Origin of the sequence: Pseudomonas sp. PB105 (assembly GCF_009764655.1) — a bacterium.
In the GTDB taxonomy this organism is placed as follows: Bacteria; Pseudomonadota; Gammaproteobacteria; order Pseudomonadales; family Pseudomonadaceae; genus Aquipseudomonas; species Aquipseudomonas cyclaminis.
In genome coordinates this window covers 1-57,671 of record NZ_RWIO01000058.1, presented here as the reverse complement: position 1 = coordinate 57,671, position 57,671 = coordinate 1, and the positions used below count along the sequence as shown (strand labels likewise).

The 57,671-nt window shown below is 60.6% G+C and carries 46 protein-coding genes and 5 tRNA genes (1 of these 51 running past the window's edge); 28 read left to right on the top strand and 23 right to left on the bottom strand.

Going from position 1 to position 57,671, the window contains the following annotated elements:
* The 11 genes from EJD88_RS15355 to EJD88_RS15305 all read left to right on the top strand — a co-directional run.
* A protein-coding gene (locus EJD88_RS15355) for an SIMPL domain-containing protein (RefSeq protein ID WP_099587080.1) crosses the window boundary here: on the top strand, positions 1-404 show its 3' portion. Its footprint begins 307 nt before the window's first position; 404 of the gene's 711 nt are visible here — the last part of the coding sequence; the start codon falls outside the window, past its left edge; it ends in the stop codon at positions 402-404.
* Positions 405-592: 188 nt separating this feature from the next.
* A complete protein-coding gene (locus EJD88_RS15350; RefSeq protein WP_158878397.1) occupies positions 593-3,892 on the top strand; it encodes a dermonecrotic toxin domain-containing protein in 3,300 nt (1,099 codons plus the stop codon).
* Between the two features lie 119 nt (positions 3,893-4,011).
* Positions 4,012-5,613, top strand: a complete 1,602-nt coding sequence (locus tag EJD88_RS15345; RefSeq protein ID WP_112193447.1) for an ABC transporter substrate-binding protein — start codon at positions 4,012-4,014, stop codon at positions 5,611-5,613.
* A gap of 258 nt (positions 5,614-5,871) precedes the next feature.
* Positions 5,872-7,500, top strand: a complete 1,629-nt coding sequence (locus EJD88_RS15340) for an ABC transporter substrate-binding protein (protein ID WP_099587077.1) — start codon at positions 5,872-5,874, stop codon at positions 7,498-7,500.
* 355 nt (positions 7,501-7,855) lie between these two features.
* Positions 7,856-9,409 carry an ABC transporter substrate-binding protein gene (locus EJD88_RS15335; RefSeq protein WP_371926558.1) on the top strand — a complete coding sequence of 518 codons (1,554 nt, stop codon included), beginning with the start codon at positions 7,856-7,858 and terminating at the stop codon, positions 9,407-9,409.
* A gap of 170 nt (positions 9,410-9,579) precedes the next feature.
* Positions 9,580-10,995, top strand: coding sequence for an OprD family outer membrane porin (locus EJD88_RS15330; RefSeq protein WP_099587075.1), 1,416 nt, complete (start codon positions 9,580-9,582; stop codon positions 10,993-10,995).
* A gap of 79 nt (positions 10,996-11,074) precedes the next feature.
* On the top strand, positions 11,075-12,670 hold the full coding sequence (locus EJD88_RS15325) for an ABC transporter substrate-binding protein (RefSeq protein ID WP_158878396.1): 1,596 nt from the start codon (positions 11,075-11,077) through the stop codon (positions 12,668-12,670).
* A gap of 76 nt (positions 12,671-12,746) precedes the next feature.
* On the top strand, positions 12,747-13,757 hold the full coding sequence (locus tag EJD88_RS15320) for an ABC transporter permease subunit (RefSeq protein ID WP_003171721.1): 1,011 nt from the start codon (positions 12,747-12,749) through the stop codon (positions 13,755-13,757).
* Positions 13,758-13,767: 10 nt separating this feature from the next.
* The gene (locus EJD88_RS15315) at positions 13,768-14,679 is read left to right on the top strand and encodes an ABC transporter permease subunit (protein WP_003188486.1); all 912 of its coding nucleotides are present in this window, start codon (positions 13,768-13,770) and stop codon (positions 14,677-14,679) included.
* A 10-nt stretch (positions 14,680-14,689) separates the two neighbouring features.
* On the top strand, positions 14,690-15,658 hold the full coding sequence (locus tag EJD88_RS15310; protein WP_099587073.1) for an ABC transporter ATP-binding protein: 969 nt from the start codon (positions 14,690-14,692) through the stop codon (positions 15,656-15,658).
* A complete protein-coding gene (locus EJD88_RS15305; protein ID WP_158878395.1) occupies positions 15,658-16,629 on the top strand; it encodes a peptide ABC transporter ATP-binding protein in 972 nt (323 codons plus the stop codon). The genes EJD88_RS15310 and EJD88_RS15305 overlap by 1 nt, the downstream gene beginning before the upstream one ends.
* A gap of 161 nt (positions 16,630-16,790) precedes the next feature.
* Here the strand turns inward: EJD88_RS15305 and EJD88_RS15300 are convergent, their stop codons facing one another.
* Positions 16,791-17,036 (bottom strand): hypothetical protein, encoded by a 246-nt coding sequence (locus EJD88_RS15300; protein WP_099587072.1) that lies wholly within the window; start codon positions 17,034-17,036, stop codon positions 16,791-16,793.
* 133 nt (positions 17,037-17,169) lie between these two features.
* The gene (locus tag EJD88_RS15295) at positions 17,170-18,753 is read right to left on the bottom strand and encodes a peptide chain release factor 3 (RefSeq protein WP_053131660.1); all 1,584 of its coding nucleotides are present in this window, start codon (positions 18,751-18,753) and stop codon (positions 17,170-17,172) included.
* Positions 18,754-19,084: 331 nt separating this feature from the next.
* Between EJD88_RS15295 and EJD88_RS15290 the strand changes: the two genes are divergently transcribed.
* The 5 genes from EJD88_RS15290 to EJD88_RS15270 all read left to right on the top strand — a co-directional run bounded on the left by EJD88_RS15290 (position 19,085) and on the right by EJD88_RS15270 (position 24,160).
* Complete coding sequence (locus tag EJD88_RS15290) at positions 19,085-19,801, top strand: ABC transporter permease (RefSeq protein WP_027604862.1); 717 nt, start codon at positions 19,085-19,087, stop codon at positions 19,799-19,801.
* 20 nt (positions 19,802-19,821) lie between these two features.
* Positions 19,822-20,715, top strand: a complete 894-nt coding sequence (locus EJD88_RS15285; RefSeq protein ID WP_158878394.1) for a glycine betaine ABC transporter substrate-binding protein — start codon at positions 19,822-19,824, stop codon at positions 20,713-20,715.
* 13 nt (positions 20,716-20,728) lie between these two features.
* On the top strand, positions 20,729-21,382 hold the full coding sequence (locus EJD88_RS15280; protein WP_027604864.1) for an ABC transporter permease: 654 nt from the start codon (positions 20,729-20,731) through the stop codon (positions 21,380-21,382).
* Complete coding sequence (locus EJD88_RS15275; RefSeq protein WP_099587069.1) at positions 21,379-22,536, top strand: betaine/proline/choline family ABC transporter ATP-binding protein; 1,158 nt, start codon at positions 21,379-21,381, stop codon at positions 22,534-22,536. Before EJD88_RS15280 ends, EJD88_RS15275 begins: the two co-directional genes overlap by 4 nt.
* Positions 22,537-22,996: 460 nt before the next feature.
* Complete coding sequence (locus EJD88_RS15270) at positions 22,997-24,160, top strand: type III PLP-dependent enzyme (protein ID WP_032886216.1); 1,164 nt, start codon at positions 22,997-22,999, stop codon at positions 24,158-24,160.
* A 62-nt stretch (positions 24,161-24,222) separates the two neighbouring features.
* Here the strand turns inward: EJD88_RS15270 and EJD88_RS15265 are convergent, their stop codons facing one another.
* The gene (locus EJD88_RS15265) at positions 24,223-24,978 is read right to left on the bottom strand and encodes a tetratricopeptide repeat protein (protein WP_099587067.1); all 756 of its coding nucleotides are present in this window, start codon (positions 24,976-24,978) and stop codon (positions 24,223-24,225) included.
* Between the two features lies 1 nt (position 24,979).
* Positions 24,980-25,660, bottom strand: coding sequence for a Fe2+-dependent dioxygenase (locus EJD88_RS15260; protein ID WP_112193435.1), 681 nt, complete (start codon positions 25,658-25,660; stop codon positions 24,980-24,982).
* A 205-nt stretch (positions 25,661-25,865) separates the two neighbouring features.
* Between EJD88_RS15260 and EJD88_RS15255 the strand changes: the two genes are divergently transcribed.
* Positions 25,866-28,172 (top strand): TonB-dependent siderophore receptor, encoded by a 2,307-nt coding sequence (locus EJD88_RS15255; RefSeq protein ID WP_112193433.1) that lies wholly within the window; start codon positions 25,866-25,868, stop codon positions 28,170-28,172.
* A 135-nt stretch (positions 28,173-28,307) separates the two neighbouring features.
* Positions 28,308-30,833, top strand: a complete 2,526-nt coding sequence (locus tag EJD88_RS15250) for a sulfite reductase flavoprotein subunit alpha (protein WP_158878393.1) — start codon at positions 28,308-28,310, stop codon at positions 30,831-30,833.
* A 350-nt stretch (positions 30,834-31,183) separates the two neighbouring features.
* On the opposite strand, the gene EJD88_RS15245 is transcribed toward EJD88_RS15250, so the two are convergent.
* Genes EJD88_RS15245 through ptsP form a run of 4 tightly spaced genes read right to left on the bottom strand, consistent with a single transcriptional unit; the run spans position 31,184 to position 38,276 of the window.
* Positions 31,184-32,725, bottom strand: coding sequence for an alkaline phosphatase (locus EJD88_RS15245; RefSeq protein ID WP_158878392.1), 1,542 nt, complete (start codon positions 32,723-32,725; stop codon positions 31,184-31,186).
* A 44-nt stretch (positions 32,726-32,769) separates the two neighbouring features.
* Positions 32,770-34,485, bottom strand: a complete 1,716-nt coding sequence (locus tag EJD88_RS15240; protein ID WP_158878391.1) for a PTS fructose-like transporter subunit IIB — start codon at positions 34,483-34,485, stop codon at positions 32,770-32,772.
* Positions 34,486-34,496: 11 nt separating this feature from the next.
* Complete coding sequence (gene pfkB, locus EJD88_RS15235; protein WP_158878390.1) at positions 34,497-35,417, bottom strand: 1-phosphofructokinase; 921 nt, start codon at positions 35,415-35,417, stop codon at positions 34,497-34,499.
* The gene (gene ptsP / locus EJD88_RS15230) at positions 35,418-38,276 is read right to left on the bottom strand and encodes a phosphoenolpyruvate--protein phosphotransferase (protein WP_158878389.1); all 2,859 of its coding nucleotides are present in this window, start codon (positions 38,274-38,276) and stop codon (positions 35,418-35,420) included. It abuts the gene before it with no gap.
* Between the two features lie 294 nt (positions 38,277-38,570).
* On the opposite strand from ptsP, the gene cra reads away from it, so the two are divergent.
* Both cra and EJD88_RS15220 read left to right on the top strand, forming a co-directional pair.
* Complete coding sequence (gene cra, locus EJD88_RS15225) at positions 38,571-39,566, top strand: catabolite repressor/activator (protein WP_158878388.1); 996 nt, start codon at positions 38,571-38,573, stop codon at positions 39,564-39,566.
* Between the two features lie 2 nt (positions 39,567-39,568).
* A complete protein-coding gene (locus EJD88_RS15220) occupies positions 39,569-40,345 on the top strand; it encodes a TatD family hydrolase (RefSeq protein ID WP_158878387.1) in 777 nt (258 codons plus the stop codon).
* Here the strand turns inward: EJD88_RS15220 and EJD88_RS15215 are convergent.
* The 5 genes from EJD88_RS15215 to EJD88_RS15195 form a co-directional block, all read right to left on the bottom strand.
* The gene (locus EJD88_RS15215; protein WP_158878386.1) at positions 40,292-40,723 is read right to left on the bottom strand and encodes a hypothetical protein; all 432 of its coding nucleotides are present in this window, start codon (positions 40,721-40,723) and stop codon (positions 40,292-40,294) included. The genes EJD88_RS15220 and EJD88_RS15215 overlap by 54 nt on opposite strands.
* A gap of 126 nt (positions 40,724-40,849) precedes the next feature.
* Entirely contained in the window at positions 40,850-42,880 is a 2,031-nt protein-coding gene (locus EJD88_RS15210; RefSeq protein WP_158878385.1) for a methyl-accepting chemotaxis protein, read from the bottom strand.
* Positions 42,881-43,032: 152 nt separating this feature from the next.
* Complete coding sequence (gene ampE, locus EJD88_RS15205) at positions 43,033-43,869, bottom strand: regulatory signaling modulator protein AmpE (protein WP_158878384.1); 837 nt, start codon at positions 43,867-43,869, stop codon at positions 43,033-43,035.
* Positions 43,866-44,429: a 1,6-anhydro-N-acetylmuramyl-L-alanine amidase AmpD gene (ampD, locus tag EJD88_RS15200; RefSeq protein WP_158878383.1), complete on the bottom strand. Its 564-nt coding sequence runs from the start codon at positions 44,427-44,429 to the stop codon at positions 43,866-43,868. The genes ampE and ampD overlap by 4 nt, the downstream gene beginning before the upstream one ends.
* A 61-nt stretch (positions 44,430-44,490) precedes the next feature.
* Entirely contained in the window at positions 44,491-46,641 is a 2,151-nt protein-coding gene (locus EJD88_RS15195) for a DUF1631 domain-containing protein (protein WP_158878382.1), read from the bottom strand.
* A gap of 242 nt (positions 46,642-46,883) precedes the next feature.
* On the opposite strand from EJD88_RS15195, the gene nadC reads away from it, so the two are divergent.
* Complete coding sequence (gene nadC / locus EJD88_RS15190; protein ID WP_158878381.1) at positions 46,884-47,732, top strand: carboxylating nicotinate-nucleotide diphosphorylase; 849 nt, start codon at positions 46,884-46,886, stop codon at positions 47,730-47,732.
* Positions 47,733-47,805: 73 nt separating this feature from the next.
* Here nadC and EJD88_RS15185 read toward each other — a convergent pair whose 3' ends face one another.
* The 4 genes from EJD88_RS15185 to EJD88_RS15170 form a co-directional block, all read right to left on the bottom strand.
* Positions 47,806-48,111, bottom strand: coding sequence for a DUF6388 family protein (locus EJD88_RS15185; RefSeq protein WP_158878380.1), 306 nt, complete (start codon positions 48,109-48,111; stop codon positions 47,806-47,808).
* A gap of 168 nt (positions 48,112-48,279) precedes the next feature.
* Positions 48,280-48,352, bottom strand: a tRNA-Thr gene (locus EJD88_RS15180).
* 48 nt (positions 48,353-48,400) lie between these two features.
* Entirely contained in the window at positions 48,401-49,801 is a 1,401-nt protein-coding gene (locus tag EJD88_RS15175; protein ID WP_158878379.1) for an O-antigen ligase, read from the bottom strand.
* 34 nt (positions 49,802-49,835) lie between these two features.
* Entirely contained in the window at positions 49,836-50,249 is a 414-nt protein-coding gene (locus tag EJD88_RS15170) for a pilin (protein ID WP_112193410.1), read from the bottom strand.
* Positions 50,250-50,451: 202 nt separating this feature from the next.
* Here EJD88_RS15170 and EJD88_RS15165 point away from each other — a divergent pair, with 202 nt between their 5' ends.
* From EJD88_RS15165 to yacG, 4 genes are read left to right on the top strand one after another with little or no spacing between them, the layout of a single operon-like run.
* Positions 50,452-51,660: a type II secretion system F family protein gene (locus tag EJD88_RS15165; protein ID WP_158878378.1), complete on the top strand. Its 1,209-nt coding sequence runs from the start codon at positions 50,452-50,454 to the stop codon at positions 51,658-51,660.
* Entirely contained in the window at positions 51,657-52,523 is an 867-nt protein-coding gene (locus tag EJD88_RS15160; protein ID WP_099587048.1) for an A24 family peptidase, read from the top strand. Before EJD88_RS15165 ends, EJD88_RS15160 begins: the two co-directional genes overlap by 4 nt.
* Complete coding sequence (gene coaE / locus EJD88_RS15155; protein WP_158878377.1) at positions 52,520-53,143, top strand: dephospho-CoA kinase; 624 nt, start codon at positions 52,520-52,522, stop codon at positions 53,141-53,143. Before EJD88_RS15160 ends, coaE begins: the two co-directional genes overlap by 4 nt.
* A complete protein-coding gene (gene yacG, locus EJD88_RS15150) occupies positions 53,140-53,340 on the top strand; it encodes a DNA gyrase inhibitor YacG (RefSeq protein ID WP_099587046.1) in 201 nt (66 codons plus the stop codon). The genes coaE and yacG overlap by 4 nt, the downstream gene beginning before the upstream one ends.
* On the opposite strand, the gene EJD88_RS15145 is transcribed toward yacG, so the two are convergent.
* Positions 53,337-53,552, bottom strand: a complete 216-nt coding sequence (locus tag EJD88_RS15145) for a hypothetical protein (protein WP_099587045.1) — start codon at positions 53,550-53,552, stop codon at positions 53,337-53,339. The two genes, yacG and EJD88_RS15145, sit on opposite strands and share 4 nt — an antisense overlap.
* Positions 53,553-53,628: 76 nt before the next feature.
* A complete protein-coding gene (locus EJD88_RS15140) occupies positions 53,629-54,318 on the bottom strand; it encodes an energy-coupling factor ABC transporter permease (RefSeq protein WP_158878376.1) in 690 nt (229 codons plus the stop codon).
* 129 nt (positions 54,319-54,447) lie between these two features.
* On the opposite strand from EJD88_RS15140, the gene EJD88_RS15135 reads away from it, so the two are divergent.
* Genes EJD88_RS15135 through EJD88_RS15125 form a run of 3 tightly spaced genes read left to right on the top strand, consistent with a single transcriptional unit; the run spans position 54,448 to position 56,667 of the window.
* The gene (locus EJD88_RS15135; RefSeq protein WP_099587043.1) at positions 54,448-55,077 is read left to right on the top strand and encodes a DUF1780 domain-containing protein; all 630 of its coding nucleotides are present in this window, start codon (positions 54,448-54,450) and stop codon (positions 55,075-55,077) included.
* 57 nt (positions 55,078-55,134) lie between these two features.
* Positions 55,135-55,308, top strand: a complete 174-nt coding sequence (locus tag EJD88_RS15130) for a DUF3094 family protein (protein WP_016976295.1) — start codon at positions 55,135-55,137, stop codon at positions 55,306-55,308.
* A gap of 60 nt (positions 55,309-55,368) precedes the next feature.
* Entirely contained in the window at positions 55,369-56,667 is a 1,299-nt protein-coding gene (locus tag EJD88_RS15125; protein ID WP_112193401.1) for an NAD(P)/FAD-dependent oxidoreductase, read from the top strand.
* Between the two features lie 175 nt (positions 56,668-56,842).
* Here the strand turns inward: EJD88_RS15125 and EJD88_RS15120 are convergent.
* The 4 genes from EJD88_RS15120 to EJD88_RS15105 all read right to left on the bottom strand — a co-directional run bounded on the left by EJD88_RS15120 (position 56,843) and on the right by EJD88_RS15105 (position 57,256).
* Positions 56,843-56,919, bottom strand: a tRNA-Pro gene (locus EJD88_RS15120).
* Positions 56,920-57,013: 94 nt separating this feature from the next.
* Positions 57,014-57,089: transfer RNA gene (locus EJD88_RS15115), tRNA-Lys, on the bottom strand.
* A gap of 5 nt (positions 57,090-57,094) precedes the next feature.
* Positions 57,095-57,171, bottom strand: a tRNA-Pro gene (locus tag EJD88_RS15110).
* Between the two features lie 9 nt (positions 57,172-57,180).
* Positions 57,181-57,256, bottom strand: a tRNA-Asn gene (locus EJD88_RS15105).
* Between the last annotated feature and the right edge of the window lie 415 nt (positions 57,257-57,671).

The window sequence follows — 57,671 nt, the reverse complement described above, 5'->3', positions numbered from 1 at the left end:
ACCAGAAAATCACCGGCTGGCGTGAACGCGCCGAACTACGCCTGGAAAGCGCGGACTTCCCGGCCCTGTCCAAACTCACCGGCGAGTTGCTGAACACGCTGAAGATGGAAAATATGGACTTCGCCATCGCCGACACCACGCGCAAGACCAGCGAAGATGCCCTGCTCAAGGACGCGGTTGCCGCCTTTAAAGCCCGTGCACAACTGGCCACCGATGCGCTGGGCGGCAAGGGCTACAAGATCGTCAATCTGAATTTCAACACCAATGGTTATCCACAGCCCTACGCCCGTGGCGGGATGATGATGAAGGCCGCCATGATGGATTCCGCGCCGACGCCTGAAGTGGAAGCCGGCACCAGCCAAGTCAGCATGAGCGCCGACGGGGTGATCGAAGTCTTGCAATAACCTCCTTACCCCAAAAAAAGCGCAGTCCTTGCAGGGTTGCGCTTTTTTTCGGCAATTCGCCACCCAATCACGTTATATCCAGCAGCATATCCGTTGGAATCAACCACTCGGTTTTCGATACACAAATAGTGCCGCAGCCAACAGGGAGTGCTGACTAGGCATCTATTTAGATAACGAGAACTGAAACCATGCCCCTAACAGCCAGTAACGCCAACGTTGTCGCACAGCTCCATCTCCCCCGTTTATCGACCGAGCCGCCATCACGGGCCGCAACCCCTATTGTCCAGGCGCCAATAGCCGAACCCAGCCTGACGGCCTCACCTCACGAAGCAGCCCTCCTTGAGGCTTACATCGGCGCAGTGCAAAGCAAAATTTTGGGCAAAACACCAGAGCTTATAAAAGTCCCACCCTTGAGCGTTATGGGCCAGTGGCTGGGGGTGTATCGCGCGCAAGTGGAGCACCCAGTCGTTCAAGGCTGGATGCAGGAACAGAAGATCGACCAGAGCGCCTTGCTCACCGTCAACCCCCGTAAAGGCACCCTGACCGCCACCGTAGAAGGCCAACTGAAAACGTTCTCCCTCACCGATAACTCAGGCTGGGGTAACGTCAGCGGCCCGTTGCTGGAGGCCGCCCAAGTGATTGCGCCGGGCACTGTTGAACGGTTGCAGATGCGATTTGGCGACGATTACATACGAGTCACCGCGGGGGTGGTCGCCAACTTCCAGGGCACGCCCCTGCCGTCATCATTGCGCCAGGCCAGGGCGCAAATCAGACAGTTGGAAGAGCAAAAAGGCTTTAACCCCATCGCGCCGGATGATCGCGTGCGCCCGGCGCAGAGCCGCTCGGCACACGCCCTCGAAACGCTCAAACTCAACGCCCAGACGTATTACACCCAAGCGCCTCAAGCATTGGCCTACAAACACCTGGCGACGGAGGTTGCCGGCGCCCTGCCAAACGTGCGCGCCCATGCAAAAATCTGGGCGGAGTCCGTCATCTTCAAATTAACCGGCGAACATGTGGATGCCGATACCCTGTACTTGAACCGTTTCAATGGCGCGCAAAGCGCTTCGACCGTCACAGGCTGGGAGCACCTGAACGAGGAGCCGACCTCCTCACTCCGCCTGCCGGACGCATTGTTGAAGAACTTTTCTGAGAGCGATTGGACCCCAGGCAACCTCGACTCTGAGGCAGGCATCTACACCGACGGCCCCGGGAAGAGCCAAGCAGGGGGTTATGGCGCGCACAACCAATACCGTGTGGCGCCCTCTGACCTCATGCATGCCAGTTGGCAAACTGACTTCCAAACATTGATGACACAAAAAATCGACGAATTCTGGAACACCCGCAGTTCGGACTACCAGACATCAATCAAAGGCGAGTTCGCCTATCAGGCCCGAAAACAACTGAAGACGGCTCAAGCCCGGCCACCTGCCGAGCAGGCACTGCAAGCTCCCGAGCATCGCTTCAGCCGTGAAGACTACCGCTTGGTCATGGGCGCGATGTCCAACGTTCCACTCGACGAAAATGCACCACTCACTGTCGAACAGCTCAGGGCCGAAGCCCCGGTAAAGGGTGTCGTGCAGGCGCACGCGTTCAATATCAAGGGTTTCTTGTCTAACGACATCGTGCGATTCAGTGCTGACGATGGCGGCAGGCAAGTCCTCTACATCCCAGGCGCCGAGCCGGCGTTTCTGCGATTTGACTCCCTTGAGAAGCTGGATCAATGGGTGATCGATCAAGCCAAGGCCCCCAAAAAGCGCGCGGCCCTGCTCGCTCATTTCCCATTGATCAGCCGCCAGGACCATGAGGCAGGCACCATTGAGCGCTTGGCAAAAGTGTTCATGCCCATCTTGGGGCTGGCCAATGTCGGCACCAAAACAGAAGGTCTGGACACAACGCTCGAAAAACTCGCCGCTGGAAAGCTGAAAGACCCGACGTTCGATGGTGATGGATCGCATATCGAAGGCGATGTCTTCGCCAGCATGACCTCCGCGAGTAAAGCGCGAATGACCAGCGATGCCGACGTCATGATCAAGTCCAACAGCGAGGTAACGCGGGACATATGGCTTAACGACATTACCGTCGCAGCTGGCTTGCTGGCCAAGCTGGCCCCCATCGCTGCGCCCGTTGCGGCCGCCGCAGTCGTGGCGGGAGTGACCGAACTGGCGCTGGGTGCAGAAAAACAAGCCTCCGGCGATACACTGGCTGAACGCAACGACGGTGCGTCCAAGGCGTTTGATGGGTTGTTGAACACCTTGTTCTCGGTCGGTGCCAGTGGCCCAGTCGAGGATCCGTTTGTTCCGCCAGAAGAAAAACCGTACACGCCCATCCCAGGCTCGCGCCCTCGGGTTGAAGCGCCGCAAACCGTATCTATTCCCAACCGCTTGCAGCCAAGCCAGGCGGGCAGCATCCGCCAATACGCGGTGCCGGACGGCGAACGGCTGATTGAAAATGCTGTGCGTAACGCCAAGGGAATCTACCAGGCGAAAGATGCAGCAACCGGTGCTGATCGTTGGTTTGTCCCCTACACAGACACCTCCGGGATTCGCCAGATATATGAGATAAAAAGCGACTTCAAACTGAGCAATGATTATGTGCAGATCATTGATCCAGATACCGGCAAGCCGGTAATGACGGTGCACGCCACTGGAGATGGCGAGTGGGCCCGAGCCTCAGCCGATGGCGGGGCGCGCTGGCCCTGGAATCGCCCTCCATCTCCGACACCCAGCAACCACTCAGCGGGCTCATCCAGCTTTTCAGAGCGTTTTGTCGAAAGCGATGGATCGAAAATCGAGGGTGCAGAAAAGTTCGACGACTACCTGAACCTCAAGGAAAACACCGACTATCAATTCACTGACAGCGTTTATGAGGATGGCTCAAACATCAAGCGCAAGCTCATTGCTTCGTGGCAAGTCGATGATGGTGCGTTTAGCGTCACTGAGGGCGAACGCGCCCAGCCCACAACATTCTCAAACAGCCAGTACTCTTCCAGCTTTGCACCCGATCTGAATCGTGAACGCTACAGCGTGATCACAAAACAACCGAATGGCGAACTGCGTACTGACCTCGATTACCGAGGGGACACGTTTGAGGACACCGTAGGACAACGGATCGCAACACTGGAAAAAACGATTCCGAACCCGGAACTTCGAGCCCGCGTCTCCGAGGTAGCCCACCAGGGAAGTTCGTTTCCCGCTCTTGTCGAATTGATGCCTCCAGCCCTTAAAGAGGGATTCTCCGTGGCCGCAAGGGAGAAAGACTTCATCATCACTTATGACCCGGACGGCGGCGCTCATAGCGTCAAGGCTATTACCCGATGGCAACTCAGACAGGTCACCGATGATGGGCTAATCAACGCTAATGACCTGAATATTGTCAGCACCAGAACCTTCACGATACGTGAGAACAATGATCTGACCGGTGACGTGTTCACGATCGACCCCAAGGCACCCACCAAGATAGAGGTCTCGACACCTTCACTGATGTGAGCCCCTGAACCCGTAGATAAAGCGATTTAACCTATCTAGCGCGCCATAAACGGCGGTAACCTCGGGTTATCGCCGTTTGCATTCAGGCAGTCTTCTGCCTCGCCACTTCAGGGGTCTCCATGGAAAGAATCGCCTTCAAACCGCTCCTCCTTGCCGCCGGCCTGCTGGCCTTTATGCCGATGGCCCACGCGGCCAGCACCCTGGTTTACTGCTCCGAAGCCAGCCCCGCCGGCTTCGATCCCAGCCAGTACACCAGCGGCACTGATTTTGATGCGTCCGCCGAAACCGTGTTCAACCGACTGACCCAGTTCAAGCGCGGCGGCACCGAAGTCGAGCCCGGCCTGGCGACGAGTTGGGACGTTTCCAAAGAGGGCCTGACGTATACCTTCCACCTGCGCGAAGGCGTCAAGTTCCACACCACCGACTTCTTCACGCCAACCCGCGACTTCAATGCCGACGACGTGCTGTTTACCTTCAACCGCCTGCTGGATGCCGAGAGCCCGTTTCGCAAGGCCTACCCTTCCGAGTCGCCGTACTTCACAGACATGGGCCTGAACACCACGATCAAAAGCGTCGATAAACTCGACGAACACACCGTGCGTTTCAACCTGAACAACGTCGATGCGTCCTTCGTGCAAAACCTGGCCATGAGCTTCGCCTCGGTGCAGTCCGCCGAGTATGCCGCGCAGTTACTCAAGCAAGGCAGCGCCTCGGACATCAACCAGAAACCGGTGGGCACCGGGCCGTTTGTGTTCAAGCGCTACCAGAAAGACTCGCAGATTCGCTACGTGGCCAATAAACAGTATTGGAAACCCGAGGACGTGAAGCTCGACAACCTGGTGTTCGCCATCACCCCGGATGCCGCGTCGCGCCTGCAAAAGCTCAAGGCCGGCGAATGCCAGGTCAGCGGCTACCCGCGCCCCGCTGACATCGACGTGATGAAGCAAGACCCGAACCTGCGCGTGTTGCAACAAGCCGGTTTCAACCTGGGCTTTCTGGCCTACAACGTGACCCACCCGCCACTGGACCAGCTCAAGGTGCGCCAGGCCCTGGACATGGCCATCGACAAGCCGGCGATCATCAAAGCCGTGTATCAAAGCGCCGGACAATTGGCGCAGAACGCACTGCCACCGGCGCAGTGGTCTTATGACCCGACGATCAAGGATGCACCCTACGATCCCACCAAGGCGCGGGCGCTACTAAAAGAAGCAGGGGTTGCACCCGGTACCACCATCAACCTGTGGGCCATGACCGTACAACGTGCGTCCAACCCGAATGCGCGCATGTCGGCACAGATGATCCAGCAGGATTGGGAAAAAGTCGGCATCAAGGCCAATATCGTCAGTTATGAGTGGGGCGAGTACATCAAGCGCGCCAAAAACGGCGAGCACGACGCCATGATTTACGGCTGGACCGGCGACAACGGCGACCCGGATAACTGGCTCGGCGTGCTCTACAGTTGTGCTGCGGTCAAGGGCAGCAACTATGCGAAATGGTGTAACCCGGCCTACGACAAGCTGGTGCAACAGGCCAAGGTCAGCAGCGACCGCGAGCAGCGCATCAAGTGGTATCAACAGGCGCAAAAAATACTTAAGGAACAAGTACCTATAACGCCTATTGCGAACTCGACGGTTTTCCAACCCCTGCGCAAGGAAGTCAAAGACTTCAAGATCAGCCCGTTCGGCTTGACGCCCTTCTACGGCGTGAGTCTAGATAAGTAACAGCTGCGCCCCAACCGAGTGCGCCAGACGCCTCGGCTGGGCTTTTTTGGTGCGCCATCCGCACCGAAAAAACCCTCTAAATAGATACAAATATGTCGAAAGTTTCATAATTGCGACATTCCTGTACGTTCGTACCACTCTTTCCGGCCTGCAGTGGTTCAGCATCTTGCAATGGGTATGGCGCCTGCATAAGTATCCGCAGGCCGACTCACGAGGTCGCCCTCACCACCAAAAATGACAACAAATCATGAGGCCAACATGCTTAAACACGCAGTCCTTCCGTTATTAGTGAGCGCTGGCCTTATGGCCGCGGCCCCTTTCGCCCAAGCGGCGACTAACCTGGTGTTCTGCTCCGAAGGGAGCCCGGCCGGTTTCGATCCAGGCCAGTACACCACCGGAACAGACTTCGATGCTTCGGCCGAAACCATGTTCAACCGTCTGAGCCAGTTCGAACGTGGCGGCACCGCCGTGGTTCCTGGCCTGGCCACCAGCTGGGACGTATCCCCGGATGGCCTGACCTACACCTTCCACCTGCGCGAAGGCGTCAAGTTCCACACCACCCCGTACTTCAAGCCGACTCGTGAATTCTCGGCTGACGACGTGCTGTTCACCTTCAATCGGATGATCAATAAAGACGATCCTTTCCGTAAGGCCTACCCCACTGAGTTCCCGTACTTCACGGACATGGGGATGGACACCAACATCAAGAACATCGAGAAAGTCGATGCCCACACCGTCAAGTTCACCCTTGGCACCGTGGACGCCGCTTTCATCCAGAACCTGGCGATGAGCTTCGCGTCGATCCAGTCGGCCGAATATGCCGCCCAGTTGCTGAAAAACGGTACGCCCCAGGACATCAACCAGAAGCCGGTCGGCACTGGCCCGTTCGTGTTCAAGAGCTACCAGAAAGATTCGAACATTCGCTACACCGGCAACAAGGACTACTGGAAACCTGAAGACGTGAAGATCGACAACCTGATCTTCGCCATCACCACCGACCCGTCGGTGCGTATCCAGAAGCTCAAGAAAAACGAATGCCAGATCACCCTGTTCCCTCGCCCGGCCGACCTCAAGGCGCTGGGCGAAGACAAGGACCTGAAACTGCCGAACCAGGCCGGTTTCAACCTGGGTTATGTGGCCTACAACGTCATGGACAAGGTCAAGGGCAGCGACCAGCCCAACCCGCTGGCTGACCTGCGCGTGCGCCAGGCGCTGGACATGTCGGTGAACAAGCAGCAGATCATCGACTCCGTGTACCAAGGCGCCGGCCAACTGGCCGTCAACGCCATGCCGCCGACCCAATGGTCCTACGACACCACCATCAAGGACGCCGCCTACAACCCCGAGAAAGCCAAGGCGCTGCTCAAGGAAGCGGGCGTCAAGGAAGGCACCGAGATCGTGCTGTGGGCCATGCCGGTTCAGCGTCCGTACAACCCGAACGCCAAACTGATGGCTGAGATGCTGCAGAACGACTGGTCCAAGATCGGCCTGAAGGTCAAGATCACCAGCTACGAGTGGGGCGAGTACATCAAGCGTTCCAAAGGCGGCGAGAACCAGGCCATGATCATTGGCTGGAGCGGCGACAATGGTGACCCGGACAACTGGCTGAACGTGCTGTTCGGCTGCGATTCCCTGTCCGGCAACAACTTCTCCAAGTGGTGCGACAAGAAATTCGACGGCGTCGTGAAAGAAGCCAAGGCCACATCGGATGTCGCCAAACGCACCGAGCTGTACAAGCAGGCGCAACATATCCTCAAAGATGCAGTCCCGATGACACCTATCGCGCACTCGACGGTGTATCAACCCATGCGCAACACCGTGCAGGACTTCAAGATCAGCCCGTTTGGCTTGAACTCCTTCTACGGCGTGAGCGTCAGCGGCAAGTAAGGATCATTGACGGCGACGTTTCATAACGTCGCCGTTATTGCATCCGCCTGGCCCTTAGGAAAATGAGCACGTTCGCAGTCGATGCTTCCTACAGCAAAAAACCGCGACACCTGACTCCGTTGCCTACAGGGTCAATCCGATTTGGCGCATTTACTCTGAAGTCCGCGACTCATAACGTCGTAGGACAGCAGAGGCTCCAACTCGGGAAAGGCACTTGCTGTGTGTGGGATCAGCGTTGTCCCCCAGGCCTTGCGCCTGGGTGATTGTTCGCTGATGACAACTACAAACAAGGATCGGGATCGTCATGCGCCATACCACCGTTCTATCCGCCATTTTTGGCACCAGCCTGTTGGCCATGGCCACCATGGGTCACGCCGCCGACAAGAAGAGCCTGGTGTTCTGCTCCGAAGGCAGCCCGGCAGGTTTTGACACAGCGCAATACACCACCGCCACCGACAACGACGCAGCCGAGCCGCTGTACAACCGACTTGTCGAGTTTGAAAAAGGCGCAACCAACGTAGTGCCTGGCTTGGCCACCAAGTGGGATATTTCCGAAGACGGCCTGACCTACACCTTCCACCTGCGTGAAGGGGTGAAATTCCACAGCAACAAGGAGTTCAAGCCAACACGCGACTTCAACGCCGACGACGTGCTGTTCACCTTCAACCGCATGCTGGACCCTGATCACCCGTTCCGTAAGGCCTACCCCACCGAGTTTCCGTACTTCAACGGGATGAGCCTGAACAAGAACATCGCCAAGGTCGAGAAAACCGACGAACACACCGTGGTGATGACCCTGAATACGGTCGACGCCGCGTTCGTGCAAAACATCGCCATGAGCTTCGCCGCGATCCTGTCGGCCGAATACGCCGAGCAGTTGCTCAAGAGCGGCAAGCCCAGCGACATCAACCAGAAACCGATCGGCACCGGCCCGTTCGTGTTCCAGCGCTACCAGAAAGACTCGCAGATCCGTTACGTGGGCAACAAACAGTACTGGGACCCAAGCCGCGTTCAGCTCGATCAACTGATCTTCGCCATCAACACCGACGCCTCGGTGCGGGTGCAGAAGCTCAAGGCCGGCGAATGCCAGGTGACCCTGCATCCGCGTCCGGCTGACGTCGATGCGCTCAAGGCCGACCCGAATCTGCAACTGCTGACCAAGCCTGGCTTCAACCTCGGCTACATCGCCTACAACGTGCGCCACAAGCCCTTCGATCAGCTCGAAGTGCGCCAGGCGCTGGACATGGCGGTGAACAAGCAGAGCATCCTGAACGCCGTGTACCAGGGCGCGGGGCAACTGGCGGTCAACGCCATGCCGCCGACCCAATGGTCCTACGACGACACCATCAAGGACGCCGCCTACAACCCGGAAAAAGCCAAGGAACTGCTCAAGGCTGCCGGCGTCAAGGAAGGCACCGAGATCACCCTGTGGGCGATGCCGGTGCAACGGCCGTACAACCCCAACGCCAAGCTGATGGCTGAAATGCTGCAGAGCGATTGGGCCAAGATCGGCCTGAAAGTGAAGATCGTCAGCTACGAATGGGGCGAGTACATCAAGCGCACCAAGAACGGTGAGCACGATATCAGCCTGATCGGCTGGACCGGCGACAACGGTGACCCGGACAACTGGCTGGGCACTCTCTACAGCTGCGACGCCATCGGCGGGAACAACTACTCCATGTGGTGTGACCCGGCGTATGACAAGCTGATCAAGCAAGCCAAGGTCGTCACCGACCGCGAACAACGGACTGTTCTCTACAAACAGGCGCAGCAGTTGCTCAAGCAGCAAGTGCCGATCACGCCTGTCGCCCACTCGACGGTCAACCAGCCGTTAAGCACCAAAGTCGAAGGCTTCAAAGTGAGCCCCTTCGGCCGCAACGTGTTCTCGGGCGTCAGTATTACCCCATAAGAAAATAACCGGATTGCAGGAGAGCGAAGTCAGCTCTCCGGCAAACGTGCAGCCATTTATTGGGAAATTTCCTACGGCAAACGTTTGCAAGTGCCTGAACGAGTTACACACCAATAGTCGGTTCACCTAAAAAGACCGGCATAAAAAAGAGAACCAAAGGAGCTTCACCCATGAAACTGAGCAGCAAAGCGCTTCTGGCCCTGGCCATCAGCAGCATCACGGCTACCGCCTATGCTGAGCCCGTCAGCCAGGACTTCGTTCCGACCACACTGGCCGGCGCCAGCGCCCAAAGCGAGGCCAAAGGTTTTATCGACGGTCAAAGCCTGGGCGGTACCACGCGTAACTGGTACTCCAACGAAATGAAGTTTCGTGGTCAGAAGTTTGGCTATTACAAAAATGCCGCCGATAAAGCCGCAGATGTAAAAACCAACGTTTCTCGCCGCTATAACTGGGCCCAAGGCACCATCCTCAACTACACCTCGGGTTTCACCCAAGGCACTGTTGGCGTGAGCACCGAAGTGGCGGCCTACAACTACATCGCGCTGATCGATGATCAAAAAGACATCGCTGGCGGTTCCAACCGCACACTGGCCCACACTTACGGTGACGCCGTAGGCCAATGGAGCAAATTGGGCCTGGCTAACGTCAAATTCCGTGTTTCGAACACGACCCTGACCGCCGGTCGCCAGAACTTCAGCAGCGGCATCATGGACACCATCGGCAACCGTGCACTGCCTTCGAGCTTTGAAGGTGTGAGCTTCAACAGCGAAGAGTTCAGCAACCTGTCGTTCCAGGGTGGCGTGTTTGACCGCGTTTCGCCGCGTACTGAACAAAGCCTGTCGAAATTCCGCAGCGAGTACAGCAGCAGCGGCGTTGAGACCGACAAGGTCTACACCCTGGGCTTCAACTATCAGCCACTGAAAAGCCTGAAAACCAGCGTCTTCGCCGCCAACGTCAAAGACTTCTGGAACCAGTACTACTTCGGCGCTACCCATGAACTGGGCGATAGCCAAGTACTGAGCCTGACTACCGGCTTGAACTACTACAAGACCGTCGACGAAGGCAAAAAGTTGATGGGCGACATCGACAACGATACTTACTCGCTGTCGCTCGGCCTGACTCACCAGGCTCACAGCCTGACCTTCTCGTACCAGGAAGTGAACGGTAACGAGTACTTCGACTACCTGCACGAAACGAACGGCATCTACCTGGCGAACTCCCTGACTTCTGACTTCAACGGTCCGAACGAGAAATCCTTCCAGGTTGCCTACGGCATCAACATGGCCGAATACGGCGTTCCAGGTCTGAAGTTCAACATCTACTCGGCTCGCGGCTGGGGCATCGACGGTACTCACTACCGTGGTGACAACGGTGTGAAAGACTTCGCCTACAACGGCATTCAGTCCCAGAACGGCGAACACCACCAGGAATACGGCATCGGTTCTTCCTATGCGATCCAGAGCGGTCCTCTGAAAGCCACTACCGTTCGCGCCACCTACGTGACGCACCGCGCCAGCGAGAACCAGTCTGACGGCAACCTGCGCGAATTCCGCCTGGTCACCACCATTCCATTCAACATTCTTTAACTAGCGCCAGGTAGACGGCGGGCTCAGGACGAGCCCGCCGTCTACGCTTGTCTGGTCCATCGATTGCAGAGGGCTCTGAATGAAAATGCTACCGCTACAAGCCGCCATGGCTGCCGCGCTGTTGAGCGTGGCTGTCGGCATTTCAGCCAAACCGCTGGTGGTCTGCACCGAAGCCAGCCCGGAGGGTTTTGACCCGGTCCTGTACACCACCGCCGTCACCGCCGATGCCGCCGCTGAAACCATGTTCAACCGTTTGGTGGACTTCAAGCCCGGCACCACCGAGATCGTGCCAGCGCTCGCCACTTCCTGGGAAATCAGTGACGACGGCCTGACCTATACATTCCACCTGCGCGACGACGTCAAGTTCCACACCACCGACTACTTCAAACCCACGCGCAACATGAATGCCGACGACGTGCTGTGGAGCTTCCAGCGCCAGCTGGACCCGAAACACCCGTGGCACAACAAGTCCGTCGTGGGCTACCCCTACTTTGAAAGCATGGGTTTCAAGGAACTGCTCAAGAGCGTAGAGAAGACCGATGACCATACCGTGGTCTTCACCCTGACCCGCCCTGAGGCACCGTTCCTGGCCGATGTCGCGATGCCGTTTACCGCCATCCACTCCGCCGAGTACGCCGACAAGCTACTCGCCGCCGGCAAGACCGAAGAGCTCAACAGCAAGCCGATCGGCACCGGCCCGTTCATTTTTACGCGCTACCAGAAGGACGCTCAGGTGCGCTTCAAGGCCAACCCGGAGTACTTCCGCGGCAAGCCTCCGGCCGATCCGTTGGTTCTGGCCATTGCAGTCGACAACAACGTGCGCCTGCAGAAGCTCAAGGCCAACGAATGCCAGATCGCGCTGTATCCCAAGCCCGATGACCTGCCCAGCATCAAGAAAGACCCGAACCTGAAGGTCGCCGAACTGGCGGCGATGACCACCGCCTACACCGCCCTGAACACCACCCACAAGTACATGAGCGACGCGCGGGTGCGCCATGCGATCAATATCGCGTTCGACAAGAAAGGCTACAACGAATCCCTGTATGGCAAAGGCAACGCCGTCGATGCCACCGGCCCGTATCCACCGACGCTGCTTGGCTTCAACGACAAGCTGAAAAACCCTGAGCGCAACTTGGACAAAGCCCGCGCCCTGCTCAAGGAAGCCGGTGTACCGGAAGGCACCGAATTCACCCTGTTCACCCGTAACGGCGGCGGCCCGACCAACCCTAACCCAATGCTCGGCGCCCAGCGCATGCAGGCGGACCTGGCGCAAATCGGCCTGAAAGTGAACATCAAGGTCATGGAATGGGGCGAGATGCTCAAGCGCGCCAAAGCCGGCGAGCACGACATGGTATCTGCCGGCTGGGCCGGTGATAACGGCGACCCGGATAACTTCCTCACGCCGAACCTGAGTTGCGATGCAGCGAAAAACGGCGAAAACTACGCGCGCTGGTGTAACAAAGAGTTTCAGGACTTGATCGATAAGGCCCGCGCCGACGCTGAACCCCAGCAACGGGCCGCACTCTATCAACAAGCACTGGACGTTTTCGATCAGGACCAACCGTGGATTCCCATGGCTTACCCGAAAATGTTCACCGCCATGCGCAAGAACGTCGAGGGTTATACCCAAAGCCCTCTGACGAACAATAACTTCGCCACCACCCAGGTGAAGTAAATAAGAGAAACGCTCGGCACCGCCCACTGGGACGGTGCCGAACCTGCCTAACCGGCTGATTGAGGTACACAACAAGATGTTTAGTTTTATTGCCCGCCGACTGGGGTTATTGATCCCCACGTTTTTCGGCATCACGTTGCTCACGTTTGCGTTGATTCGCATGATCCCTGGCGACCCCGTCGAAGTCATGATGGGCGAGCGGCGCGTCGACCCCGAGATGCACGCACAGGCAATGGAGCGCCTTGGCCTTAACAAGCCGTTGTATGCGCAATACCTGGACTATGTCGGCAAGCTCGCCCAGGGCGACCTTGGCGAATCGCTGCGTACCCGTACCAGCGTGTGGACCGAATTCACCGCCCTTTTCCCGGCGACCCTGGAACTGTCCATGGCCGCCCTTTTGTTCGCCGGTATCCTGGGCCTGTTGGCCGGGGTGATCGCGGCACTCAAGCGAGGATCCCTGTTCGACCACGGGGTGATGGGCATCTCCCTCGCGGGCTATTCGATGCCGATCTTCTGGTGGGGCCTGATCCTGATCATGTTCTTCTCGGTGAGCCTGGGCTGGACCCCGGTTTCCGGGCGCATCGACCTGCTCTACGACATCGAGCCGCGCACCGGCTTCATGCTGATCGATACCCTGCTGGCTGACGAGCCGGATGCGTTCTGGGATGCGCTGCACCACTTGATCCTGCCGGCCATCGTGCTCGGCACCATCCCGCTGGCAGTGATCGCACGGATGACCCGTTCATCCATGCTCGAAGTGCTGCGTGAAGACTACATCCGTACTGCCAAGGCCAAAGGCCTGTCGCCGGCGCGCGTGGTATTCGTACACGGCCTGCGTAACGCGCTGATCCCGGTGCTCACGGTGGTCGGCCTGCAAGTCGGCACCCTGCTGGCCGGTGCGGTACTGACCGAAACCATCTTCTCGTGGCCCGGCATCGGCAAATGGCTGATCGAAGCCATTGGCGCGCGGGACTACCCGGTAGTGCAAAACGGCATCCTGTTGATCGCCTGCCTGGTGATCCTGGTGAACTTCGTGGTGGATATCCTCTACGGCTTCGCCAACCCACGTATCCGTCACCAGCGCTGAGATCATGACCATGACCACACCGACTCAAGTGTCAGCAGTCGATCAAAGCCTGCTGTACCCGTCCCCGTACAAAGAATTCTGGCAAGCCTTCTCCAAGAACAAAGGCGCGGTTGCCGGCCTGCTGTTCATGTTGCTGATCGTGTTCTGCGCGATCTTCGCGCCGTGGGTGGCCCCGCATAACCCGAGCGAGCAATACCGCGACTTCCTGCTCACCCCGCCGGCCTGGCTGGAAGGCGGGCAGATGCAGTTCCTGCTCGGCACCGACGAACTCGGCCGTGACTTGCTCTCGCGCCTGATCCAGGGCTCGCGCCTGTCGCTGCTGATCGGTTTGTCGTCGGTGGTGATGTCGCTGATCCCGGGCATCCTGCTGGGTCTGTTCGCCGGGTTCTTCCCGCGCCTGCTTGGCCCAACCATCATGCGCCTGATGGACATCATGCTGGCCCTGCCCTCGTTGCTGCTGGCCGTTGCCATTGTCGCAATCCTCGGCCCTGGCCTGATCAACACCGTGATCGCCATCGCTATCGTGTCGTTGCCGTCCTATGTGCGTCTGACCCGCGCGGCGGTAATGGGCGAACTCAACCGTGACTACGTGACTGCCGCCCGCCTCGCCGGTGCCGGCCTGCCACGCCTGATGTTCATCACCGTGCTGCCCAACTGCATGGCGCCGCTGATCGTGCAGGCCACCTTGAGTTTCTCTTCGGCGATTCTCGATGCCGCCGCGTTGGGCTTCCTCGGTCTGGGCGTTCAACCGCCAACCCCTGAGTGGGGCACCATGCTGGCTTCGGCCCGTGACTACATCGAACGCGCCTGGTGGGTAGTGAGCTTGCCTGGTTTGACCATTTTGCTCAGCGTGCTGGCAATCAACTTGATGGGTGACGGCCTGCGCGATGCGCTGGACCCGAAACTCAAGAACGCCGCCTGAGGAGATTCCCATGTCACTGTTAGAAATCAAGAATCTCAACGTACGCTTCGGCGACAAGACCGCCGTGCCGGTGGTCGATGGCCTCGACATTTCGGTCGACAAGGGCGAAGTCCTGGCGATCGTTGGCGAGTCCGGCTCGGGTAAATCCGTGACCATGATGGCGCTGATGGGGCTGATCGAGCACCCCGGCATCGTCACCGCCGACGCCCTGAACTTCGACGGCAAGGACATGCTCAAGCTGAGCAACCGCCAGCGCCGCAAGATTGTCGGCAAAGACCTGGCGATGGTGTTCCAGGACCCGATGACCGCACTGAACCCCAGCTACACCGTGGGTTTCCAGATCGAAGAAGTGCTGCGCCTGCACCTGAAAATGTCCGGCAAGCAAGCGCGTAAACGCGCCATCGAACTGCTCGAAAAAGTAGAAATCCCAGGTGCGGCCAGCCGCATGGACGCCTACCCGCACCAACTGTCCGGTGGCATGAGCCAGCGCGTGGCAATCGCCATGGCCATTGCCGGCGAGCCGAAACTGCTGATCGCGGATGAGCCGACCACTGCACTGGACGTGACCATCCAGGCGCAAATCATGGAGCTGCTGCTGGCCCTGCAAAAAGAACAGAACATGGGCCTGGTGCTGATCACCCACGACCTTGCCGTCGTGGCGGAAACCGCCCAGCGCGTGTGCGTGATGTACGCAGGCCAAGCGGTGGAAGTCGGCCAGGTGCCGCAACTGTTCGATATTCCGGCGCACCCTTACAGCGAAGCATTGCTCAAGGCGATCCCGGAACACAGCCTCGGCGCCACGCGCCTGGCCACGCTGCCGGGTATCGTGCCCGGCCGCTATGACCGCCCACAGGGCTGCCTGCTATCGCCGCGTTGCCCGTATGTGCAGGAATCCTGCCGCGCCCAGCGTCCCGGCCTTGATCCGAAAAGCAACAGCCTTGCGCGCTGCTTCTACCCCTTGAACCAGGAGGTGGCGTAATGGCCGTCGTTCTTACCGCCCGCGACCTCACCCGTCACTACGAAGTGTCCCGTGGCCTGTTCAAGGGCCACGCTCTGGTGCGCGCGCTCAATGGTGTGTCGTTCGAACTGGAAGCCGGCAAGACCCTCGCCGTTGTGGGCGAGTCGGGTTGCGGAAAATCCACCCTGGCCCGAGCGCTGACACTGATTGAAGAGCCGTCGTCCGGCTCGCTGAAAATCGCCGGCCAGGAAGTCGCCGGCGCCGACAAGGTCCAGCGCAAGCAACTGCGCAAAGACGTGCAGATGGTGTTCCAGAGCCCGTACGCCTCGTTGAACCCGCGCCAGAAGGTCGGCGATCAACTCGGCGAGCCGCTGTTGATCAACACCAACCTGTCCGCCGCCGAACGCCGCGAGAAAGTGCAGGCGATGATGAAGCAAGTGGGCCTGCGCCCCGAGCACTATCAGCGCTACCCACACATGTTCTCCGGTGGTCAGCGCCAGCGCATCGCCCTGGCCCGCGCCATGATGCTGCAACCCAAAGTGCTGGTGGCGGACGAACCGACCTCGGCGCTGGACGTGTCGATCCAGGCGCAGGTGCTGAACCTGTTCATGGATCTGCAGCAGGAATTCAACACGGCCTACGTGTTCATTTCCCACAACCTGGCGGTGGTGCAGCACGTTGCCGATGACGTGATGGTGATGTACCTCGGCCGCCCGGTGGAAGTGGGCCCGAAGGAAGACATCTATGCGCGCCCGCTGCACCCGTACACCCAGGCGCTGCTGTCGGCCACCCCGACCATTCATCCGGATCCGAACAAGCCGAAGATCAAAATCGTCGGCGAGTTGCCCAATCCACTGAACCCGCCGTCGGGTTGCGCATTCCACAAGCGCTGCCCGTATGCGACGGCACGCTGCAGCACTGAGGAGCCGCAGTTGCGCGCCTTGGATAACCGGCAGGTGGCGTGCCACTACGCGGAGCAGTTCGTCGCTTGAGTACCCCCCCGCGGATCCGCGGATCCGCGGGGGCGCCAACGCAGCCTCGCTTGCGCTCGGCAGCTGCTACTGGGGCATTACATTGGAGTGATAACGCGTTCTACAGCCCTTCCCGCCAGGTTGCGCATCAGCCTGGCAGGAGGGGTTTTCTTTTTGGCGACTCAGGTGTCACCGTCGTCGTAGGTGTCGCTGGCTTCGCCCTCGTTGAGGGGGTTTTCCGGATCTTGCTCGTCCGTGGGCTGCGGTTGCGGCTGCCAACTGCCGGAGTTGACCTCGTTCTGTTTTTTCTTGGTGACCGGGCCGGTGTCCTTCCATTGGGGGGAGCCTGAGCCCGCCATTACCGGAAGAGCCGTCAGTCCCAAGGCTACGAGCAACACCAGGGGGATGGCGCGTTGAGCGTTTCGCACGGTGGTCTCCTTCTATAGTCGGTGCGTAAACGCTAGACCCGATGCAGGGTTCTCGCCAATTCCCCAGTCTTATGCAAAAAAAAGTGTGGGAGGGGGCAAGCCCCTCCCACACTTTTTCTGCGACGCTCAGGAATTAATGGTGTTCGCGCGTCGCACGGAATTTCACATCCGGCCAACGCTCTTCCATCAGCGCCAGGTTCACCCGTGTCGGCGCGAGGTAGGTCAGGTGACCGCCGCCGTCGACCGCCAGGTTTTCCACAGCCTTGTTGGAGAACTCTTCCAACTTCTTCTTATCGCTGCAATCGATCCAACGCGCGGAGTACACGGTGATCGGCTCATACGAGCATTCGACCTTGTATTCCTCTTTCAGGCGGCTGGCCACCACATCGAACTGCAGCACACCGACGGCGCCGAGGATGATGTCGTTGCTGCGCTCGGGGAAGAACACCTGGGTGGCGCCCTCTTCCGCCAACTGCTGCAAGCCCTGGCGCAGTTGCTTGGATTTCAGCGGGTCGCGCAGGCGTACGCGGCGGAACAGTTCCGGGGCGAAGTGCGGGATGCCGGTGAAACCCAGCGCTTCGCCTTCGGTGAAGGTGTCGCCGATCTGGATGGTGCCGTGGTTGTGCAGGCCGATGATGTCGCCGGCGTAGGCTTCTTCGAGCTGTTCACGCTCGGAGGAAAAGAACGTCAGGGCGTCGCCGATGCGCACGTCCTTGCCGGTGCGCACGTGGCGCATCTTCATGCCTTTTTCGTATTTGCCGGAGCAGATACGCATGAAGGCGATACGGTCGCGGTGCTTGGGGTCCATGTTCGCCTGGATCTTGAACACGAAACCGGTGAATTTCTCTTCGACCGGCTCAACCGTACGCTCGTTGGCCACACGGGCCAGGGGCTTTGGCGCCCAGTTCACGACAGCATCAAGTACGTGGTCGACACCGAAGTTGCCCAGCGCGGTCCCGAAGAACACCGGGGTCAGTTGGCCGTCGAGGAATTCCTGCTGGTTGAACTCGTGGCAGGCGCCCTGCACCAGTTCAAGCTGATCGACAAAACGGTCGTACTCGTCACCCAAGTGGGCGCGGGCTTCGTCCGAGTCGAGCTTCTCGATGATTTTCACATCGGTGCGTTCGTGACCGTGGCCGGCGGTGTAGACAATGATGTAGTCGTCGGCCAGGTGGTACACGCCCTTGAAGTCCCGATAGCAACCAATCGGCCAGGTGATCGGCGCGGCCTTGATCTTCAGGACCGCTTCGATTTCATCCAGCAACTCGATGGGGTCGCGGATGTCGCGGTCGAGTTTGTTGATGAAGCTCACGATCGGCGTGTCACGCAGGCGGCACACGTCCATCAGCGCGATGGTCCGTGGCTCGACGCCTTTACCGCCGTCGAGGACCATCAAGGCCGAGTCCACCGCCGTCAGGGTGCGATAGGTGTCTTCGGAGAAGTCTTCGTGGCCCGGGGTGTCGAGCAGGTTGACCATATGGTCGCGATACGGGAACTGCATGACCGACGTGGTAATGGAAATACCCCGTTGCTTCTCCATCTCCATCCAGTCGGATGTGGCATGGCGGTCGGATTTGCGGGATTTCACCGTGCCGGCCACCGCGATTGCCTTGCCCATCAGCAGGAGCTTCTCGGTGATGGTGGTTTTACCGGCATCGGGGTGGGAAATAATGGCGAAAGTGCGGCGTTTCGCGACTTCGGCGGCCTGGTGGGTCATGGGAAATCGCCTGGCAGGTGAGTCAAAAAAGGGCGGCGAGTATAGCGCAAACCCCGAGGGCCGGACCACCGTTCACCCGATTGGGGGTGGCTAAATGCTGCCAAGTATGGAACCTTTTAAAAGGTAGAGACGTCCACTCCCCTGCTACCGCACTCGGAACAGGGGCTGATAAATCAGCAAGTTAGCCTGACGAGGCTGCGCTCATGGCTCGATTTGATACCGCGTTGCCGGTATTGGCGAGCTGCTTTTCGCGACCACATTTGCCGACAGCCAGGAATGGCATTGCCGCTCGGAAATGTGTTCGCCGACAAAAGAAAAAAGGAGTCCGCCTGTGGCTATTCGCTATGGCAAAGGGCTGATAGGAGGCGTGGTTGTCGTCGCGCTCCTGGCCCTGCTGGTCCACTGGATCGGCATCAACACGATCGAACTGTACCGCGACGATTTGTTGTTTTACCTGCAAGCACACCTGATCCTCGTTCTAGTCTCCATGCTGGCGGCCCTCGTTGTGGGCATCCCTGCCGGTATCCTGCTCAGCCGACCAAACATGGTCGGGCGTGCAGAACGCTTCATGCAGATCTTCAACATCGGCAACACCGTCCCGCCCCTGGCCGTACTGGCCATCGCCCTCGGCGTCCTCGGCATCGGCAGCGGCCCGGCCATCTTCGCGCTGTTCCTCGCCTCCCTCCTGCCCATCGTGCGCAACACCTACGAGGGCCTCAAAAACGTTCAAGGCTCACTCAAGGAAGCCGCCACCGGCATCGGCATGACGCCGCGCCAGGTGCTGTTTCGTGTGGAATTGCCCAACGCCGTGCCAATCATCATCGGCGGTGTGCGCGTGGCCCTGGCGATCAACGTGGGTACTGCACCGCTGGCGTTCCTGATCGGCGCCAACAGCCTGGGCAGCCTGATCTTCCCCGGCATCGCCCTGAACAATCAGCCGCAATTGCTGCTCGGCGCCGCGTGCACCGCGTTGCTGGCATTGCTGCTCGACGGTCTGGTGACCATGGCCAGCCGCCTCTGGCTGGAACGCGGGTTGCGTCCGTCTTAAGGCCTGGCAAAGGAATTCACATGAAAAAACTGACATTGATATTGAGTTGCGTCCTGCTGTTCGCAGGTTTTGCGCAAGCCGCCGAGAAACCGGTGATCCGCATCGGCGCCCGAGTGTTCACCGAGCAGACCCTGCTCGCCGAAATCACGTCCCAGTACCTGCGCGCCAAGGGCTACGACACCCAGGTGACCGGCGGCCTGGGCAGCAACCTGGCGCGCAGTGCCCAGGAAAGCGGGCAACTGGATCTGATCTGGGAGTACACCGGCGTGTCCCTGGTGGCTTACAACCATGTGGACGAGAAGCTCGACAGCGAACAGTCCTACGCTCGGGTGAAAGAACTCGACGCGAAAAAAGGCCTGGTCTGGCTCTCGCCGTCGCGCTTCAGCAACACCTACGCCCTGGCATTGCCGGAGAAGGTCGCCGAGGAACATCCCGAGATCAACAGCATCAGCGACCTCACCAAAGCCATGGCCCAGGAGACCAAAGAGCATCGCCTGGTCGCCCTGGACACCGAGTTCGCCAACCGCTCCGATGGCCTGGCCGGCATGGTCAAGCTGTACGACATGAACCTCACGCGCAAAAACACTCGGCAGATGGACGCGGGCCTGGTCTACACCGCCTTGCGCAATGGCCAGGTGTTTGCCGGCCTGGTCTACACCACCGACGGTCGCCTCAACGCCTTCAAGCTCAAGCTGCTGGCGGATGACATGCACTACTTCCCGGACTACACCGCAGCACCCGTGGTGCGTCAGGAATACCTCGACAAGCATCCGCAACTGGCTGCCGAACTCAAGCCACTGGCCACGCTGTTCGACGACGAAACCATGCGCCAGCTGAATGCGCGGGTCGACGTCGACCATGAAAGCCCGTCCGCTGTTGCCGCCGATTTCCTGCGCCAACATCCGATCAACTAAAGAAGGAGAAGACATGGAATTCCTGAACGCCTTTTCCCATCTTGATTGGGCACAAGTCCTGCACCTGACCTGGCAGCACATCACCCTGGTTGGCATTGCCGTGATCCTGGCGATTGTCGTGGGCGTGCCCCTCGGCGTGCTGATGACGCGCTTTCCGACCTTGGCCGGCCCGCTGCAAGCCAGCGCCACGGTGCTGCTGACCGTGCCGTCCATCGCCCTGTTCGGCCTGCTGCTGCCGTTCTACTCCAAATTCGGCCAGGGCCTGGGGCCAATGCCGGCGATCACCGCCGTGTTCCTCTACTCCCTGTTGCCGATCATGCGTAACACCTACCTCGCCCTGACCGGCGTTGAACCGGGCATTCGCGAGGCCGCCAAAGGCATCGGCATGACTTTCGGCCAGCGCCTGCGCATGGTCGAACTGCCGATTGCGGTGCCGGTGATCCTCGCCGGTGTGCGCACCGCCGTGGTGATGAACATTGGTGTGATGACCATCGCCGCCACCATCGGTGCCGGTGGCCTGGGTGTACTTATTCTGGCTTCCATCAGCCGCAGCGACATGTCGATGCTGATTGTTGGCGCCGTGCTGGTCAGTCTCCTGGCCATCTTCGCCGACCTGCTTCTGCAATGGCTGCAACGCTCGCTGACTCCAAAAGGATTGCTCAAATGATCGAACTTCAAAACCTGTCCAAGACCTTTCAAAGCAACGGCAAGACCATTACTGCCGTCAACGATGTCAGCCTGACCGTCAATGAAGGCGAGATTTGCGTGTTCCTCGGCCCGTCGGGCTGCGGCAAAAGCACCACGCTGAAGATGATTAACCGCCTGATCAAGCCTTCCTCGGGCAAGATCCTGATCAACGGCGAAGACACCACCGACCTGGATGAAGTGACCCTGCGTCGCAACATCGGCTACGTGATCCAGCAGATCGGCCTGTTCCCCAACATGACCATCGAGGAAAACATCGTGGTCGTGCCCAAGCTGCTGGGCTGGGACAAACAGAAATGCCACGACCGCGCCCGCGAGTTGATGAGCATGATCAAGCTGGAACCCAAGCAGTACCTGCATCGCTACCCCCGTGAGTTGTCCGGTGGCCAGCAGCAGCGGATCGGCGTGATCCGCGCACTGGCGGCCGATGCGCCGTTGCTGCTGATGGATGAGCCGTTCGGCGCGGTCGACCCGATCAACCGCGAGATGATCCAGAACGAGTTCTTCGAGATGCAGCGCGCGCTGAACAAGACCGTGATCATGGTCAGCCACGACATCGACGAAGCCATCAAGCTGGGTGACAAAATCGCGATCTTCCGCGCCGGCAAGCTGCTGCAGATCGACCATCCAGACACGCTTTTGGCGCACCCGGCTGACGAGTTCGTCAGCAACTTCGTGGGCCAGGACAGCACCCTCAAGCGCCTGCTGCTGGTGAAGGCCGAAGACGCGGCAGACAACGCCCCGTCGGTGAGCCCGGAAACCCCGGTGGCCGATGCCCTGGAACTGATGGACGAAACCGACCGTCGCTATGTGGTGGTCACCTGTGCCGAGAACAAGGCACTGGGTTATGTACGACGTCGCGACCTGCACCGTCAGACCGGTACCTGCGGCCAATACCTGCGCGAGTTCAACGCCACGGCGGCGTATGACGAGCATTTGCGCATCCTGTTGTCGCGCATGTACGAATTCAACCGCTCGTGGCTGCCGGTGATGGATGCGGAGCGGGTGTTCCTGGGGGAAGTGACGCAGGAGTCGATTGCCGAATACCTGAGCTCCGGCAAGTCCCGTGGCGGCAAGACCAGCATCGTGTCGCCTGCCGAGACCGCCCTGGCCTGATCTTATGTGGGAGGGGGCTTGCCCCCGATGGCGGTGTGTCAGTCACTGAAGTATTGGCTGACACACCGCTATCGGGGGCAAGCCCCCTCCCACATTTGCTCCGTGGTGCGTCAGGTAAATACCGTCGATTTGCCCGATCCGGGGAACATCAATCCGTCACACCTGTCGGTTACATAAGTAGCTGCACGCCATCGCGCGACGAACGCGTGCAGAAACGCGACATTTTTAGTTGATCCCACGCCCATCAAGCCCTAAAGTTCGCGCCGAACGTCCATGCTGGAAACGATCCATCCGGCTCAAGTACTGACGACGAGACAGCAAGGCCAAGGGAAGCGTCTATTCCCATGGCCTTTTTGCTTTCGGCGACATGCCTTGGGAAGTAGGCGAACCAAAGTGGGGATACGGAGGACGTTCATTTGCACCCATTGCTAATTTCAGTTTGCCCTTAGGAGTCCCCAGCATGTCGATCAACGTCGAAGATTATTTCGCGCGCGCCACTTTTGACAAAATGAAGGCGTTCGCCGACAAGCAAGAAACCCCGTTCGTGGTGATCGACACCGCGATGATCAGCCAGGCCTACGACGACCTGCGCGCCGGTTTCGAATTCGCCAAGGTGTATTACGCCGTCAAGGCCAACCCAGCCGTCGAGATCATCGACCTGTTGAAAGACAAGGGTTCAAGCTTCGACATCGCGTCGATCTACGAGCTGGACAAGGTCATGGACCGTGGCGTCAGCGCCGACCGTATCAGCTACGGCAACACCATCAAGAAATCCAAGGACATCCGCTACTTCTACGAGAAGGGCGTGCGTCTGTTCTCCACCGACTCCGAAGCCGACCTGCGCAACATCGCCAAGGCTGCGCCGGGTTCGAAAGTGTATGTGCGTATCCTCACCGAAGGCTCGACCACGGCTGACTGGCCCTTGTCGCGCAAATTCGGCTGCCAGACCGACATGGCCATGGACCTGCTGATCCTGGCGCGCGACCTGGGCCTGGTGCCTTACGGCATCTCGTTCCACGTGGGTTCCCAGCAGCGCGACATCAGCGTGTGGGACGCGGCGATCGCCAAGGTCAAAGTGATCTTCGAACGCCTGAAAGAAGAAGACAACATCCACCTCAAGCTGATCAACATGGGCGGCGGCTTCCCGGCCAACTACATCACCCGCACCAACAGCCTGGAAACCTACGCTGAAGAAATCATCCGTTTCCTCAAGGAAGACTTCGGCGACGACCTGCCGGAAATCATCCTGGAGCCGGGCCGTTCGTTGATCGCCAACGCCGGTATCCTGGTCAGTGAAGTGGTGTTGGTCGCACGTAAATCCCGTACCGCCGTCGAGCGTTGGGTGTACACGGATGTGGGCAAATTCTCCGGCCTGATCGAAACCATGGACGAAGCCATCAAGTTCCCGATCTGGACCGAAAAGAAAGGCGAGATGGAAGAAGTGGTCATCGCCGGCCCAACCTGCGACAGCGCCGACATCATGTACGAAAACTACAAGTACGGCCTGCCGCTGAACCTGGCCATCGGTGACCGTTTGTACTGGCTGTCGACCGGCGCCTACACCACCAGCTACAGCGCGGTTGAGTTCAATGGCTTCCCGCCGTTGAAGTCGTTTTATGTTTAACAGCAGCCGCAAGTTTTAAGCTGCAAACCGCAAGAAAAACCCATGACGTGTCATGGGTTTTTTTATGCCTCCGGAAGGCTGGCGGCGCGTTGTCGGTAGGCCTCGGCCATCGCGCGAATCGGCGGGTCGTTGGCCGCCGCCAGCGCCTTGTGGGCCACCCGCAAAAACTTCAGATTGCCGCCGGCAAGCGCTTTGTGCAGCCACTCCAGCGCCGTCTCGACCTGGCCTCTATCCGCCAGCACCGCCGCATAACTGAACTGCCCACGGAAATCCCCGCCTTCGGCTGAGCGGCGATACCAGTCCACAGCGGCCTGCGGGTCCCTCGGGCAATACTGACCGTCTTCCAGGTAGCGCCCCAGCAGGTTCATCGACTTGGCGTGGCCCTGCTCCGCCGCCCGACGATAGAAGGACAATGCTTGCGGCTGATCCTCAGCAACACCGCGACCGGTCGCCAGCAGGTTTGCGTAGTTGTATTGCCCCCAATCCAGCCCCGCCTCGGCGGCCAGACGGTATTGCTGCGCCGCCGCGGCCGCATCCGCCGGGCAGCCCCAGCCATGCTCCAGGCAACGCCCGGCCATATTGCGCGCCATCAGATGACCGCCCTGCGCCGCGATGCGGAACCAGCGCAACGCCAGCGCTTCATCGCGGGCAATGCCGCGCCCTTCCAGCAGGATTTGCCCGAGCAGGGCCTGGGCATCCACCACGCCCTCCTTGGCCGCGATCAGGATCGCTTGGGCGGCGCGCACCGGCGCGTCGTCGAGCATGTTCTGCAATTGTTCGACATTGAGCACTTCCTGGCGGCGTAACAAAAAGCCCATCTCAGACCTCGACCCAGCGACGCAACAGGTTGTGGTAAGTGCCGGTGAGCTGGATCAACGCGGGGTGGTCGGGTACATCCGCGGTCAGTTGCCGGATCGCGCCGTCCATCTCGAACAGCAAGGTGCGCTGGCTGTCTTCACGCACTAGGCTTTGGGTCCAGAAGAACGAGGCATAACGCGCGCCACGAGTCACGGCGTTGACTTTGTGCAGGCTGGAGCCGGGGTACAGCACCATGTCGCCGGCGGGCAACTTGACCCGCTGCACGCCAAAGGTGTCCTGGATCTCCAGTTCGCCGCCGTCGTACTCATCCGGATCGCTGAAGAACAGGGTGGACGACAGGTCCGTACGCACCCGTTCGTGGCTGCCTTTGGGCTGGCGCACGGCGTTGTCGATATGGAAGTCGAAACTGCCGCCTGCGGTATAGCAGTTGAGCAACGGCGGGAACACCTTGTGGGGTAACGCCGCTGACATAAACAGCGGGTTCTGCCACAAGCGTTCGAGCATCGCCGCACCGATTTCCTTGGCCAACGGGTGGCCTTCGGGCAATTGCAGATTGTGTTTGGCTTTGGCGGATTGATGCCCGGCGGTGAGTTTGCCGTCGGCCCAATCGGCGTCTTCCAGGGCTTGGCGGATGCGCTGCACTTCCTCGCGAGAGAACAGGCCGGGAATGTGCAGCAACATGAGGCAATACCTGTAGGCAAGGAGGCGCTAATGGTATTGATTCTTATCCGACCTGTAAAACGCCGTGACGGACGAGTTCGTAAAAACCGTAAGCAAAAAGTGTAAAGAATGTAAATTCAGTGCAATTAGCAATGTATCGCAATTGATATGAAGTCTTGTTCACCCTATATTCCGCGGCCTCACATCCTTGGGGAAAGGACACGTCATGTCGCGCACCATTATAAAAACATCTGCCAGTTCACCGCGTTTGCTGGCCTCGGCCATCGGCGTGGCCCTCGGTGCCAGCTCCGTCGCCCATCTGGCGCAAGCGGCCGAAGACACCGAACAGAAAGGCCAGCGCGACAGCATCTCCCTGGGTGCCACCAGCATCACCGGGGAAGAACAGGACGCCACGTCCTACCAAGTCGAAAAAGCCTCTTCGCAGAAATACACCGCGCCGCTGGTGGACACGCCGCGCTCGGTCACCGTCGTGCCGCAACAAGTGCTCAAAGACACCGCCGCTACCTCGTTGCAGGATGCCCTGCGCACCGTACCGGGGATTACCTTCGGCGCCGGCGAAGGCGGCAACCCCCAGGGCGACCGACCGTTCATCCGGGGTTTCGACGCCCAGGGCGACACTTACCTGGACGGCGTGCGCGACACTGGCGGCCAGAGTCGTGAGATTTTCGACATCGAGTCCATCGAAGTCAGCAAAGGCCCGAACTCCTCGTTCGGCGGTCGCGGTTCGGCCGGTGGCAGCCTCAACCTGGTGAGCAAGACGCCGCAAGCCCGAGACTTCACCAACGGCGGCTTCACCTACGGTTCCGACCAGACCCGTCGCTACGTGCTCGACGTGAACCGCCAGTTCCTCGACGACAGCGCCGCGTTCCGCCTGAACCTCATGACCCACGAGCAAAACGTGGCCGGCCGTGACGCCGTCAATTACGACCGTTGGGGCGTGGCGCCATCGCTGACCTTTGGCCTGGGCACCCCGACCCGCGTCAACCTCAGCTACTACCACATGGAAAGCAACGACCTGCCGGACTCGGGCATTCCCTACGGCTACAGCTCGTCGACCGCCACCACCCACGGGCACGACAAACCCAATGACGGCGGCGACAGCAACAACTTCTACGGCCTTAAAGATCGGGATTTCCGCAAGACCCGCGCCGATATCAGCACCGTCTCCATCGAGCACGACCTGAACGACAGCATGACGCTGAAAAACACCCTGCGTCATGGCAGCACCGGACAGGACTACATCCTGACCCAGCCGGACGACAGCAAGCTCAACGTCAACCGTTTCGGCACCGTATGGCGTCGCGCCAACAGCCGCGTCTCCACAACGACGACGACCACCAACCAGACCGATCTGTTTGGCAGTTTCCAGGCACTGGGCTTCAAGCACAGCTACTCCACCGGCCTGGAATTCACGGGTGAAGAAACCCGCGTGAGCAGCTACACCATCAGCCCGAACGCCAACCCCACCGGCGGCTGCACCGTGGCCGGCGGCAGCCAAGGCGGCCAGTGCACCTCGCTGAGCAACCCGAACCCGGATGACGCCTGGAACGGCAGCATCGCGCGCAACTACAACGGCACCAACACCAAGGCCACCAGCCGCGCCGCCTATGTGTTCGACACCATCGAACTGGACCCGAAATGGCTGCTGAACGTCGGCCTGCGCTACGACACTTTTGACACCGAAGCCAACACCAACGCCGTCCCTAGCGCGACCGTGAAGGCGCGGAGCAAGATCAAGGAAGACAGTCAGTTCTTCAACTGGCAGGCCGGCCTGGTCTGGAAGCCGGTGGAAAACGCCAGCGTCTATGCCTCGTACGCCACCTCGGCAACCCCCGCCGGCGGCCTGGTCGGCGAAGGCTCCGATGGCAACCCGCTGTCCGCTGGCGCGGCCAGCAGCGATCTGCAACCGGAAGAAACCGTCAACTACGAACTGGGCACCAAGTGGGATCTGTTCCACGACCGCCTCTCGCTGACCGCTGCAGTGTTCCGTACCGAGAAGAAAAACACGCGCATCCTGGTGGACGCCCTCACCTACCAGAACGCCGGTGAATCCCAGGTAGACGGTATCGAGTTGTCCGCCAGCGGCAAAATCACTGATCAGTGGCAAGTGTTCGCGGGCTACAGCTACCTGGACAGCGAGCTGGTCAAAGCGGGCCGTAACGGGCGCAACGGTGTCATCAGCGCCGGTTCCAACGAAGGCAACCAGATGCCCAACACGCCGAAGAACAGCTTCAGCCTGTGGACCACCTACGCCATCACACCCAAGCTGACCATCGGCGGCGGCGCGTTCTACGTCGATGACGTCTACGGCGATGTGGGTAACACGGTCTACGTGCCGTCCTATACCCGCTACGACGCCATGGCCAGCTACAAGCTGACCAAAAACATCGACCTGCAATTGAACGTGCAAAACCTCACGGACAAGACCTACTACGACAAAGCGTTCTCAACGCACTTCGCCAACCAGGCGGCTGGGCGCACGGCGCTGGTGTCCACCAGCTTCCACTTCTAGACACCGCTTCACGTAGCACAAAGCCCCACGCATCGGATGCGTGGGGCTTTTGCGTGTAAAACAGAATGTTTCTCGAAAAGCCACGGCATAATGCGCGCCGTGCCCTACATACCCAGATAGACGAGGCGGTCAGACGTGTTGAAGAAAACCCTGTTCCAGTTGCACTGGTTCTTCGGCATCACTGCCGGGCTGGTGCTGGCCTTGATGGGGATCACCGGGGCTGCGGTCTCGTTTCAGGATGAACTACTGCGGGCACTCAACCCCAACGTACTGAGCGTTGAAAAACGCGAAGCCGGTGTGCTGCCGCCCGCCGAACTGGTGCGCAAGCTCGAAGCCACCGAAGGCAAGACCGTCGCCATGCTGTTCGTGGAAAGCGAAAGCGGCAATGCCGCACGCGTGTTCTTCACCCCGCCGCCGGGTGAGCGACGCGGCCAACTGCGCTACTTCGATCCCTACACCGGCGATTACATGGGCGATGTGGTCGGCCAGGACTTTTTCGGCTTTATCCTGCAACTGCACCGCTTCCTCGCCATGGGCGAAACCGGGCGCAACATCACCGGCGCGTGCACGCTGATCCTGGTGTTTTTCTGCCTCTCCGGTTTGTACCTGCGCTGGCCGCGCCAGGTGGCAAGTTGGCGTGTGTGGCTGACCCTGGACTGGCGCAAAAAGGGCCGCAGTTTCAACTGGGACCTGCACTCGGTGTTTGGCACCTGGTGCCTGCTGGCTTACCTGTTGGCGGCGCTGACCGGGCTGTCCTGGTCATACGACTGGTACAGCCAGGGCTTGACCAAACTGCTGTCCGACGCGCCGCAAAATGAACGCATGCGCAAGCGCGGCCCGCCGCCGGCAGGCCCGGCGCTGGTGGCCAACTATGACGCAATCTGGAGCAGCATCTACAGCAACGCAGGCCCGGGATTGAGCGCCTACAACATCCGCATGCCGGCCGTCGCCGGGCAACCGGCGACCGTCTACTACCTGTTGAAAGACTCACCCCATGACCGCGCCCTGAACCAGATCAACCTGGACCCGGCCACCGGCGAGGTCAAATCCCATGATCAATACGCGAGCAAAAGCTTCAAGGCGCAGCTACTGACCAGCCTCTACGCGCTGCACACCGGCAGTTACTTCGGCCTCGCCGGGCGGATCATCCTCACCGTCAGCTCATTGCTGATGCCGCTGTTCTTCATCACTGGCTGGTTGCTGTACCTGGACCGTCGCCGCAAAAAACGCCAGGTGCGCGACGCCCGTAAAAGCCTCGGCGCCAACCACAGCAATGCCCCGGCCTGGCTGATCGGCTTTGCCAGCCAGAGCGGTTTTGCCGAGCAACTGGCTTGGCAGACCGCCGGGCAATTGCAGGCGGCCGGCCTGCCGGTGAAGGTGCAGTCCTTGGGTAGCGTCAGCCAGGACGATTTGCTCCAGTCAGAAAATGCGCTGTTTGTGGTCAGCACTTTCGGCGACGGCGAAGCCCCCGACAGCGCCCGTGGCTTTGAACGCGCAGTGCTCGGCCAGGACCTGTCCCTCAAAGGCCTGAATTACTCGGTGCTGGCCCTGGGTGATCGTCAATACGAACACTTCTGCGGCTTTGCCCGGCGCCTGCATTTCTGGCTGACCAACCAGGGCGGCAACCCACTGTTTGCTCCGGTGGAAGTGGACAGCGGCGACACGGCCGCGCTGCTGCATTGGCAACAACAGCTTGGGCAGTTGACCGGTCAGGCACCGGCCGCGGCATGGCCTGCCGCCCAGTACGAAACCTGGACGCTCAGCCAGCGCCACCTGCTCAACCGCAACAGCGCGGGCTCGAACGTTTACCTGCTCGGCCTCACCCCGGCTTCGCCACACACCTGGCAAGCCGGCGACTTGGCGGAAGTGTTGCCCCGCAATTGCCCATGGGCCATCGAGCACTTCCTGAGCGGCCTGGGCCTGACCGGCACCGACGGCGTGTTGATCGACGGTTTGGCCACGCCCCTCAACCAAGCCCTGGCGACTCGCCAACTGCCGGAAAACCGCGCCCATCTGGTGGGCATGCATGCCCAGGCATTGGTGGACGCACTGGCGCCCTTGGCCATGCGCGAATACTCCATCGCCTCGGTTGCCAGCGACGGCGTGCTGGAGTTGATCGTGCGCCAGGAACGCCACCCCGATGGCAGCCTGGGCCTGGGCTCGGGTTGGCTCACCGAACACGCGGCCTTGGGCGCAGGCATCAGCCTGCGGCTGCGTCGCAACAGCGCCTTCCACCTGCCGCAAGCGCCTGTGCCATTGATCCTGCTGGGCAACGGCACCGGCCTCGCGGGCCTGCGCAGCTTGCTCAAAGCGCGGATTGCCGATGGCCAGCAGCGCAATTGGCTGTTGTTCGGCGAACGCAATATCGCCCACGACTACCTGTGCCAGGACGAGCTGCAAGGCTGGCTGGCCAGCGGTGATCTGGCCTTGCTGGACCTGGCATTTTCGCGGGATCAGGAAGAGAAGATCTACGTGCAGGACCGCCTGCGTGAATCGGCCGATGTGCTGCGTAAATGGCTCGCAGACGGCGCGGCGATTTATGTGTGCGGGAGCTTGCAGGGGATGGCGGCGGGGGTGGATCAGGTGCTGCACGACGTGCTGGGCAGCGAGGCGGTGGATCGCTTGATCGAACAAGGCCGCTATCGCCGGGATGTCTACTGAGGCGACCTATGTGAGAGAGGGCTTGCCCCCGATGAGCATGGGTCTCAACACAACTCTCAAAGGCTTATACATAACTCTGTGGTGAGCGGGCTTTTGTGGTGAGCGGGCTTGCGCGCTGGGCTGCGAAGCGGCCCCAAAACGTCCACCTCGATTGATTCTGGCACTCTGCGGTGACCTTATTGGGGCTGCTTCGCAGCCCAGCGCGGACAAGCCCGCTCACCACAACAGCCCAGTTGCCATACATTCAATACCTATGCCCCGATGAGGGGGTGTCAGCTAACACATCTGTGACTGCCCCCACCGCTATCGGGGGCAAGCCCCCCCACACATTTGGACCGCATGCCAAATGATTAGACCGGTTGTAGTTTTTGCTCGAACACCGAGACGCCATCCAGGTCGCGCAATATCACCGTCAACTCTGTCGTCTGCCCATCGATATTCACCTCGCCAAAAAACTGAAACCCGGCAAACGGCGAGGTGTTCTGCGCCGGCGGCGCCTTCTCGAAGACCACCTCTGGCCCAAAGGTTTTATCCAGCGGATTAGGCCCGAAACTCCCCGCATTCAGCGGCCCGGCAACGAACTCCCAGAACGGCTCAAAATCCTGGAACGCCGCCCGATCCGGGTGGTAGTGATGCGCTGCGCAGTAGTGCACATCCGCCGTCAGCCATACGTGGTTACGCACCTTCTGCGCACGCAGGAATGCCAACAGTTCGGCGATTTCCAGCTCGCGCCCTTGCGCCGAGCCGGGGTCGCCATTGGCGATCGCTTCCCAGCGCGGCACGCCGGGGCTGACTTCACCGTCAGGCACACCCAGGCCAATCGGCATGTCGGCGGCGATCACTTTCCATTGCGCCTTCGAGGCCTTGAGTTCGCGCTTGAGCCAGTCCAGTTGCTCACGACCGAGGAAGGGCTTGGCGCCGCCCAGATTGTCATCGTTGCCGCCGCGATAGCTGCGCATATCCAGCACAAACACATCCAGCAGCGGGCCGTAGCTGAGCTTGCGATAAATCCGCCCGCCGCCGTCTGCGCTTTGGCGGCGCATCGGTGAATATTCGAGCCAGGCCTGGCGCGCACGACCCACCAGCGTGTTGATGTCCTTGGTCTGGTAACGCTCGTCGAGCTGCTTGCTGGGCGACCAGTTGTTCACCACCTCATGGTCGTCCCACTGCCAGATCTGCGGCACTTCGGCATTGAAGCGGCGCACGTTTTCGTCCAGCAGGTTGTAGCGGTAATTGCCGCGATACTCATCGAGGGTTTCGGCGACTTTGCTCTTGGCTTCGGTGGTGATATTGCGCCAGATGCGCCCGCCTTCAGTCGCCAGTTGCGCCGGCACCGGGCCGTCGGCGTAGATGGTGTCGCCGCTGTGGATAAAAAAGTCCGGCAGGCGCAGGCGCATGGCCTCGTAGATGCGCATGCCGCCGATGTCCGGGTTGATGCCGAAGCCTTGGCCGACGGTGTCGCCGCTCCACACAAAGCGAATGTCACGACGCTGCTGCGGCACGCTGCGCAGGTGGCCGAACCACGGCTCACTGGCGATGCCGGTCTGGGCGTCTTCGAAGTGCACACGGTAGAAAACCGCCTGGTCGGCGGGCAGCCCGGTGAGTTCGACGCGGGCGGTGAAGTCGCTACGGTTGTCGGCCAAAGGCGAGACGAATCGGCGTGGGTTGCTGAACACGCTGCGGGTGTCCCACTCCACCACCATCCGCGCCGGGCGGTCGCTGCGGCTCCAGATCATGGCGCGATCGCCGAGCAGGTCGCCGGACTGCACGCCGTCGGTGAGTTGCGGCCGGTCCTTGACCGAAGCAATCACCGCCGGCGCCAGGCCCGGCAGCAAAAGGCCGGCGCCGACGACTTGCATCACACGGCGACGGCCCAGATCGAAATGGCTCATGCAGGTGCCCTCTTGAGTATCAAAAGGGCCACTTAAGCACGCGCTTATGACACCGGTGCGACAGCCAGCTCCACGGTTTCGGGACGCTTGATCACGGCATATACCAGACCGGTCAACAGGCTACCGGCGACGATGGCCAACAGGTACAACAGCGCGTGGTTGATCGCACCCGGAATCACCAGCACGAACAGCCCGCCATGGGGCGCGGCGAGTTTGCAGCCGAAGTACATGGACAGGGCGCCCGTCAACGCGCCACCGGCGATAGCGGCCGGGATCACCCGCAGTGGGTCTTTGGCCGCGAACGGGATCGCGCCTTCAGAGATAAAGCACAGGCCGAGGATCATCGCCGCCTTGCCGGCTTCGCGCTCGGTCTGGGCAAATTTGCGCCGCGCCAGGAACGTTGCGATGCCCATGCCAATCGGCGGCACCATGCCCGCGGCCATGGTCGCAGCCATCGGCGCGCCGCTGGACGCGGCCAGCAAACCCACCGAAAACGCATAGGCCGCCTTGTTGATAGGCCCGCCCAGATCCACACACATCATGCCGCCCAGCAGGATGCCGAGCAGCACCGCGTTGGTGGTGCCCATGGTGCTGAGGAAGTCGGTCAGGCTGGTCAGCATGCGCGCGACAGGCGGGCCGACCAGGTAGATCATCGCCAGGCCGGTAATCAGGCTGGCCAGCAACGGGATGATCAGGATTGGCTTGAGCGCCTCCATGCTTTGCGGCAATTGCACGGCGCGGGTGATCAGTTTGACGCAGTAGCCCGCCAGGAAACCGGCCAGGATGCCGCCGATAAAACCCGCCCCCAAGGTGCCGGCCAACAGGCCGCCGATCATGCCCGGCGCAATGCCTGGGCGGTCGGCAATCGAGTACGCGATGTAACCTGCCAGCAGCGGCACCATCAACATAAAGGCGCTGTTGCCGACGGTTTTCAGCGCGGCCGCCAAGGTGCCTTCCTGTTCGAACGCGTGAATGCCGAAGGCAAACGACAAAGCAATCAACAACCCGCCCGCCACCACCATCGGTAACATGAACGACACGCCGGTGAGCAAGTGTTTGTACACGCCGGTTTTTTCTTTCTTGGCCACCGTCGCGGTGCCTGTGCCTTCAACGGCGCCTTCGGCCAAGGCCTTGTTGAGGGTCGCTTCGGATTGCTTGAGGGCAATGCCGGTGCCGCAACGGTAGATCTTCTTGCCGGCGAAGCGCTCGGTGGCGACTTCAATGTCTGCCGCGAGCAACACCACGTCGGCGTTGGCGATGGCCTCCGGGCTCAATGGCGTACGTGCGCCAACTGAACCTTGAGTCTCGACCTGCAAGTCATACCCCAGGCGCTTGGCCGTCTGCTGCAAGGCTTCGGCGGCCATGAAGGTATGGGCCACGCCCGTGGGGCACGCGGTCACCGCGACGATACGCGGGGCCTGTTTCGACACCGCTGGCGCTTGGCTGGCGACCTGCACCTCGGCCTCTTCAGCGCCACGGCGCAACACTGCTTCGACATCCGCCAGCGCTTGGGCCGGGGTGCTCTGGAACACGCGCTTGCCGACAAAGCGTTGCATATCCACCGGGGTGCTGCTGACCAGCAACACCCATTCGGCGGCGTCGATTGTCGCTTGGGACAGTGCGCGTTCCGGATGCTGCACGTCGACGACTTCGACGCTGGTGCTCCAACCTTGGCGTTGCGCGGCGGCGTCCAGCAGGCGGGCGCACAGCACACTGGTGACCATGCCGTTCGGGCAGGCAGTAACAATGGCTAACTTCATCACAAACCCTCTTATTGTTCTGTCAGCGGGCGCACAACAACGCCGCTTTCGAGGTGCGCCAACTGCGCGTCATCGCTGATGCCAAAACCGATCTGCGTCACCGCCATCGCGGCAATCGCGGTGGCGCGGCGCAAGGTCTGCTCGGGCGCTTCGCCGCTGAGCAGACCGTGGAGCATGCCGGCCAGCAGCGAATCGCCGGCGCCGACGGTGCTGGCCACGGTGACCTTGGGCGGCGTCGCATGCAGGGTCACGCCCGAGCTGTACCAGCTCACGCCTGCGGCGCCGTCGGAGACCACCACATGTTCCACACCCTGTTGATGCAGTTGGCTGACGGCATCCGTGGCATTCGCCAGGGCGTCGGCCAGCTCTTCGGTGTTGGGTTTGACCAACCACGGGCCCGCCTGTAATCCGGCACGCAACGCTTCGCCGCTGGTGTCCAGGGCGACTTTCAAACCGAGCTTCTTCAGTTGCACCAACAAATCCTGCAACCACTGCGGGCTGACGCCACGGGGCAAGCTGCCAGCGACCACCACCGCGTCATGCCCGGGGGCGATCTGCGTGAGTTGATCGAGGAGCGCCTGTTGCGCCTGTTCACTGACCCACGGCCCCGGCGCATTGATGTCGGTGACCCGGCCGTCCTGCTCGGCAATCTTGATATTGCTGCGGGTCTCGCCAGGCACGCGGATAAACGCGTCGGCAAAACCACGGCGCATGATCAGCGCCTCAAATGCCTGAGGATTGCCCTCCCCCAGAAATCCGCCAACGGTCACCTGATGCCCAAGATCCGCCAACACCTGCGCCACATTCACGCCCTTGCCGGCGGCATGGGTGAGCATGGCGTCGCTGCGGTTGACTTCACCCGGTTCCAGGCGCGCCAGGCGCACCGTAAGGTCCAACGCCGGGTTGAGCGTCAGGCTTAGAATCCTTGCCATTTACACGGCCTCCACTAGGGCACGCACTTCGGCGGGAGACCCCACCGCCAGTGCCTTTTGCGCCAGGCCCTGGGCCTCGCTCAGACTGAATTCACGCACCCGCGCCTTCACTTCGGGAATGCTGCGGGCCGACACGCTCAGCTCATCAACGCCCAGGCCGATCAGCACCGGCACGGCCAACGGGTCCGCAGCCAGCTCGCCGCACACGCCGACCCATTTGCCATGGGCATGGGCGGCGCGCACGGTGATGTCGATCAGTTGCAACACCGCCGGGTGCAGGCCATCGGCCTGGGCCGACAGGGTCGGGTGGCCACGGTCGATGGCCAGGGTGTACTGGGTCAGGTCGTTGGTGCCGACACTGAAGAAGTCCACCTCCTTGGCCAGCACCGGCGCGAGCAGTGCCGCCGACGGCACTTCGATCATGATGCCCAGTTGCAAGTCCGCCACCGGGATCTCCAGGCGCAGGCGCTCGGTCATGTCGCGGGCTGCGCGCCATTCATCGACGCTGCCGACCATGGGAAACATGATGCGCAGCGGGCGGTTATCCGCCGAGCGCAACAGGGCGCGCAATTGCGCTTCCATGATCTGCGGGCGTTGCAGGGTGAGGCGAATGCCGCGCACACCGAGGAAAGGGTTTTCTTCCTCGGCAATCGGCCAGTAAGGCAACGGTTTGTCGCCGCCCACGTCGAGGGTGCGCACCACCAGCGGGCGCCCGTCGAGGCCGTCGAGGACGCGGCGGTATTCGGCTTCCTGGGTGGCTTCGTCCGGCGCTTGCGGGTGGGCCATGAAAATCAGCTCGGTACGCAGCAGGCCAATGCCTTCGGCGCCCTGCTCGACCGCTTTGGCGACACCCGCGCTCTCGCCGATGTTGGCAAACACTTCCACGGCGTGGCCGTCACGGGTGACCGCCGGTTCATGGCGCTGGGCCGAAGCGGCTTGCAGGCGCTGTTCGCGGGTGTCGCGCTCGACGGTGGCGCGTTGCAAGGTGGCGGCGTCGGCGTCCACATGCAGGCGACCGCGCTGGCCATCGAGCAACAATGGCGTGCCGGAGGCCAGCAGCAACACGGCCGGACCGGCACCGACCAACGCGGGGATGCCCAGGGCACGGGCGACGATAGCGCTGTGGGCCGTGGCGCCACCACGGGCGGTGAGGATGCCGGCGACGCGGGCCGGGTCCAGGCGGGCAACATCGGACGGGCCGACTTCATCCATCACCAGAATGTAGGGCTCGTTTGGCTCCTGGGCGGTTTCGACGCCGCACAGTTGGGCCAGCACCCGCCGACCAATGTCTCGCAGGTCGGCGGCGCGCTCGGCGAGCAGAGCATCCTGCAAAGACTCCTGCTGCCTGGCGGCGGCTTCGATCACGCTCATCCACGCGGCTTCGGCGCTTTCGCCTTGTTTGAGGCGGGTGTCGACTTCGTCGGTCAGTTCCGGGTCGTCGAGCATTTCCTGGTGGGTGATGAAAATCTCGCGAATCGCCTTGGCTTGGCTGCGCTCGATCAGGCCCTGGATATCGCGGCGTACTTCACCGAGTGCCTCTTGCAGGCGCTGGCGCTCAATGGCCGAGGATTCGCCGCGCAACGGGTAATCGAAGACTTGCTGGATCTGCACGTGCGCAGGGCCAATGGCAATGCCCGGCGCGGCGGCGATGGCCTGGACCTGGCTGCCGGCCAGCGGTGCGCTGAGCGCGGGCTCGGCCTCAACGATGGCAGGCTGGGCGCTCGCGGTCGGCAGCGGCTCGACCTCTTCTCCCAGGCCCTCTTGCACCGCCGCCAACAGCGCGGGCAGCGCATCACCGGCAATGCTCGGCTCGGCGACAAATTCCAGCACTTGACCGCGACGGGCGCCCAGGCTCAGCAACTTGCTCAGGCTCTTGACCGACACCGCGCCCACAGGACCGTCGACGATGCGTACACGGATGTCACCTTCAAAACTTTTTGCCAGTTGCGCGAGGATCTTCGCCGGTCGCGCATGCAGCCCGTGGGCGTTGGCCAGGGTAATGCGTGCGCTCGGCCAATCCGGCGGCAGTTCACCGCCCAGCACTTCGAGTACCGCACGGCTACTGGTGGCACGGCCCAATTCCTGGCCGCGGCCTTCGATCAATAAGGCGCACAGGCGCTCAAGCAACGCCTGATGGGCTTCGCCCAGGCTGGCCAGGCAGAACAGGCCGTTAAGCGGCTGGCCGAGGTAGCGCATGGGTTTATCCGGCGTGACAAACGCCAGGCCGGGACGCTTGACCGTCTGTTCGCTGTGCAACCACCACAGGCCATCGCCCAGCGGGAGCGCGTCGACCTGCTGCAATACAGCGGCGAAACCATTGCTCACACAATCGGCCTGGCGCAGCAGGCGTGCGCCTCGCCAGACCAGCTCTTCAAAGTCATCGGCGGACACGCCCAGGCTGATCATCTGCGCATCCAGCGCCAGCTCCTGCGGCGCGCCTTGCAGCAGTTTGAGCAACGCTTCGGCGCTGCCGGCACGGCGCAGTGCCTGGCCCAGGTCGGTTTCACCGAGGGCGCGGGTGAGCAGTTGCAGCAGGCGCAGGTGTTCATCGGATTTGGCGGCAATGCCGATGGCCAGGTACACGATCTGACCGTCGCCCCAGTCCACCCCTTCGGGGAACTGCAACAGGCGCACGCCGGTGGAAAATACCTGGTCGCGGGTTTCGGGAGTGCCGTGGGGGATGGCAATACCCTGGCCGAGAAAAGTCGAGCCTTGGGCTTCACGGGCTTGCAAGCCGCTGAGATACCCTTCGGCGACCAGGCCATCGACCACCAGTTTGTCAGCGAGCAGGTGCAAGGCAGCAGACTTATCCACAGCCACTTGGCCCATGGATATCTGCTCTACGGTGAGCTCAAGCATGCCGTTCTCCTAGTTAGTGCAAGGGGTGCACTAGGTATTGTTTTGAATAATTCAGTGTAAATGTGTTCAGAATTTACTGACTGAGCGGTCAATTGGCAGTAGCCACTCAGTAGCGAACGTCGTAAAAATACGCTGGCTGAAACGTTTAATCTAGAATTTAAGGCAGATTACGCGTTAATTGTGCATCCTTGAAGGACCACTCGGCACTTGAGCCAGGACATGGGTCGTACCCAGGAATCGGTTACGATTGGAAAAAATGTCGGGGCAAGCTCCAAAAAACAAGGAAATCCCGGTTTGAAACTCAGTGATATCGCACGTCTGGCCGGTGTGTCCGTGACCACCGCCAGCTACGTCATCAATGGCAAGGCCGAACAGCAACGCATCAGCAGCGCCACCGTCGAGCGGGTGCGTGCCGTGGTCCAAGCCCATGGCTTTACCCCCAACCCACAGGCCGCCGGGCTGCGCAGTCGGCACACGCGCACCTTGGGCTTTATCCTGCCCGACCTGGAAAACCCCAGTTACGCACGAATCGCCAAGCTATTGGAACAGGGCGCCCGTGCGCGCGGTTATCAGTTGCTGATTGCCAGTTCCGACGATGAGGCGGACAGCGAGCGCCAATTGCTGCAACTGTTCCGTGCACGGCGGTGCGATGCGTTGTTCGTGGCCAGTTGCCTGCCCGCCAGCGATCACAGTTACCGCGAGCTGCAAGCCAAGGGCTTGCCGGTGATCGCCATCGACAGGGTGATGGAGCCCGAGCAGTTCTGCTCCGTGGTCAGCGACGACCGCCAGGCGTGCCAGCAACTGACCAGCAGCCTGTTGCAGCCGCTGCCCAAGCAGATCGTGCTGATCGGCGCGCGGCCCGAGTTGAGCATCAGCCAGGAGCGTGCCGCCGGTTTCCGTGAAGCGCTGCAAGGCTTCACGGGTGAAGTGATCGTCGAACACGGCGAATCCTTCAGCCGTGATTGCGGCCGACAGTTGATGGAGCAACTTCTGCAACAACTGGGGCATTTGCCTGACGCACTGGTGACCACGTCCTACGTGCTGTTGCAGGGTGTGTTTGACGCGCTGCATGACTTCCCGCTCAAGTCGCGCCCGCTACGCCTGGGCACCTTTGGTGACACGCAGTTGCTGGATTTCCTGCCGCTGCCGGTCAACGCCATGGCCCAGCAACATCAACTGATTGCCGACACCGCCTTGCGCCTGGCCCTGGCCGCGATTGAAGAAGAACAGTACCAGCCGGGCGTGCACGCCATCGGCCGGACCTTCAAACAGCGAATCCACGAGGCCTGAACGTGGATCTGATCGACACCCACACCCACCTGGACTTTGCGGACTTCGACAGCGATCGCGCGCAAGTCCTCGCGCACAGCCGCTCACTCGGGGTGCGGCGCATGGTGGTGTTGGGGGTCTATCAGCAGAATTGGCAGCGCTTGTGGGATCTGGTGCAGGCAGATGAAGGTTTGTTCGCGGCCTTCGGCCTGCACCCGGTGTACCTGGATGACCATCGCCCCGCCGACCTCACGGAACTGGGCGACTGGCTGAGCCGCCTGCACGGCCATCGGCAACTGTGCGCGGTGGGCGAGATCGGCCTGGATTACTTCCTCGAACACCTGGACCGCGAACGCCAGCAACGCCTGTTCGAAGCGCAGCTCAAACTGGCCGTGGACTTCCAGCTGCCGGCCCTGCTGCACGTACGCCGCAGCCACGCCGCCGTGATCGCGACCCTCAAGCGTATCCGCCTGCCACGGGGCGGCATCATCCACGCGTTTGCCGGCAGCAGGGAAGAAGCCCGCGAGTACATCAAGCTGGGCTTCAAACTTGGCCTGGGCGGCGCCGCCACGTGGCCCCAGGCGCTGCGCATGCACAAGGTGCTCACGCAACTGCCGCTGGATGCGGTGGTACTGGAAACCGACGCACCCGACATGGCACCGGCCATGTACCCCGGCCAGCGCAACAGCCCTGAGCACCTGCCGGCGATCTGCACCGCCCTGGCCGAGCGCATGGGCACCAGCCCGCTATTGCTGGCCGAGGCGAGCACACGCAATGCGTGCGAGCTGTTCAATTGGTAGCACAGGTGTCACCGCTTGCAGATTCAGGGTCATGCGTTGCCGATGCCGGGCGTAGCGCAACACCAAAAAGTGCACCAACAGCACCACCAGTGACACGTTGAGCTGCCCGATCACGCTGATCAGCCCCACCCATTCCGTCACCAACGCCACGATCAGTACCATGCTGGTCAACACCGCCATGCTCGGGCGGACCAGCGCCCAGTGGTCCAGCGCCTTGAAGTGGCGCAATTGCCGGGGGCAGTTCAGCTCCAACACCCGCTGACAGTAAGGGCAGTCGAAGGGCTCTTCGATAGCGATGGCGTTGAGCTGCCAAGGCTTGAGTTCAAACGTGATATCGCAATGGGCGCAGTGCCCTTTGATGCCGACGGCAGTGGTCATCGTCATGCCTCCCCTGGATCATGAATGAGTGAAATAAATTCTCACTCATTCCCGCGAGCAAAAAAGGCACCCAGGGAAATCCAGACAGGCACTACATCCACAAGAGACTAATCCTACCCCGCCGCCCTACACACGAAACGCGCCGATCAATTGCTTCAGCTCGATCACCTGCACTGAAAGCTGCCGGCTCGCCGCCTCGGTCTGATGTGCGCCTTGGGCCGCATGTTCGCCGGCCCGGTTGATTTCGACGATGTTCTGGTCGATATCGTGGGCGACGGCGGTCTGCTGCTCCACAGCGGCAGCAATCTGCTGGTTCTGGTCGACGATCATGCCGACGGCACCGAGGATATTTTCCAGCGCCTGCTGGACCTTTTCCGATTCGCCCACGGTGCCGCTGGCCATTTCATGGCTGGTACCCATGGCCTTCACGGCTGCGCCGACACCGGCGTGCAGACGGCTGATCATTTGTTCGATTTCTTCAGTGGAATGCTGGGTCCGCCGGGCCAGGGTGCGCACCTCATCGGCCACCACCGCAAAACCACGCCCCTGCTCACCGGCCCGGGCGGCCTCAATCGCCGCATTGAGCGCCAGCAGGTTGGTTTGCTCGGCGATGCTTTTGATCACTTCCAACACACTGCTGATGGCCTGGCTGTCGCTGGCCAATTGGTTGATCACCCGTACCGACGCATCGATCTCCGAAGCCAGCCGCGCAATACTGCCCTGCTGGGATTGCACCAGGCCACGGCCATTGACGGTTTCGTCGTTGACGCTGTGCGCACTGCTGACCGCTGCCGCCGCACTGCGCGCCACTTCCTGGGCGGTGGCCGACATCTGGTTCATGGCCGTGGCGACCTGTTCGATTTGCATGCGCTGGCCAGAGACCGCCTCATTGCTGCGGGCCGACACCGTTTCCACTTGACCGGCCTGGAGTTCGACCTGGCTGACGGTGTGCCCGACGCGTTCGATCAAGTCATGGATTTTCGCCACAGTGCCGTTGAACACCTGGCCGAGATCGCCCAACTCGTCACGGCTCTGGGCGACAAACGTGACGGTCATGTCGCCGGCCGCCACCTTGTCCATCATCGCCCCCAGGCGGCGCAGGGTGGTGCGCGTCGAGGCGTAGAAGCCGGCGTACAGGTAGAAGATCAGCAGAAACACCGCCGTCAGCGCCGAGACCAGTACCACCATGTGCGTGCGATTCTGCGCCAGGCGCTGCTCCAGTTGCTGCCCGAGGAACATCAGGGTGGCGTCATCGAGCTGATAGGTCTGGGCCATCAATTGGCTGACGCTGTCGTAGAAAGCCTGCCAGGGTGCGTCGAGTGTTTCAGCCATCACCACTTGCTCTTCAAACAGCTCGCTGCCTTGCTTGAGGCTGGCGTTACTGGCCTTCGCCAGCCCCTCCAGGGCGGCGTGGGCGGCTGTGCTGGAGCCGAGGGCATCGTGCAATTTCAAGCCGTATTCGGCTTGGAGTTTTTCCAGCTGTTGCAGCAGCTCGTCAAAACGCGTGCTGGAGGAGGAATTGAGGAAGCCCTGGCCCAGGGAATAAGCGCCCATCGCCCGACCTTCTCCCAAGACTTGGGTGACTTGGGGCGTGACACTGGTGATCAGTTCGCTGAGTTGGCGTAAATCGCTCTGAGAGTCGCGGCTCAAGCCGGATTGGCTGGCGATGATCTGGCTGAGTATCTGCGCCTTGTTGAGCAACTTGCCGATCAGCGCACTTTTGCTCAGCAACGAGGTTTCCTGTTGCTGGGTCTTGAAGGCCGCGATCAACTCGTCGCGCTTGCCTTCAAACACGGTGATTTGCTCAGGCTCGGTGGCCATCGGGTTGAGGCCCTGCAGACGGGCGAGCACGCTCTGCTCCAAGCTGCCAATCCTGGCCTCAAGGTCTGCGGCCTTAGCGGACTGACCAAGGGTTGCATTGATCTGCACTTGGTTATTCAGGGTTTCCAGATCACGGCGCAAGGCCAGGCTACTACCAAGCAGATCGAGGCTTTGCAGTTCGACACGGGTGCCCTGGAATTCGCGCCAGGAATCACGCACCAGATAATAGTTGGTCGCCAGCATCGGCAGCAGGAACAACACGCTGATCAGGCTGAACTTCATGCCGAAGCTCAGGCGATTCATCAGCGCGATGGCGGGATAGAGCAAGCTCTTCACAGGTGAACTCCCTTTTATTTTATTTTTATTGAGGCGCAGGGCGGCGGCAGAAAGCCACTATTTGGCGTTCTGTCTGTATAGCTCAATTTGCAAGGGAGTTTTGTAACTTAAGGTTAACGACAGGAGCGAAGGACTCGCTCCTGTCCGGGGGGTCAAGGCAGCACGGTCCAGATGGCGAACCCGGCATACCACAGCACCGCCGCACGCAGCAGCAGCTCCCACAAGCGATCCAGGCTGTTGATGCCGTCTGCACCGACCACCGGCGGTGAGATTTCGGCGGCGACCAGGCCGACTTTCTCCACCAGTTGCGCGGCGCTGATGTCCCAGTTCAGCAACTCGTGAAGCATCACACGGCTGACCGCAACGAAGTTGCCCACCAAGGCAAAGCTGGCCGCCAGCAGACGCACCGGCAACCAGTCAAATGCGTGACGTAACTGCCCAGCGCGCTCGGCCACCAGTGGGTTCTGGCTGTATTCACTGGCCAGGGCCAACAGCCGGTAGGCCAGTGCGGCGACCGGGCCCAACAGGAAGTACCAGAAGATCACTGCGAAAAAACTCTGGTAGGCCTGCCATAACAGATGGCCCTGGACGCGTTCCAGCAGCTGCTCACCGCTGTCGGCACCGATTTTCAGATCGCGTTCAGCCACATGTTCGGCGGCTTGCAGATCGCCCCGGCGCCACGCATCGCGAAACGGCCCAAGCCCGGCCAACAGGTCGCCACGGCCCAGGCTGTAGATCACCACCAGCAGGTGCACCGGCAACGCCAACAAACCATAGGCCACCGGTTCCAGCACCAGCAGCAACAACGCCAGCAACGCCACCGGCAGCAGCACCAGCAGAGCCAGAATCAGCCAAGGTTGTTTGCCCAGGCGCGGGCTCGATTCCAGCTTGGCCAATTCGCGCAACCAGCCGCCATCACGCTGCAATCGCTGGCGCATGGCCGAAAACTTCTCGATCCACACCGCCAGCACCAACACCAGAAAACTCATCGTGCGTGTCCTCCATCCTGCAGAGCGCTGCGAAAGCGCGTCCAATCAAAAGCGGGGCCGGGATCGGTCTTACGCCCCGGGGCGATATCGCTGTGACCACAGATACGCTGCGGTGTAATACCGGGGTAGGCGGTCCGCAACTGAAGTGTCAGGTCGATCAGCGACCTATATTGGGCGTCGGTGAACGGCAGGTCATCCGTGCCTTCCAGCTCTATCCCCAAAGAAAAGTCGTTACAGGTTTCACGCCCCTCGAAACATGAAACCCCGGCGTGCCAGGCCCGGTCGACGCAGGACACAAACTGCGTCACCGCACCGTCGCGCTCAATCAGAAAATGCGCAGACACCCGTAGGTCGGCAATCCCTTCAAAGTAGGGATGTTCCGTGACATCCAGGCGATTCTGGAAAAATTCCTGCACCTTGCCCGTGGCGAACTGCGCCGGTGGCAGGCTGATGTTATGCACCACCAACAGTGAGATTTCGCCTGCGGGGCGCTCGTTGAAGTTGGGGGACGGGCAATGGCGAATGCCCTGGCACCAACCGCTGACGGGGTCCAACTGCATACAGGATCCTTGAACGTGACTAAGTGTGACCAGTATGCCGCGTTCGACCCCGCGGTTGCGATCACTTGCCGCGATTGAGTTGACGCAACTGGCCCACCACCGCCGCCAGTGCCCGTTCGAACAGCGGACCATCGTCCAGGGTGTGCAGCGCGCCACGCTTGAACGCCAGTGCAAGTTGGCCGACGCTTTTGTGCATGATTTTGAGCCCGGTGCGGCCGACGAAAACATAGGTATTGGCCGGCGCCATGATCGCCATCAACTTGCATCGCAGGGCACTGCCCTGATCTGGCTGGAACACGACCCAGCCACCGATACGCAGCTGGTACACCTTGAGCAGGTCCGGATCATCCGCCGGCAGCTCCTGGGCTGAATCGGGCGGCGTTGCACTGAGCACAAAAGGCTCGCGCACTTCGATCAAGCCATCGACACCTTCGGGCGGCTGGACATGCAGGGCCTGCAAGCGAACAAAAAAATCTCGGGTGCTGAAGGGGTCGAAGGCCGCGCTGGTCAACCCGTCGCGCAGGGCCTTGAGCAAGCCCGGCAACTGCACCAACAAGTGGCCTGCGGCGTCGGTGTCTTGCGGCAGACTCACACTCCAGATCAACTCATCCATGGTGCGCAGCGCTGCCTGCCACTGCACCGACTGCTCGCCGTGCTTGAGGCTGGCCAGCAACAGCACCTGGCTCCAGGCTTGTTGCAGAAACTGCACCACCGCTCGCGGTAACACCTTGCCCAACAGCCGTCGGTTGAGCACCTCGGCCACCCGTGCACGCGCCGCTTCAGTTCGTACGCGCCCTTCTTCAGCGTCACGGGTGTGCTGTACGAGCAACTCGCGGCGCCGACGCTCATCGGCGGTGAACGCGGTGAATTCGGTCAGCAACTGGGAAAAAATCGCCGGGTCCTCGGCAAACTCATTGAGCAAACGCTGAACCACCTGCTCAATGCGCAGGTACAGGCTGTCGTGCGCGTAGTCATCGACCGGGCTCCAGCCCATGGCGGACGCCGCGATTTCATTCAACAGGCGCCGCGCCGGGTGGCCGGAGGGACTGAAAAAACTCTTGTCCAGCACCGCCACTTTCAGCAGCGGGATCTGCAGGCGGCCGATCAAGGCCTTGAAGGCGTCCGGCACGGTGCGGTCATTGAGGATAAATTCGAACAGCAGGGCGATCAGGTTGATCACGTCTTCGTCCGCTTCCTCCACCACCCGCGATTTGCCACTCTTGACGCTGACCCGCGTGAGCAATTGCTCAAGCTGGTTACGCAGGTCGAAATCATCCTCGACCTGCGGCTCCGGTACGTACTGCTGCAAATGCGACAGCAGCCGCAACAGGTCGCGGGTGGCGATGGGCTGGGGTTCGGCGCTGGCCTCAAGGGTAGGCGACACGCTACCGCGCACGGCGGTCAACAGCGCCTGCAAGGCAGTGAAGGCTTGCTGGCCATTTTCGTCGACGGGTTGCTCGGCGCTGGGCAGTGCCGCCTCACGCGGGTAATCACGGGTGGCGCGCTCGCCGGGGCGGCGGGACGGCGCGGCCTTGAGGTCCGGCAACACGCCGGTGGCGACCAGCAACTGGTTGGCTTCACCGTACAGTTGGTCCGCGTCGCTGAGTACGTACTTCTCAAACAGCTTGAGCATGATCAGCTTGACGCGGATCTCAACGCCCAGACTGCGCCCCGCACGCAGGAAAAACTCGCACAGCAGCGCCGGGCCCAAGGGGTTTTCACGGTCATCCAGGTGATTGCCCAGCAAGGCACTCAAGCGCGCGGTCAGTTGCCCCAACGCCAGCCCGTCACGGTGATGCACGCGGCCGAGCATGGTCTCAAGTGCAACGGCTTTTTCCAGCTCATCCTTGGATGAACCTGGCGCCGCTTCATAGGACACCACCGGCACCATCTGCAGCTCGCCGCGTCCCGCCTGGCCCAGGCCGCCAAAGGCTTCGAACAGCCGCTCCATGAACACACGCTCGAAGTTCTTGCGTTTGAGGCGCAAGTCGCGCATGGCTTCAAAGAAAATATGATGGTCCACGTTGCTGCGGGCCTTGTCGGCCATCTCGAACAACGTGTCGTCGGCGTTATCGAACAGCTCCTGCAGCCCGTGCTGCAACTGCTGCGCGGCCTTGTCGCGAACCTGCAGCAATACCACCGGCAGGCGCGCGAGCGGCGATGGCGTGGCGTGTGCCCTGTTGATTGGCACCACCTTTCCGTCATTGTGCATCCTGGCCTCCTGAAACGGCGGTATTGGTTGGGAAAGATCGGGTACAGGCCCATGAGGCGCTGTCGAAACCGGTACTCACCAGCACGTCAAAGCTATGACGCCAATTGCAAGGCGCGAGATTATCTTGCAAATGAGCCCCGTTGCGCCAGCAAACTCTGAGATTGCGCGGTAAATCAGCGGTGAGTCTGGGTTCGAGTGCACGCTGCCCCTATAATCGGGGCACTTTGTTTGTGGAGCCTGTTATGCCGAATCTCCGTCTTGCCGACCTCACCGCCGAAATCGAAGCCAACGTGCGCCGTGCACTGCTGGAGGACATCGGCAGCGGCGACATTACCGCGCAGTTGATCCCGACCGAACGCCTGGCCACGGCCACCATCATTACCCGCGACAGTGCGGTCATTGCTGGTACGGCCTGGGTGGACGCCGTGTTCCGCCAACTGGACCCACGGGTCGCCGTACACTGGCAAGTGGCCGACGGCGAACGGGTCAGCCCCGACCAAGCCCTGTTCCACCTCGAAGGCCCGGCGCGCTCGCTGCTCAGCGGCGAACGCTCTGCCCTGAACTTTCTGCAGTTACTGTCCGGCGTCGCCACACGCGCGCGGTTCCTCGCAGATTTTGTTGCCAGCACCCAGGTCAAGCTGCTGGACACCCGCAAAACCCTGCCCGGCCTGCGCCTGGCGCAGAAATACGCCGTGACCTGCGGCGGCTGCCACAACCACCGCATCGGTTTGTATGACGCATTCCTGATCAAGGAAAACCATATCGCGGCCTGCGGCGGTATCGCCCAATCCATTACTGCCGCCCACAAGATCGCACCCGGCAAGCCGGTGGAAATCGAAGTGGAAAGCCTGGAAGAACTGCGCGAAGCACTGGCGGCGGGCGCCGACATCATCATGCTTGATGAGTTGAGCCTGGAGGATATGCGTGAGGCCGTACGCCTGAACGGCGGCAAGGCGAAGCTGGAAGCCAGCGGCGGGATCAATGAAAGCACCCTGCTGCCCATCGCTGAAACCGGCGTGGATTACATCTCCATCGGGGCGATGACCAAGGATGTGAAGGCAGTGGATTTGTCGATGCGACTCAGCATATGAGGCGCTGCAAGCGATGAGCGTCAAGCTGCAAGAGGCCGTATGACCACTTGCAGCTTGAGACATGCCGCTGCTTTCAAACCACCAGATTATTCATTTCGCAATACTCGTTCCACTCAACACCCAGCACCTCGGCCGCCTCTTTGTGCAAGGCCAGCCGTGCGGCTTCGAACTCTTCCGGTGTCGAGGTGTATTTGAGCGTCAGTTCCCAAGGCTGGAAACCCTGGCTCTCGGCCTCGTCCTCGAATGCCCACTGGATCTGGTCACGCTGATCATCGGCGCTCAGGTCCTTGATCTCTTCTTTAAGCTGCGGCGTTGCCTCAAGGTACTTATCAAGGGCTGCTTGATGCTGAACTTCCTGGGTCATTTCAGTCGTGGTCATGTCGTTCTCTTAGATCGAGGAATGGGGATGCATCTGGGTCATCAAGGTTGCGCAGATACAAAAGAGCGGGCACGAATGCCGACTCGCCTGGCCTTCAGAACCATTCTGGGATCATCTGAAAACATTGCCTTTGAAACATTGCATCTAAAACAAGCAGTAGTGCCTTTATGCCCGAGACAGGAGTCGAACCTGCGACCTTCGCGTTACGAGTGCGCTGCTCTACCAACTGAGCTACACGGGCGGTGGGCTAAAGCTAGCACCGCATCGGGCGTCCGGCAACTTACGTCCCTTAGCGGGCAATGACGCCTTGAGCCCAGAAGCGCGGTTGCAGGTGATCGCCCTCGGCGCGCAGGTATTGCTGCTGGGCTTGCGCGATGTGAGGCACATCACGCAGTGCAATCACGATCAACAGACCAACGGCCAGCACACTCAGTCCTTTCCATATCTCCCAGCCCAGTGGCAGTGCAGGCGTTGCCGAGGCACGCCACACATGCAGGGCCATCAGCCAGCCTATTAGCAACGCCAGCCAGACCTGGGAATTAGGCATCACGGTCACACCGTCGACCATGGACTGCACTAACGCGCCGACCAACGCGGCAAACAGGCACAAGCGCATCAGGTCAGCGCGCTCGGCGGACAGAGCCCTCTCACGCAATACGCCAAACGTGGCCCAGCCAGCGCGCCACGCCAAAGCAGCAACGATCAAGGTCGATGGCCCACCCCACTCGCTGGCCCATTGCAAGACAGACTGATGTGGATGGGCGGCGATCTTGTTGGCAATATCGGCAAAATGCATCGGCCCGAACCCCAGCCACGGACGTTCGACGAGCATATGCCACGCCTGCCACCAGATCGGACCGCGACCCGACAGCGAGGTGGTGAGGCGATCACCAGCACCACTGGAGAGCACAATCCCCAAGTGATCGGCCAGTACTGTAAACGCCAGCCAGTACAGCAACAGCCCGCCGACAACAGCGGCCAACTGCCATCCGAGCCAGCGTCGCCCCCAAGGCCCCAGCAGTGCCAGCAGCAAACCCGCCGCGCCCATCCCCAGCCATGTGCCGCGCGTCCCCCCGCTGATCGCGATCAGCCACCAGACGCACAACAACGCAAACACTGCGCCTCGCACAGCGCGGGAGACTTTGGGTATCAGCAGGGGAAGCGCCAGTAACGGCAGCGTGAATGTCTGGAATTGACCGTAGAAGCGCTTGTTGGAAAAGCCGGACAGCAACAGGTCTGGGTCCAGCGTCAGCGCTCCGCTGGTAAGCACCAGCGCGCCGGCGTACAGATATTGAATGGATTTGATCAGGCATAGCAGCAGCACAACCAGGATCAGCACTCGATCCATCGCGCCCCCACCGTGACGGCGGAGCAAGGCAAACGCTACGGCGATTGCCGCGCAGCTGACCAGCAACGCCACTTCGGTGAATGCCCAGAGCGGCTGATGGGCCTGCGCCGAAGACAGCAGGCCCAGCGCAATAATCAGCGCCAGGCCCCAGGCCGTGTGCCTGTCCACCAAGGGTTCAAGCGCGGAAACCGACAACCCGTACAGTACCGCGCAGAGCCCAATGGCAATCTGCATTACACGCTGCAGATCATGCCCACCGAACGGTGCGCAAACCCCAATCGTCAGCAAGCACACCACTGCTACCAGGAAAGCCCCGCCTCGCTGCCGTACGGATAACGCCATCGGCCACCTCTGGTCCCTGTGGATGGTTCAGCAGTTATGCACCGCCAGCGCTGCAACCCTTGCTGGCATATTTCTCTTCAGCGGTTGTAGTGCACTTCCAACCGGTGGTGGCGCTGCGCGTCAGGTTGATGGTCTTGCCCAGCACCGGCGCGGGCGCGTCGAGTATTTCGCAACTGATGGAGCCCGCGCCCGTAGCAACGTCGCCTGCCACATCGATTTTGCAGTTGGCGGTGGGGCTGGTGCCACCGATCAAGGTCACGGTGGGTACGGTGCCCTGGTTGATAGTGTCCTCATAACCGGCCTTCAACGCGGTAATTTCAGCCAAGCCGGCAGTGAACTTGGCCTTGGCCTGGTGTGTGGTGTACATCGGCAGGCCGATGGTGGCCAAAATGCCGATGATTGCCACGACGATCAACAACTCGATCAAGGTAAAGCCTTTCTGACTCATCACATTCACTCTCCAGAATAAAACTCATGACAAGGCGCGTCCTGCACCCCGTTTTTTTCAGCGGCGCCAGTGTACTCACCCGCAAGCGGTCAATCGCGCACAAGACGCACATTCTGACATTTTATCCGGCGCCATCGGCATGCCCGGATCCGTCACCTGACTACGCTATAAATCTTCGATGACTTGTATGCGGAACCGCGACATGAACAACCCTTCAACGATCTACGCTTGGGAAGGCATCAACCGCAAAGGACGCAGGGTGTCCGGGCAGACCAAAGGGCATAACCCTGCCCTGGTCAAGGCACAACTGCGCCTGCAAGGGATCAGCCCAGGTCGCGTGCGCAAGCAATCCCCGATGCTGCCAGGCCTGGCCCAGTCGGCAAAGGCGGCTGACATTACCCTGCTCACTCGCCAACTGGCCACGCTACTGAACGCCGGAATTCCGCTGTTGCAAGCCTTCGACATCATCAACGAAGGCTTCGACAACCGCGCCGTGCGTGAGCTGGTGCAGGCGCTGAAACAGCAGGTCGCAGCTGGCGCCAGCCTGGCCGACGCACTGCGCAAACAGCCGGGCTACTTCGATGAGCTGTACTGCAACCTGGTAGCCGCCGGCGAGCAGGCCGGCGCATTGGAGACCCTGCTGGAGCGTGTGGCGATCCACCGCGAAAAGAGTGAGCAACTCAAGGCCAAGGTCAAAAAGGCCATGACATACCCCATTGCGGTGCTGGTGGTTGCCAGCCTGGTCACCGGCGTACTGCTGGTCCACGTTGTGCCGCAGTTCCAGACGCTGTTCGCCGGGGTCGGCGGCAAACTGCCAGCGTTTACCTTGCAGGTGATCGCCCTGTCGGCGTTCATGCAGCAAGCCTGGTGGATGCTGGCCTTGGGCATTGCCTTCGCAGCCATGGGGCTGCGGAAGGCCTATCGGTCATCGCCGGGTTTCAGCTATTGGCTGGACACCGGTTTGTTGAAAGCGCCCCTGGCAGGCAAACTGCTGACAAAATCCGCCGTGGCCCGCTACGCCCGCACGCTTTCCACCACCTTTGCCGCCGGTGTTCCACTGGTACAGGCATTGGACTCAGTCGCCGGCGCCGTGGGCAATGCTCCGTTCAAACAGGCAATCGAACATATGCGTCACGATGTATCCACTGGCATGCAGTTGAATCAATCCATGACCAACAGCGGTCTGTTTCCCGGCATGGCGATCCAGATGACGGCAATCGGCGAAGAATCGGGCATGCTGGAACAGATGCTGGAAAGAGTCGCCAACCACTATGAGACCGACGTGGACAACCAGGTCGATAGCCTCACCAGCCTGATGGAACCGCTGATCATGGTGGTTCTGGGAGGCATCGTCGCAGCACTGGTCATCGCCATGTACCTGCCGGTCTTCCAACTGGGGAGCGCATTTTGAACCTACTGTTGAGTGAGTCCCCCTGGGCATTTGTGGCGATAGCATCGGTACTGGGGCTGATCGTCGGCAGTTTTCTCAATGTGCTGGTGTGGCGCCTGCCAAAAATGCTCGAACGGGAATGGCGCGCCCAGGCCCATGAAGTGCTCGGTTTGCCTGCCGAGCCTGCAGGGCCGACCTACAACCTGATGCGCCCAAATTCCTGCTGCCCGCACTGTGATCACCCAATCCGGCCCTGGGAAAATATCCCCGTGCTCAGCTACCTGATCCTCCGGGGACGCTGTGCTCATTGCCAAGGCGCCATCAGCGCCCGCTACCCGTTAACCGAACTTGCGTGCGCGCTGATCTCGGCCTGGGTCGCCTGGCATTTCGGCTTTGGCTGGCAAGCGGCAGCGGTACTGCTATTGAGCTGGGGGCTACTGGCGATGAGTTTGATCGACGCAGACCACCAGTTGCTCCCGGATGTGCTGGTGCTGCCGTTGCTGTGGCTGGGGTTGATCGTCAACAGTTTTGAATTATTGACCACATTGCCCGATGCCCTTTGGGGCGCGGTGATCGGCTATCTGAGCCTATGGAGCGTGTTCTGGCTGTTCAAGCTGGTCACTGGAAAGGACGGCATGGGCCACGGTGACTTCAAGTTACTGGCCTTGCTAGGCGCCTGGGGTGGCTGGCAGATTTTGCCGATGACGCTGTTTATGTCGTCGCTGGTAGGCGTGTTTAGCGGGCTGATCCTGATGCGCGTGCGCAAGACCCAGGCGTCGGCACCGATGCCATTTGGTCCGTATCTGGCAATTGCCGGCTGGATTGCATTGCTCTGGGGTGGTCAAATAACCGACTTCTATTTGCAGTCTGTCGGTTTCAGATGACCACTTCTGTTGCAACACCCTGGATTCTGGGCCTCACCGGCGGCATCGGCAGCGGTAAAAGCGCGGCGGCCCAGCACTTTATCGACCTGGGCATCGACTTGGTCGACGCTGACCACGCCGCCCGCTGGGTAGTCGAGCCTGGCCGGCCGGCGCTGGCCCGCATCGTCGAACACTTTGGCGGCGGCGTGCTGCAGCACGACGGCCAGTTGGAGCGCGCCGCGTTGCGCAAGCTGATCTTTGAAGTACCCGAAGAGCGCCTATGGCTGGAAGGCCTGCTGCACCCGCTGATCGGCGAGGAGATTCGCAGCCACCTGGCGCGCGCGCGCTCGCCATACGCGATCCTGGTGTCGCCGCTGCTGATCGAATCCGGCCAATACAGCATGACCCAGCGCATCCTGGTGATCGACGTGCCGCAATCGCTGCAGATTCAGCGTACCCTGCAGCGCGACGGCATCAGCGAGCAACAGGTGCAGGCGATCCTCAAGGCTCAGTCCAGCCGTGAAGACCGCCTGAACCATGCCGATGACGTGCTGGTCAATGACCAGGACCTCGCCTGGCTGCACAGCGAGGTCGAGCGACTGCACCACTTTTACCTTACTTTGCGTGGAGGCCGATCATGAGCCAACCCTTGACCGTCGACTGCCCAACCTGCGGCGCACCCGTGGAATGGAAAACCGACAACCTCAACCGGCCGTTCTGCTCGGACCGCTGCAAACTCATCGACCTGGGCGCCTGGGCCGCTGAAGAGCACAAGATTCCCGTGGCCCCGGATGCCGAGGACGAGCTGTTTTCCGAAGACCTGTCGCCGCGCCATTAAGGCCGCATAAAGGCGTATTCCTGCTGGTCGTCGAGGTTCTCTGCAAGGTATTGCAGCTCGTCGGCCAAGTCTTCAAAACTGCGCACGCCCTTGCTCTGCTGCACCACCGCACTGAGCATGGCGCGCAGGGTCAAGCCTGGGTCAAAACCGATTTCCTGCGCCGAATCCTGGCTTTTGCGCAACTCCTGCCGTGCCCACTCATACACACCCATGATCCGTGCTCCCGCCTTACTCATCTAAAATTTGGCTGAGCATGGGCCTGCTTGCTCGTACTGGATTTGATCTGGATCAACGCTGCGATTCGTCATCCTTCCAGGGCGCAGAGAGGTAGCGGGTGCGGTTGAAGGTCTCCAGCCATTCCGGGCAGAACACCACCAGAGCGCTGACGACCATGCCGTTGATAAATGCCTCGGGAAAGATGATGAGCCAGAGGTAGCCGACAAAATCTTCAAGCCATTCGGGCATTGCAAAACGTCCGTCAAACCACAGTAAACCCAGCCCCAGCAGAAGACAGAGCAAGGCCGACAGCGCGGCGGCAAAAAAACCCGAACAGAAGATATACACAAAAGGATTACGCGGTTGCGCACGCTCGACCAGCACCGCGCAACCTTCGGTGACCAGCACCGGCAGCACGATCAGCAGCAGGCCGTTGATACCAAGGGCTGCCAGATCCTGACGCCCCAGCAGCATCAAACCGAACTGGGCGGCAAAGCCCCCTACGATTGCCAGGGGCCAATCCAGCAGCAGGGTCACGGCGGTCATGCCGATAAAGTGGTAAGACACACCGGTATCGAAATCACGCCGCACCAGCCACAACATGAACAACGCGAACACCGTACCGAACAGCAGATGCTGGCGCCGCCGGTCGGCGAACAATTCAACCCATGGCGAACGCACAGCGGCCCACAGCAGTACCGGCGCGTACAGCAGCCAACCGATGCCGAGGGTTGCAGGCGCCAACACTGCGGCACTGATCATGGGTGAACTACCAAGGCAAAAAAGCTCACCGCACACCTCTTTGCAGGAGTTAAAGTCGAGTCGTCAGTCTACACCGCCCTTTTGCAGCGAGACTTCCTGCAGTCATCATTTGGACGCTAAGCTGCAAGCATGGATGACTCAGATTATTTGCGCCTGCTCACCGTAGCAGCCGAACAAGCCAACGCATTCCTGTCCAATGCCCGCAAATGGGAGCGTGAGCGTTGGGTCTGCCAGCGCCTGCTACAAGGCTTGAACGTGCCCTACCGCGCCGAAGAGTTTCACGCTGCGGGGCAAGAGCCGCCGGATGTATTGTTTCGTGATGCCAGTTTCGAGGTGTTTTTTGTACTGGATGAAGGGCGGCGACTCAACGACGAATGGCGCGATGAATTGCTACGCCGACGCAGTGCCTTCTCCCTCAGCCAACTGGTTCGGCGCGAAGCCAAGCCGCGACGCATTCCCGCCCATGAATTCCTGCTGCGCCTGGGGCCCACACTGCGCAAAAAAGCGCACAACTATAAAGAGCGCGGGATGGACCTGGGCGAGCTGGATATCGTCGCCTTCACCAGCCTCAAGCGCGAAGTACTGGACCTCAACAGCCACTTTCCACCGCCCACCGAGTATCTGCGCCAGGGGTGGCGCTCGCTGTCGCTGGTCGGGCCGACGTTTGCACGGGTGCTGTTCGCGCACCCGGACGCGCCGGATTTCTTGCGCAACAACCTGGGGCGCAGCATAGTGTTCGACGTGGGCATCAGCCTCTGATCCCAACCCGACTGTAACGTGGCGCCCTTTTGCAACGTCTACCTGACGAGGCCTTCTATGACCAGCCGCCTGAACCCCGACGACCAACAGCATGTCGAAGAGTACCTGCAACTCTCCCAGAACCGAGTCGAGCGCAAGCCTTTCCGGCCGTGGCTGCTCCTTGGTGTGGTGCTGGTAGTGGTGATCGGGCTCGGTCTGCTGAGCCGCCTTTTGAGTTACCTGACGCTATGAGCTGCCTGGCGCTCGCGGGGGTAACTGCTCCGATTTCTTTTAGCCTTGCGAGATATCCCCATGACCCATCGTATTATTATCGTCGGCGGCGGCGCCGGCGGCCTGGAGTTGGCTACCCGCCTGGGTAAGACTCTGGGCAAGCGCGGCACCGCCAGCGTCACGCTGGTGGACACCAACCTGACCCATATCTGGAAGCCGCTGCTGCATGAAGTGGCTGCCGGCTCGCTTAACTCTTCGGAAGACGAACTCAATTACGTCGCCCAGGCCAAATGGAACCACTTCGAGTTCCAACTGGGGCGTATGAGCGGGCTCGACCGTGAGCAGAAGAAAATCCAACTGGCAGCCACCCTCGACGAAGAGGGCCGCGAACTGGTGCCGGCGCGCGTGCTGGGCTATGACAGCCTGGTGATTGCGGTCGGCAGTACCACCAACGATTTCGGCACCGAAGGCGCGGCGCAGCACTGCCTGTTCCTCGATACCCGCAAACAGGCCGAGCGCTTTCACCAGCAACTGCTCAACCACTACCTGCGTGCCCATGCCGGGCAGACCGATGCGGTTGAACAGATCAGCGTCGCCATCGTCGGCGCTGGCGCCACCGGGGTCGAGCTGGCCGCCGAGCTGCATAACGCCGCCCATGAGCTGGCGGCGTATGGCTTGGACCGGATCAAGCCGGAAAACATGCACATCACTTTGATCGAAGCCGGTCCACGGGTGCTGCCTGCCCTGCCGGAGCGTATCGGCGGGCCCGTGCATAAAACCCTGGAGAAGCTCGGCGTGACCGTGCTGACCAACTCGGCTGTCAGCGAAGTCACCGCCGATGCACTGATTACCAGCAGCGGGCAGGTGATTCCGGCCAGCCTTAAGGTGTGGGCTGCCGGGATTCGCGCACCAGGCTTCCTCAAGGACATTGATGGCCTGGAAACCAACCGTATCAATCAGTTGCAAGTACTGCCGACGCTGCAAACCACCCGCGACGAAAATATCTTTGCCTTCGGCGACTGCGCCGCCTGCCCGCAACCGGGCACCGACCGCAACGTGCCGCCACGGGCCCAGGCGGCTCACCAGCAGGCGTCGTTGCTGGCCAAGTCGTTGAAGCTGCGCATCGAGGGCAAGGAGTTGCCGTCGTACAAGTACACCGACTATGGCTCGCTGATCTCGCTGTCGCGCTTTTCCGCTGTGGGTAACCTGATGGGCAACTTGACCGGCAGCGTGATGCTGGAGGGTTGGCTGGCGCGGATGTTCTATGTGTCGCTGTATCGCATGCACCAGATGGCGCTGTATGGCTTCTTCCGCACCGCGATGTTGATGCTGGGCAGCAAGATTGGACGCGGGACTGAGCCGCGCCTGAAGCTTCACTAACACCATAAAACCATGTGGGAGGGACTTGCTCCCGATAGCGGTGGGTCAGCCAAGTATTTGGTAACTGAACCACTGCATCGGGAGCAAGCTCCCTCCCACATCAGCTTTTCAGGGCACTTGAGTTTTGCGCACGCAAAAAAAATCCCCGTATCTTTCGATACGAGGATTTTTAATATGGTCGGGGTAGGGGGATTCGAACTCCCGACATCCTGCTCCCAAAGCAGGCGCGCTACCGGACTGCGCTATACCCCGGTAAAAAAAAGGCGACCTTTCAGTCGCCTTCTTCGATCAGCGCTTTTGGCCTCTGATCTTAAGATTCGATTCCAGCGCTAACTGGTCTCAAAAATGGTGGGTCGTGTGGGATTCGAACCTACGACCAATTGGTTAAAAGCCAACTGCTCTACCAACTGAGCTAACGACCCAAATATGGTCGGGGTAGGGGGATTCGAACTCCCGACATCCTGCTCCCAAAGCAGGCGCGCTACCGGACTGCGCTATACCCCGGTTTGAAATTGGCTCCGTGACCAGGACTCGAACCTGGGACCCAATGATTAACAGTCATTTGCTCTACCGACTGAGCTATCACGGAACTACATATTTCAAAGTACAACTTTTACTGCTCTGTAACCTTCCTCTTCGACCCTGTCCGTATCGCTACGTTAGCGTCTCTGAGGCGCGCTATTCTACAATCTTAAAAACCCCTGTCAACCCTTTAAATTGCTTTTAAGACAATGATTTGCGCTTCTTTCTGATTTCTTCTTGGGGAGAAGAAACCCGTGGGCTGACGTTGCTGCGGGGCGCACTTTACAAGCCTTTTCCTTACAGTTCAACGCCCTAACGAAAAAAAAGGCCCCGCGATGCGGGGCCTTCTCTTATTTGCCTGTCCCGTCCTGAATAAGGTTTACACCTTCTGACCTTTGTTCAGGAGGACTCAATGGATACGAGAAAAAGGCGCAGCCAACGCGATTACACGCTAGCTTTTAAATTGTCGGTCGTAGACCAAG

Coding starts and splice junctions, on each gene's coding strand:
- EJD88_RS15350 (WP_158878397.1), top strand. CDS start 593: ATGCCCCTAACAGCCAGTAACGCCAACGTTGTCGCACAGCTCCATCTC.
- EJD88_RS15345 (WP_112193447.1), top strand. CDS start 4,012: ATGGAAAGAATCGCCTTCAAACCGCTCCTCCTTGCCGCCGGCCTGCTG.
- EJD88_RS15340 (WP_099587077.1), top strand. CDS start 5,872: ATGCTTAAACACGCAGTCCTTCCGTTATTAGTGAGCGCTGGCCTTATG.
- EJD88_RS15335 (WP_371926558.1), top strand. CDS start 7,856: ATGGCCACCATGGGTCACGCCGCCGACAAGAAGAGCCTGGTGTTCTGC.
- EJD88_RS15330 (WP_099587075.1), top strand. CDS start 9,580: ATGAAACTGAGCAGCAAAGCGCTTCTGGCCCTGGCCATCAGCAGCATC.
- EJD88_RS15325 (WP_158878396.1), top strand. CDS start 11,075: ATGAAAATGCTACCGCTACAAGCCGCCATGGCTGCCGCGCTGTTGAGC.
- EJD88_RS15320 (WP_003171721.1), top strand. CDS start 12,747: ATGTTTAGTTTTATTGCCCGCCGACTGGGGTTATTGATCCCCACGTTT.
- EJD88_RS15315 (WP_003188486.1), top strand. CDS start 13,768: ATGACCACACCGACTCAAGTGTCAGCAGTCGATCAAAGCCTGCTGTAC.
- EJD88_RS15310 (WP_099587073.1), top strand. CDS start 14,690: ATGTCACTGTTAGAAATCAAGAATCTCAACGTACGCTTCGGCGACAAG.
- EJD88_RS15305 (WP_158878395.1), top strand. CDS start 15,658: ATGGCCGTCGTTCTTACCGCCCGCGACCTCACCCGTCACTACGAAGTG.
- EJD88_RS15295 (WP_053131660.1), bottom strand. CDS start 18,753: ATGACCCACCAGGCCGCCGAAGTCGCGAAACGCCGCACTTTCGCCATT.
- EJD88_RS15285 (WP_158878394.1), top strand. CDS start 19,822: ATGAAAAAACTGACATTGATATTGAGTTGCGTCCTGCTGTTCGCAGGT.
- EJD88_RS15280 (WP_027604864.1), top strand. CDS start 20,729: ATGGAATTCCTGAACGCCTTTTCCCATCTTGATTGGGCACAAGTCCTG.
- EJD88_RS15275 (WP_099587069.1), top strand. CDS start 21,379: ATGATCGAACTTCAAAACCTGTCCAAGACCTTTCAAAGCAACGGCAAG.
- EJD88_RS15270 (WP_032886216.1), top strand. CDS start 22,997: ATGTCGATCAACGTCGAAGATTATTTCGCGCGCGCCACTTTTGACAAA.
- EJD88_RS15265 (WP_099587067.1), bottom strand. CDS start 24,978: ATGGGCTTTTTGTTACGCCGCCAGGAAGTGCTCAATGTCGAACAATTG.
- EJD88_RS15260 (WP_112193435.1), bottom strand. CDS start 25,660: ATGTTGCTGCACATTCCCGGCCTGTTCTCTCGCGAGGAAGTGCAGCGC.
- EJD88_RS15255 (WP_112193433.1), top strand. CDS start 25,866: ATGTCGCGCACCATTATAAAAACATCTGCCAGTTCACCGCGTTTGCTG.
- EJD88_RS15245 (WP_158878392.1), bottom strand. CDS start 32,725: ATGAGCCATTTCGATCTGGGCCGTCGCCGTGTGATGCAAGTCGTCGGC.
- EJD88_RS15240 (WP_158878391.1), bottom strand. CDS start 34,485: ATGAAGTTAGCCATTGTTACTGCCTGCCCGAACGGCATGGTCACCAGT.
- pfkB (WP_158878390.1), bottom strand. CDS start 35,417: ATGGCAAGGATTCTAAGCCTGACGCTCAACCCGGCGTTGGACCTTACG.
- ptsP (WP_158878389.1), bottom strand. CDS start 38,276: ATGCTTGAGCTCACCGTAGAGCAGATATCCATGGGCCAAGTGGCTGTG.
- EJD88_RS15215 (WP_158878386.1), bottom strand. CDS start 40,723: ATGACCACTGCCGTCGGCATCAAAGGGCACTGCGCCCATTGCGATATC.
- ampE (WP_158878384.1), bottom strand. CDS start 43,869: ATGAGTTTTCTGGTGTTGGTGCTGGCGGTGTGGATCGAGAAGTTTTCG.
- ampD (WP_158878383.1), bottom strand. CDS start 44,429: ATGCAGTTGGACCCCGTCAGCGGTTGGTGCCAGGGCATTCGCCATTGC.
- EJD88_RS15195 (WP_158878382.1), bottom strand. CDS start 46,641: ATGCACAATGACGGAAAGGTGGTGCCAATCAACAGGGCACACGCCACG.
- nadC (WP_158878381.1), top strand. CDS start 46,884: ATGCCGAATCTCCGTCTTGCCGACCTCACCGCCGAAATCGAAGCCAAC.
- EJD88_RS15185 (WP_158878380.1), bottom strand. CDS start 48,111: ATGACCACGACTGAAATGACCCAGGAAGTTCAGCATCAAGCAGCCCTT.
- EJD88_RS15175 (WP_158878379.1), bottom strand. CDS start 49,801: ATGGCGTTATCCGTACGGCAGCGAGGCGGGGCTTTCCTGGTAGCAGTG.
- EJD88_RS15170 (WP_112193410.1), bottom strand. CDS start 50,249: ATGAGTCAGAAAGGCTTTACCTTGATCGAGTTGTTGATCGTCGTGGCA.
- EJD88_RS15165 (WP_158878378.1), top strand. CDS start 50,452: ATGAACAACCCTTCAACGATCTACGCTTGGGAAGGCATCAACCGCAAA.
- coaE (WP_158878377.1), top strand. CDS start 52,520: ATGACCACTTCTGTTGCAACACCCTGGATTCTGGGCCTCACCGGCGGC.
- yacG (WP_099587046.1), top strand. CDS start 53,140: ATGAGCCAACCCTTGACCGTCGACTGCCCAACCTGCGGCGCACCCGTG.
- EJD88_RS15145 (WP_099587045.1), bottom strand. CDS start 53,552: ATGGGTGTGTATGAGTGGGCACGGCAGGAGTTGCGCAAAAGCCAGGAT.
- EJD88_RS15140 (WP_158878376.1), bottom strand. CDS start 54,318: ATGATCAGTGCCGCAGTGTTGGCGCCTGCAACCCTCGGCATCGGTTGG.
- EJD88_RS15135 (WP_099587043.1), top strand. CDS start 54,448: ATGGATGACTCAGATTATTTGCGCCTGCTCACCGTAGCAGCCGAACAA.
- EJD88_RS15130 (WP_016976295.1), top strand. CDS start 55,135: ATGACCAGCCGCCTGAACCCCGACGACCAACAGCATGTCGAAGAGTAC.
- EJD88_RS15125 (WP_112193401.1), top strand. CDS start 55,369: ATGACCCATCGTATTATTATCGTCGGCGGCGGCGCCGGCGGCCTGGAG.